This is a genomic window from Variovorax sp. P2_H12 (genome assembly GCF_056403395.1).
Window position 1 is genome coordinate 55,921 of the sequence record NZ_JBFUFO010000024.1, and the last position, 55,854, is coordinate 111,774.

General features: G+C 69.1%; 49 protein-coding genes, 1 tRNA gene and 1 riboswitch (2 of these 51 cut by a window edge). Of the genes, 21 read left to right on the forward strand and 29 right to left on the reverse strand.

All coding sequences use genetic code 11. The features are described 5' to 3' along the window. Positions 1 to 159, forward strand: the 3' portion of a protein-coding gene (gene gdhA, locus AC1DYK_RS18695; protein WP_478167666.1) for an NADP-specific glutamate dehydrogenase. 1,185 nt of this gene lie to the left of the window's left edge; the window shows 159 of its 1,344 coding nt (coding positions 1,186-1,344); its start codon lies off the left edge, out of view; it ends in the stop codon at positions 157 to 159. Positions 160 to 364: 205 nt separating this feature from the next. Here gdhA and AC1DYK_RS18700 read toward each other — a convergent pair. Together AC1DYK_RS18700 and AC1DYK_RS18705 are read right to left on the reverse strand one after the other, a co-directional pair. Beyond that, a tRNA-Val gene (locus AC1DYK_RS18700) sits at positions 365 to 441 on the reverse strand. Between the two features lie 48 nt (positions 442 to 489). After that, entirely contained in the window at positions 490 to 2,631 is a 2,142-nt protein-coding gene (locus tag AC1DYK_RS18705) for a RelA/SpoT family protein (RefSeq protein ID WP_478167704.1), read from the reverse strand. 249 nt (positions 2,632 to 2,880) lie between these two features. On the opposite strand from AC1DYK_RS18705, the gene AC1DYK_RS18710 reads away from it, so the two are divergent. Further along, positions 2,881 to 3,651 (forward strand): 3-hydroxybutyrate dehydrogenase, encoded by a 771-nt coding sequence (locus AC1DYK_RS18710; protein WP_478090365.1) that lies wholly within the window; start codon positions 2,881 to 2,883, stop codon positions 3,649 to 3,651. Positions 3,652 to 3,676: 25 nt separating this feature from the next. Here the strand turns inward: AC1DYK_RS18710 and AC1DYK_RS18715 are convergent, their stop codons facing one another. Beyond that, positions 3,677 to 4,366: an SIMPL domain-containing protein gene (locus AC1DYK_RS18715; protein ID WP_478167705.1), complete on the reverse strand. Its 690-nt coding sequence runs from the start codon at positions 4,364 to 4,366 to the stop codon at positions 3,677 to 3,679. A gap of 67 nt (positions 4,367 to 4,433) precedes the next feature. Then, positions 4,434 to 4,730 (reverse strand): hypothetical protein, encoded by a 297-nt coding sequence (locus AC1DYK_RS18720; protein ID WP_478167667.1) that lies wholly within the window; start codon positions 4,728 to 4,730, stop codon positions 4,434 to 4,436. Positions 4,731 to 4,901: 171 nt separating this feature from the next. On the opposite strand from AC1DYK_RS18720, the gene ompR reads away from it, so the two are divergent. Beyond that, a complete protein-coding gene (ompR, locus tag AC1DYK_RS18725) occupies positions 4,902 to 5,633 on the forward strand; it encodes an osmolarity response regulator transcription factor OmpR (protein ID WP_028250078.1) in 732 nt (243 codons plus the stop codon). A 79-nt stretch (positions 5,634 to 5,712) separates the two neighbouring features. Continuing rightward, positions 5,713 to 7,152, forward strand: coding sequence for a sensor histidine kinase (locus tag AC1DYK_RS18730; RefSeq protein WP_478167706.1), 1,440 nt, complete (start codon positions 5,713 to 5,715; stop codon positions 7,150 to 7,152). Positions 7,153 to 7,183: 31 nt separating this feature from the next. Here the strand turns inward: AC1DYK_RS18730 and pdxR are convergent, their stop codons facing one another. Continuing rightward, positions 7,184 to 8,689 (reverse strand): MocR-like pyridoxine biosynthesis transcription factor PdxR, encoded by a 1,506-nt coding sequence (pdxR, locus tag AC1DYK_RS18735; protein WP_478156008.1) that lies wholly within the window; start codon positions 8,687 to 8,689, stop codon positions 7,184 to 7,186. Between the two features lie 118 nt (positions 8,690 to 8,807). On the opposite strand from pdxR, the gene AC1DYK_RS18740 reads away from it, so the two are divergent. The 6 genes from AC1DYK_RS18740 to gabD all read left to right on the forward strand — a co-directional run bounded on the left by AC1DYK_RS18740 (position 8,808) and on the right by gabD (position 15,991). Beyond that, complete coding sequence (locus AC1DYK_RS18740) at positions 8,808 to 10,076, forward strand: 4-aminobutyrate--2-oxoglutarate transaminase (protein WP_478167668.1); 1,269 nt, start codon at positions 8,808 to 8,810, stop codon at positions 10,074 to 10,076. Positions 10,077 to 10,107: 31 nt separating this feature from the next. Further along, entirely contained in the window at positions 10,108 to 11,217 is a 1,110-nt protein-coding gene (locus tag AC1DYK_RS18745; RefSeq protein WP_478167669.1) for an ABC transporter ATP-binding protein, read from the forward strand. A gap of 60 nt (positions 11,218 to 11,277) precedes the next feature. After that, positions 11,278 to 12,312 carry an ABC transporter substrate-binding protein gene (locus tag AC1DYK_RS18750; RefSeq protein WP_478167670.1) on the forward strand — a complete coding sequence of 345 codons (1,035 nt, stop codon included), beginning with the start codon at positions 11,278 to 11,280 and terminating at the stop codon, positions 12,310 to 12,312. A gap of 83 nt (positions 12,313 to 12,395) precedes the next feature. After that, a complete protein-coding gene (locus tag AC1DYK_RS18755) occupies positions 12,396 to 13,655 on the forward strand; it encodes an ABC transporter permease (protein WP_478167707.1) in 1,260 nt (419 codons plus the stop codon). A gap of 5 nt (positions 13,656 to 13,660) precedes the next feature. Next, entirely contained in the window at positions 13,661 to 14,494 is an 834-nt protein-coding gene (locus AC1DYK_RS18760) for an ABC transporter permease (RefSeq protein WP_478167671.1), read from the forward strand. Positions 14,495 to 14,527: 33 nt separating this feature from the next. Continuing rightward, positions 14,528 to 15,991 carry an NADP-dependent succinate-semialdehyde dehydrogenase gene (gabD, locus tag AC1DYK_RS18765; RefSeq protein ID WP_478167672.1) on the forward strand — a complete coding sequence of 488 codons (1,464 nt, stop codon included), beginning with the start codon at positions 14,528 to 14,530 and terminating at the stop codon, positions 15,989 to 15,991. A gap of 125 nt (positions 15,992 to 16,116) precedes the next feature. Here the strand turns inward: gabD and ispF are convergent, their stop codons facing one another. Together ispF and ispD are read right to left on the reverse strand one after the other, a co-directional pair. Continuing rightward, positions 16,117 to 16,602 carry a 2-C-methyl-D-erythritol 2,4-cyclodiphosphate synthase gene (gene ispF, locus AC1DYK_RS18770; protein ID WP_478087863.1) on the reverse strand — a complete coding sequence of 162 codons (486 nt, stop codon included), beginning with the start codon at positions 16,600 to 16,602 and terminating at the stop codon, positions 16,117 to 16,119. Then, a complete protein-coding gene (gene ispD, locus AC1DYK_RS18775; protein WP_478087862.1) occupies positions 16,599 to 17,309 on the reverse strand; it encodes a 2-C-methyl-D-erythritol 4-phosphate cytidylyltransferase in 711 nt (236 codons plus the stop codon). The genes ispF and ispD overlap by 4 nt, the downstream gene beginning before the upstream one ends. 103 nt (positions 17,310 to 17,412) lie before the next feature. On the opposite strand from ispD, the gene mfd reads away from it, so the two are divergent. Genes mfd through AC1DYK_RS18790 form a run of 3 tightly spaced genes read left to right on the forward strand, consistent with a single transcriptional unit; the run spans position 17,413 to position 22,846 of the window. Beyond that, positions 17,413 to 20,898 (forward strand): transcription-repair coupling factor, encoded by a 3,486-nt coding sequence (gene mfd, locus AC1DYK_RS18780; RefSeq protein WP_478167673.1) that lies wholly within the window; start codon positions 17,413 to 17,415, stop codon positions 20,896 to 20,898. Continuing rightward, positions 20,895 to 21,599, forward strand: coding sequence for a phosphoserine phosphatase SerB (gene serB / locus AC1DYK_RS18785; protein WP_478087859.1), 705 nt, complete (start codon positions 20,895 to 20,897; stop codon positions 21,597 to 21,599). The genes mfd and serB overlap by 4 nt, the downstream gene beginning before the upstream one ends. Positions 21,600 to 21,604: 5 nt before the next feature. After that, the gene (locus tag AC1DYK_RS18790) at positions 21,605 to 22,846 is read left to right on the forward strand and encodes a cystathionine gamma-synthase family protein (RefSeq protein ID WP_478167674.1); all 1,242 of its coding nucleotides are present in this window, start codon (positions 21,605 to 21,607) and stop codon (positions 22,844 to 22,846) included. Positions 22,847 to 22,918: 72 nt separating this feature from the next. Here the strand turns inward: AC1DYK_RS18790 and AC1DYK_RS18795 are convergent, their stop codons facing one another. Together AC1DYK_RS18795 and AC1DYK_RS18800 are read right to left on the reverse strand one after the other, a co-directional pair. Beyond that, positions 22,919 to 25,180: a PhoX family protein gene (locus AC1DYK_RS18795; protein WP_478167675.1), complete on the reverse strand. Its 2,262-nt coding sequence runs from the start codon at positions 25,178 to 25,180 to the stop codon at positions 22,919 to 22,921. Between the two features lie 196 nt (positions 25,181 to 25,376). Then, complete coding sequence (locus tag AC1DYK_RS18800; protein WP_478167676.1) at positions 25,377 to 26,564, reverse strand: aminotransferase-like domain-containing protein; 1,188 nt, start codon at positions 26,562 to 26,564, stop codon at positions 25,377 to 25,379. Positions 26,565 to 26,650: 86 nt separating this feature from the next. Between AC1DYK_RS18800 and nth the strand changes: the two genes are divergently transcribed. Further along, positions 26,651 to 27,289 carry an endonuclease III gene (nth, locus tag AC1DYK_RS18805; RefSeq protein ID WP_478167677.1) on the forward strand — a complete coding sequence of 213 codons (639 nt, stop codon included), beginning with the start codon at positions 26,651 to 26,653 and terminating at the stop codon, positions 27,287 to 27,289. 124 nt (positions 27,290 to 27,413) lie between these two features. On the opposite strand, the gene AC1DYK_RS18810 is transcribed toward nth, so the two are convergent. Genes AC1DYK_RS18810 through AC1DYK_RS18825 form a run of 4 tightly spaced genes read right to left on the reverse strand, consistent with a single transcriptional unit; the run spans position 27,414 to position 31,250 of the window. After that, positions 27,414 to 27,962, reverse strand: coding sequence for a histidine phosphatase family protein (locus AC1DYK_RS18810; RefSeq protein WP_478167678.1), 549 nt, complete (start codon positions 27,960 to 27,962; stop codon positions 27,414 to 27,416). Continuing rightward, the gene (locus tag AC1DYK_RS18815) at positions 27,959 to 28,756 is read right to left on the reverse strand and encodes an adenosylcobinamide-GDP ribazoletransferase (protein ID WP_478167679.1); all 798 of its coding nucleotides are present in this window, start codon (positions 28,754 to 28,756) and stop codon (positions 27,959 to 27,961) included. The genes AC1DYK_RS18810 and AC1DYK_RS18815 overlap by 4 nt, the downstream gene beginning before the upstream one ends. Beyond that, positions 28,753 to 29,796 (reverse strand): nicotinate-nucleotide--dimethylbenzimidazole phosphoribosyltransferase, encoded by a 1,044-nt coding sequence (gene cobT / locus AC1DYK_RS18820; RefSeq protein WP_478167680.1) that lies wholly within the window; start codon positions 29,794 to 29,796, stop codon positions 28,753 to 28,755. The genes AC1DYK_RS18815 and cobT overlap by 4 nt, the downstream gene beginning before the upstream one ends. Continuing rightward, the gene (locus AC1DYK_RS18825) at positions 29,793 to 31,250 is read right to left on the reverse strand and encodes a cobyric acid synthase (RefSeq protein ID WP_478167708.1); all 1,458 of its coding nucleotides are present in this window, start codon (positions 31,248 to 31,250) and stop codon (positions 29,793 to 29,795) included. The genes cobT and AC1DYK_RS18825 overlap by 4 nt, the downstream gene beginning before the upstream one ends. A gap of 134 nt (positions 31,251 to 31,384) precedes the next feature. On the opposite strand from AC1DYK_RS18825, the gene AC1DYK_RS18830 reads away from it, so the two are divergent. Next, positions 31,385 to 31,612, forward strand: a complete 228-nt coding sequence (locus tag AC1DYK_RS18830; RefSeq protein WP_478088525.1) for a hypothetical protein — start codon at positions 31,385 to 31,387, stop codon at positions 31,610 to 31,612. 10 nt (positions 31,613 to 31,622) lie between these two features. Here the strand turns inward: AC1DYK_RS18830 and AC1DYK_RS18835 are convergent, their stop codons facing one another. The 4 genes from AC1DYK_RS18835 to AC1DYK_RS18850 form a co-directional block, all read right to left on the reverse strand. Then, complete coding sequence (locus AC1DYK_RS18835; RefSeq protein ID WP_478167681.1) at positions 31,623 to 33,110, reverse strand: efflux transporter outer membrane subunit; 1,488 nt, start codon at positions 33,108 to 33,110, stop codon at positions 31,623 to 31,625. Positions 33,111 to 33,142: 32 nt separating this feature from the next. After that, entirely contained in the window at positions 33,143 to 36,400 is a 3,258-nt protein-coding gene (locus AC1DYK_RS18840; protein WP_478167682.1) for an efflux RND transporter permease subunit, read from the reverse strand. Positions 36,401 to 36,423: 23 nt separating this feature from the next. Further along, positions 36,424 to 37,668 carry an efflux RND transporter periplasmic adaptor subunit gene (locus AC1DYK_RS18845; protein ID WP_478167683.1) on the reverse strand — a complete coding sequence of 415 codons (1,245 nt, stop codon included), beginning with the start codon at positions 37,666 to 37,668 and terminating at the stop codon, positions 36,424 to 36,426. 210 nt (positions 37,669 to 37,878) lie between these two features. Beyond that, entirely contained in the window at positions 37,879 to 38,739 is an 861-nt protein-coding gene (locus tag AC1DYK_RS18850) for an alpha/beta hydrolase (protein WP_478167684.1), read from the reverse strand. Between the two features lie 167 nt (positions 38,740 to 38,906). Here AC1DYK_RS18850 and AC1DYK_RS18855 point away from each other — a divergent pair, with 167 nt between their 5' ends. Continuing rightward, complete coding sequence (locus tag AC1DYK_RS18855; RefSeq protein ID WP_478167685.1) at positions 38,907 to 39,821, forward strand: LysR family transcriptional regulator; 915 nt, start codon at positions 38,907 to 38,909, stop codon at positions 39,819 to 39,821. A 1-nt stretch (position 39,822) separates the two neighbouring features. Here AC1DYK_RS18855 and AC1DYK_RS18860 read toward each other — a convergent pair whose 3' ends face one another. The 7 genes from AC1DYK_RS18860 to AC1DYK_RS18890 all read right to left on the reverse strand — a co-directional run bounded on the left by AC1DYK_RS18860 (position 39,823) and on the right by AC1DYK_RS18890 (position 47,560). Continuing rightward, positions 39,823 to 40,827, reverse strand: coding sequence for an aminotransferase class I/II-fold pyridoxal phosphate-dependent enzyme (locus AC1DYK_RS18860; RefSeq protein WP_478167686.1), 1,005 nt, complete (start codon positions 40,825 to 40,827; stop codon positions 39,823 to 39,825). Beyond that, on the reverse strand, positions 40,824 to 41,789 hold the full coding sequence (gene cbiB / locus AC1DYK_RS18865) for an adenosylcobinamide-phosphate synthase CbiB (protein ID WP_478167687.1): 966 nt from the start codon (positions 41,787 to 41,789) through the stop codon (positions 40,824 to 40,826). The genes AC1DYK_RS18860 and cbiB overlap by 4 nt, the downstream gene beginning before the upstream one ends. A gap of 148 nt (positions 41,790 to 41,937) precedes the next feature. After that, positions 41,938 to 42,507, reverse strand: a complete 570-nt coding sequence (gene cobO, locus AC1DYK_RS18870) for a cob(I)yrinic acid a,c-diamide adenosyltransferase (RefSeq protein ID WP_478167688.1) — start codon at positions 42,505 to 42,507, stop codon at positions 41,938 to 41,940. A 26-nt stretch (positions 42,508 to 42,533) separates the two neighbouring features. After that, the gene (locus AC1DYK_RS18875; protein WP_478167689.1) at positions 42,534 to 43,325 is read right to left on the reverse strand and encodes an ABC transporter ATP-binding protein; all 792 of its coding nucleotides are present in this window, start codon (positions 43,323 to 43,325) and stop codon (positions 42,534 to 42,536) included. Beyond that, positions 43,322 to 44,326, reverse strand: a complete 1,005-nt coding sequence (locus tag AC1DYK_RS18880; RefSeq protein WP_478167690.1) for a FecCD family ABC transporter permease — start codon at positions 44,324 to 44,326, stop codon at positions 43,322 to 43,324. The genes AC1DYK_RS18875 and AC1DYK_RS18880 overlap by 4 nt, the downstream gene beginning before the upstream one ends. A gap of 34 nt (positions 44,327 to 44,360) precedes the next feature. Then, a complete protein-coding gene (locus AC1DYK_RS18885; protein ID WP_478167709.1) occupies positions 44,361 to 45,215 on the reverse strand; it encodes an ABC transporter substrate-binding protein in 855 nt (284 codons plus the stop codon). Between the two features lie 2 nt (positions 45,216 to 45,217). Beyond that, positions 45,218 to 47,560 (reverse strand): bifunctional adenosylcobinamide kinase/adenosylcobinamide-phosphate guanylyltransferase, encoded by a 2,343-nt coding sequence (locus AC1DYK_RS18890; RefSeq protein WP_478167691.1) that lies wholly within the window; start codon positions 47,558 to 47,560, stop codon positions 45,218 to 45,220. Between the two features lie 81 nt (positions 47,561 to 47,641). Then, positions 47,642 to 47,879: riboswitch (cobalamin riboswitch) on the reverse strand. Positions 47,880 to 47,948: 69 nt separating this feature from the next. Here AC1DYK_RS18890 and AC1DYK_RS18895 point away from each other — a divergent pair. The 5 genes from AC1DYK_RS18895 (at position 47,949) to AC1DYK_RS18915 (ending at position 50,724) form a co-directional block, all read left to right on the forward strand. Further along, positions 47,949 to 48,173: a DUF904 domain-containing protein gene (locus tag AC1DYK_RS18895; protein ID WP_478094838.1), complete on the forward strand. Its 225-nt coding sequence runs from the start codon at positions 47,949 to 47,951 to the stop codon at positions 48,171 to 48,173. Then, positions 48,173 to 48,508, forward strand: coding sequence for a cell division protein ZapA (locus AC1DYK_RS18900; RefSeq protein ID WP_478167692.1), 336 nt, complete (start codon positions 48,173 to 48,175; stop codon positions 48,506 to 48,508). The genes AC1DYK_RS18895 and AC1DYK_RS18900 overlap by 1 nt, the downstream gene beginning before the upstream one ends. A 277-nt stretch (positions 48,509 to 48,785) precedes the next feature. Then, a complete protein-coding gene (locus AC1DYK_RS18905; RefSeq protein WP_478167693.1) occupies positions 48,786 to 49,601 on the forward strand; it encodes a sulfite exporter TauE/SafE family protein in 816 nt (271 codons plus the stop codon). A 98-nt stretch (positions 49,602 to 49,699) separates the two neighbouring features. Further along, positions 49,700 to 50,143 (forward strand): universal stress protein, encoded by a 444-nt coding sequence (locus AC1DYK_RS18910; RefSeq protein ID WP_478167694.1) that lies wholly within the window; start codon positions 49,700 to 49,702, stop codon positions 50,141 to 50,143. A gap of 155 nt (positions 50,144 to 50,298) precedes the next feature. Further along, positions 50,299 to 50,724: a universal stress protein gene (locus AC1DYK_RS18915; protein ID WP_478167695.1), complete on the forward strand. Its 426-nt coding sequence runs from the start codon at positions 50,299 to 50,301 to the stop codon at positions 50,722 to 50,724. Positions 50,725 to 50,734: 10 nt separating this feature from the next. On the opposite strand, the gene AC1DYK_RS18920 is transcribed toward AC1DYK_RS18915, so the two are convergent. The 5 genes from AC1DYK_RS18920 to AC1DYK_RS18940 all read right to left on the reverse strand — a co-directional run. After that, the gene (locus AC1DYK_RS18920) at positions 50,735 to 52,279 is read right to left on the reverse strand and encodes a malonate--CoA ligase (RefSeq protein WP_478167696.1); all 1,545 of its coding nucleotides are present in this window, start codon (positions 52,277 to 52,279) and stop codon (positions 50,735 to 50,737) included. A gap of 7 nt (positions 52,280 to 52,286) precedes the next feature. Beyond that, positions 52,287 to 53,063 (reverse strand): enoyl-CoA hydratase/isomerase family protein, encoded by a 777-nt coding sequence (locus tag AC1DYK_RS18925; protein ID WP_478167697.1) that lies wholly within the window; start codon positions 53,061 to 53,063, stop codon positions 52,287 to 52,289. Next, positions 53,060 to 54,046 carry a Bug family tripartite tricarboxylate transporter substrate binding protein gene (locus AC1DYK_RS18930; RefSeq protein WP_478167698.1) on the reverse strand — a complete coding sequence of 329 codons (987 nt, stop codon included), beginning with the start codon at positions 54,044 to 54,046 and terminating at the stop codon, positions 53,060 to 53,062. Before AC1DYK_RS18930 ends, AC1DYK_RS18925 begins: the two co-directional genes overlap by 4 nt. Before the next feature lie 75 nt (positions 54,047 to 54,121). Next, positions 54,122 to 55,579: a malonyl-CoA decarboxylase gene (locus AC1DYK_RS18935; protein ID WP_478167699.1), complete on the reverse strand. Its 1,458-nt coding sequence runs from the start codon at positions 55,577 to 55,579 to the stop codon at positions 54,122 to 54,124. After that, positions 55,576 to 55,854, reverse strand: partial view of a GntR family transcriptional regulator gene (locus AC1DYK_RS18940; protein WP_478156024.1) — the 3' portion only. The gene runs 390 nt beyond the window's last position; only the last 279 of its 669 coding nucleotides appear in the window; its start codon lies off the right edge, out of view — the gene reads right to left on this strand; it ends in the stop codon at positions 55,576 to 55,578. Before AC1DYK_RS18940 ends, AC1DYK_RS18935 begins: the two co-directional genes overlap by 4 nt.

The window sequence follows — 55,854 nt, forward strand, 5'->3', positions numbered from 1 at the left end:
GAAGTGGATGCGCGACTGCGCTCGATCATGCGCAACATCCATGAGGACTGCATGCGGCACGGCCGCCGGGAGGACGGCACGGTCAGCTACGTCGATGGCGCCAACGTCGCCGGATTCGTCAAGGTGGCGGACGCGATGCTGGCGCAAGGCGTGGTCTGATTCCGGCGCCGGGCCGCCCCGCAGCCACCGCGATGGCTGTGGGGCCCGCAGCGCGGGATAACGCGTCGCGCGACCGTGCGTCGCATGGCGACGCGCGTCTGTGCGATTCGCTGGGAGCAGGGAGACGGCAGCCGCAAGACTTGCCGAGAAGAGAAAAAAATTTCCCCCGTGGGCCTGAAGACTGGTTCTCTTCAGAGGGGAAATTTGGTAGGCGCGATTGGACTCGAACCAACGACCCCCACCATGTCAAGGTGGTGCTCTAACCAGCTGAGCTACGCGCCTGAGGTTGTATTCGAGAGGCCGAAGTATAGCAGGCTATTTGGGCACTTTTCAGCGGCGTCGTGCAGAACGCACACCGGCCACCGCGGCGACCACGCCGAGCACCTGCTTGAGCCGCGTGACATCGGCGATCTCGATCGTGAAAGTCATCCATGCGGTGCCCTTCACCGATTGGGTCTGCACGCCGATCACGTTCATCTTCTCGCGCGCGAGAACGTCCGAGATGTCACGCAGCAGGCCCTGCCGGTCGGCCGCCTCCACCGCGATGTCGACGGCGTAGACGGAGCCCGCATCGCCCTTCGGCGCACCCCACTCCACATCGATCACCCGCTCGCCGTTCTGCGCCGCCATCGTGCGGAAGTTGCTGCAGTCCGAGCGATGCACGCTCACGCCATGGCCCTTGGTCACGAAGCCGCGGATGGCGTCCGGCGGCGCCGGCTTGCAGCACTTGGCGAGCTGCGTCATCAGCGACGAGACGCCGACCACCAGCACGCCGCCACGGCCCGCCTGCTCGCTGCCGCGCGACTTCTTGATGATGACGCCGTCATCCGGTCCCGGCGCGGGCTCGGGCGGGCGCAGCAGCATCTCGATGTTGCGCAGCGAGAACTCGTCCTTGCCCACCACCTCGAACAGGTTGTCGGCCGACTTGAAGCCCAGCTGCGAGGCGAGGTCGTCGAGCTTGAGCGCGGTCTTGCCTTCGCGCTGCAGCAGCTTCTCGACCGCCTCGCGGCCACGCGCCACGGTCTCGTGCGTGATCTGCGCGTTGAACCAGGCGCGCACCTTGGCGCGCGCCCGATGGCTGGCCAGATAACCCAGGTCGGCATTGAGCCAGTCGCGCGACGGGCCGCCCTCCTTGACGGCGATGATCTCGACCGTCTGGCCGTTCTGCAGCGGCGTGTTGAGCGGCACCATCGCACCGTCGACGCGCGCGCCGCGGCAGCGGTGGCCCAGGCTGGTGTGCACGGTGTAGGCGAAGTCGACCGCCGTCGCGCCCTGCGGCAGCTCGACGATCGCGGCGTCGGGCGTGAGCACGTAGATACGGTCGTCGAACAGGCCCTGGCCGCGCTGACCGCCCGAGAGGTCGCGCTCCCAGGCCAGCAGTTGCCGCAGCACCGCGATCTTGGCGTCGTATTCACCGCTGGCCCAGACGCCCGCATAGCCCTTGTGGCCGGCCTCCTTGTAGGCCCAGTGCGCGGCCACGCCGTGCTCGGCATGGTCGTGCATCTGCTCGGTGCGGATCTGGATCTCGATCGGCTTGCCGACATGACCGTCGACCACGTCGCGCACCACCGTGTGCAGCGACTGGTAGCCGTTGGGCTTCGGTCGCGCGATGTAGTCGTCGAACTCCTCGTCGATCGGCTGGAAGTGCGAGTGCACCCAGGCCAGCGCCGCATAGCAGTCCTTGACATCGGCCACCACGACGCGCAGCGCCATGATGTCGAACACCTGTTCGAAGTCGAGCGACTTGCCGCGCATCTTCTTGACGATGCTGTAGATGTTCTTCGGCCGCCCCTGCACCTTGGCCTGGATGCCCTCGGCGGCCAGGTCGCGTTCGAGGCGGACACGCAACTGCTCGACATAGCCTTCGCGCTCGATGCGCTTCTCGTCGAGCAGGCGCGCGATCAGCTTGTAGGTCTCGGGCTCGAGGAATCGGAAGGACAGGTCTTCGATTTCCCACTTGACCTGCCAGATGCCCAGCCGGTTCGCCAGCGGCGCGAACACCTGCAGCGATTCGCGCGCCACGTTCTCGGGCAGCGGCTGCTTGCTGGCCGCTGCGTGCCGCAGGGTCTGCAGCCGCGAAGCCAGTCTCAGCATCACCACGCGCAAGTCGCGCGAGAACGCCAGCAGCATCTTGCGCACGTTCTCGGTCTGCGTGCCGGCACCGTCGGCCAGATGGGCGTTGGCGGCGGCCGTGCGGGCCTGCTTTTGCACGTGCACGAGCTTGGTGGTCTCGACCGCGAGCGCCGCGAAGTTGTCGCCGAACACCTTGGCGATCACCTCCTGCGGACGGTTCAGGTGCTGGCACGAATAGACCAGGTAGCTGGCAGCCTGCATGGCTTCGGAGCCGCCCATCGCGCGAACGATCGCGGCCACCGCATCGGCATGCGCGAGCGTGTTCTCGCCGGTGTCCAGCGTTTCGTCGGCGATCAGGGGCTCGGCGAAGGCGCGCGCGCGGGCCAGCATGTTCTCCATCACCGGCGCGCGCTCGGCGGTCGCCGCGGACAGCGGGTAGTCGACCACCAGCGAGTCGGACGGCGCGGACGCGTGCAGGTTGGACTGTTCGCGCTTCACGGGTTCGACCGCCTCGAATGCGACTGCCGTCCGGCAAGCCCGCGAGCTTCACGAGGAACGTGAGAAAGGGCGGACTCGATCATGGAAAGGGCGGAATCTCGATGAAGATAATGGGCTCGTTGCATCCTAATTCATTCGGAGATTGTCATCATGCTCAAAGGCAAAACCGCGCTTGTCACGGGGTCCACCAGTGGCATCGGGCTCGGCATCGCGAAAGCGCTCGCCGGCCAAGGCGCGAACATCGTTCTCAACGGCTTCGGCGATGCGGAGGGACCGAAGTCCGAGATCGCCGCGCTCGGCGTGAAGGTCGAGCACCACGGCGCCGACATGAGCCGCGCCGCCGACATCGAGGACATGATGAAGTTCGCCGCCAGCCGCTTCGGCCGCGTCGACGTGCTCGTGAACAACGCCGGCATCCAGCATGTCGCGAAGGTCGAGGACTTTCCGGTGGAGCGCTGGGACGCGGTGATCGCGATCAATCTCACGAGCGCCTTCCACACCACACGGCTGGCCGTGCCGGCGATGCGTGAAGCCAACTGGGGCCGCATCATCAACATCGCCTCCGCGCATGGCCTGGTGGCCTCGGCGCAGAAGTCGGCCTATGTCGCGGCCAAGCACGGAATCGTCGGCCTCACCAAGTCGGTGGCGCTCGAGACCGCCACCACCGGCGTCACCAGCAACGCGATCTGCCCGGGCTGGGTGCTGACCGCGCTGGTGCAAAAGCAGATCGACGACCGCTCGGCGCGCGAAGACATTTCGCTGGCGCAGGCGCAGAACGAACTGCTAGGCGAGAAGCAGCCTTCGCTGCAGTTCACCACGGTGGAGCAACTGGCCGGTCTCGCGGTGTTCCTGTGCTCGCCGGCGGCCGACCAGGTGCGCGGCGTCGCCTGGCAGGTGGACGGCGGCTGGACCGCCCAGTAGCCGCGCCCTGCCCGGCTGCCCGCGGCTACTTCAGCTGCACCGAGCCCGAGACGTTGACCACCACGTTGGCCTTGCCGGGCTCGATCGGCACCGGGGCGTCGGAGGCGGACTTCGCCGCCGCTTCCATCGCCATCATGCGCGGCTGCACGGGGCCGCCGAGATGGGCGTTGACCGCCACTTCGCGCAGCGTGTAGCCGCTGAAGCCGAAGCGCTTGGCGAGCTCGTCGGCCCGCTGCTTGAAGTTGTCGATCGCCACGGCCTGCGCCTCGGTCTGGGTCTTCGCCTGCTGTTCGCGGCTCAGGCCGAAGCCGATGTTGGCGATCGTCAGCGTGTTGATCCGGGCCGCGGTCTGCGTGATGCGCGGGAAGTCCCGGCCCTCGAGCACCAGCGAAGCCGTCCCGCGCCAGCCGGTCATCTTGCCATCGCGGCTGTAGCGCGGCGCCAGATTGAAATTGCCGGTGCGAACGTCGAGCTGGCCCGGCTGGGCGTTCTTGCGCGCCTCAGCCAGCGCAGCGTCGAGCGCGGTGCGCAGCTGCGCCTGCACCGTCGCCGCATCCGCCGCCTCGCGGGTGGTGTTGAGCGTCATGCTCAGCAGGTCCTGCTGCACCTCGACCGTCGAATCGGCCGACAGCTGAAGCACGTTCTGGGGCGGCGGCAAGGTCACGCCCTGGGCCCAGGCGGCGCCAGCGCCCATCAAGACGGCACAGGCCGCCATCCATTTGACATTGTTCAAATCAGCAAATCCTCGGATGAAAGAAAAAGAAGGCCCGACGGGCCGCGGCTCAGGGCCGCTGGCTGCGCGGGGTGGTCAGCGCACCCTTGGACGGCGCGACCGGCATCATGCGCTCCGCCGGCTGCGATTCTGCCGACCGCACGACTTCCGGCGCCGGCGCCCACTGCTGGCGCACCTGCTGGCGCAGTTGCGCCAGCTCGGCGGGCGACAGGCGCCGCCCGGCGCCGCCATCCCGCGCTTCGACACGGGGGGCGCTGCCCATGCCCAGCATCCCGGCGGGACCGGCCCAGGTCGGCAAGCCCCAGGAGGCAAGCAGCAATGACAGCACGAGGAAGTTGGATTTCATGGCGACAAAAGGTGACGACAGGTCACTGTGCCATTGCCTTGCAAGGCGCAGACGTCCCGACCGCTAGCGTCCGCAAGTTTTGTAACTTAGTGTCAACACCTACCCCAAAGCCGGCCAATGGACCCTTAACGGCTTCAGAATTGGCGCTGTTACAAATTCGGCGTTGTGAAAATGAATCAAGCTCCCGCTCGCACAGACAAGATCGTGATCGTCGACGACGACGCACGCATCCGCGACCTGCTGCGTCGCTACCTGACCCAGGAAGGTTTCGAGGTCATCGTGGCGGAAGACGGCAAGGCTCTCAACCGCATCCTGCTGCGCGACACGGTCGACCTGATCGTGCTCGATCTCATGATGCCCGGCGAGGACGGCCTCTCGGTCTGCCGCCGCCTGCGTGCGGCCAACGACCGCACGCCGATCATCATGCTGACCGCCAAGGGCGAGGACGTCGACCGCATCGTCGGGCTCGAAGTCGGCGCCGACGACTATCTCGGCAAACCCTTCAACCCGCGCGAACTGCTGGCCCGGGTGCATGCGGTGCTGCGCCGGCGGCCGCCGCTGGAGGCGCCCGGTGCCCCGTCGACCGACAACGAGACCGTGAACTTCGGCCCCTTCAGCTTCGACCTCGGCTCGCGCACCCTCAAGAAGGACGGCGAGGAACTCTCGCTGACCACCGGCGAGTTCGCGATGCTGAAGGCGCTGGTCCGCCATCCGCGGCAGCCGCTGTCGCGCGAGAAACTGGCGCAGCTGGCGCGCGGGCGCGAATTCGAGCCCTTCGACCGCAGCCTGGACGTGCAGATCTCGCGCCTGCGCAAACTGGTCGAATCCGACGCCGCGGCGCCGCGCTACATCCAGACGGTCTGGGGCGTCGGCTACGTGTTCGTGCCGGACGGCACGACCTGAAGCGCTGACGGACGTGGCCGCAGGCATCGGCCCCCAGACCACCCAGCCCAGCCCGCTCGAGGACAGCACCCAGGGCACGCTGCCGAGTCCTCTGGGCAGCATCGGCGCGCGCCGGCGCAGGAAGCGGCTGCACCTGGGGCTCAGTCTCTTCTGGCGCACCTTCTTCCTGCTGGTGCTGCTGCTGGTGGGCTGCACGGTGGCCTGGCTGCAGACCTTCCGCGCGCTGGAGTACGAGCCGCGCGCGATCCAGACCGCCCACCAGATCGCCTCGCTGGTGAACCTGACGCGCGCGGCGCTGGTGTACTCCGACGCCATCACGCGCGTGTCGCTGATCAAGACCCTGGCCGACCAGGAAGGCGTGCGGATCCTGCCGCGCGAGCCCGGCGACCGCTTCATGCCCTACACCAGCGGTGCGCTCGACCAGCGGGTGACCGAGGAGCTGATCGCGCGGCTCGGCGAAGGCACCACCGTCGCGAGCCGCGTCAACGAGGAGCCGGGCCTGTGGATCGGCTTCACGATCGAGAGCGACACCTACTGGCTGCTGGTCGACCCGACGCGCTTCAGCCGCCTCGACCGCCGCACCTGGATGATCTGGCTGGCGACCACGATGGCGCTCTCGCTGGCCGGCGCGGCGTTGATCACCCGGCTGATCAACCGGCCGCTGAAGCAGCTGTCGCAGGCCACGCTGCAGGTGCGCGAGGGCGAGTACGAGGCGCACCGGCTCGACGAACGGGCCCGCACCAACGAGATCCGGGCGGTCAACGTCGGCTTCAACCGGATGGCCGACCAGCTCGCCAAGATCGAGCAGGATCGCGCCGTGATGCTGGCCGGCATCTCGCACGACCTGCGCACGCCGCTGGCGCGGCTGCGGCTCGAGACCGAGATGAGCGTGGCCGACGAGGACGCGCGCGACCACATGGCGGCCGACATCGCGCAGCTCGACGCGATCATCGACAAGTTCCTCGACTACGCGCGGCCCGACCACGTCGACTTCCGGCCGGTGCTGCTGCGCGACGTGATCGACGCCTGCACCTACGCGGTGCAGGACCACGAGGACATCAAGATCACGGTCGACGTGCCGGCCGACCTGCGGGTGATGGCCGACGAGGTCGAGCTGCAGCGGGTGATCTCCAACCTGGTCGAGAACGCTCGCCGCTACGGCAAGACGCCTTCCACCGGCGTCGCCGACATCATGATCCAGGCCCAGGCGCACAACGACGCCGTGCTGATCAAGGTGCGCGACCACGGCGCCGGCGKCGCGCCCTCGATGCTGTCGCAGCTGAGCAAGCCCTTCTTCCGCGGCGATGTGGCGCGCACCTCGGCGGCCGGCGCCGGACTGGGGCTGTCGATCGTGACCAAGAACATCGAGCGCATGGGCGGCACCTTCGCGCTCACCAGCACGCCGGGACGCGGGCTGGCGGCCCACATCCGGATGCCGCGCGCGGCCTCGGTCAAGCCCGACGCCGCGGCGGCCAAGGACAAGCCGGGATCCGCGACCGGGCCGAACCACAAGGCCTGACGGGCTGGCCCCCACGCTCCGTCACTTCGTGTCATGCCGCCTTGCGCCGCGGCTCGCGCGCCGCGCCGCTGATTTCTTCCACCACGTCGGCCAGGATCTCGAATGCCGGCCTGATCCTCTCGCTCGGCACACAGCCGTAGCCGAGCAGCAGCCCGGCCTGGGCGGCCTTGGCCGTGCTGTAGTAGGCGCTCAGCGGCCGGGCGATGATGCCGCGCTCCATGGCCTCGCGGCACACCGCCCAGTCGTCGCGCAGCTGCGGCAGGCCCAGCACCAGATGCAGGCCAGCCTCGTCGCCCATCACCGGCAAGGCTTCGCCGAAGCGGCGCTCGACGGCGGCGATCAGCAGGCTGCGCCGCTCGGCGTATAGGCCGCGCATGCGCCGGATATGCGAGGTGAGGTAACCCTCGTTGATGAACTCCGCCAGCACCGCCTGCTGCATCAGCTGGCCTTCGCGGTAGAGCTCGGCCAGGCCGAGCGAGAACAGGTCGGCCAGCGGCGCCGGCACCGCCATGTAGCCCACGCGCATGCCGGGAAACAGGGTCTTGCTGAAACTACTGAGGTAGATCACCTGGCCGTTGTTGTCCAGCCCCTGCAACGAGGCCAGCGGGCGGATGCCGAAGCGGAATTCGCTGTCGTAGTCGTCCTCGATGATCCAGCAGTTGTGCAGGCGCGCGTACTCCAGCAGCATGCGCCGCCGCGCCAGGCTCATCACCATGCCCAGCGGGTACTGGTGCGAAGGCGTGCAGATGATCAGCCGCGGCGGGCGCGCCAGGTGTTTCGCGTCGGGGTTGATGCCCTCGCCATCGACCGGGATCGGCGTCAGCTTCAGCCCGGACGACAGCAGGATGCCGCGCAGCCCCCAGTAACACGGCTCCTCGATCCACACCTGGTCGCCCACGTCGCAGAGCAGGCGTACCGCCAGGTCCACCGACTGGTGGATGCCGGTGGTGATGACGATCTGCTCGGGCTGGCAGTTGGCCGAGCGGGCCACGCGCAGATAGTCGGCCAGGGCGCGGCGCAGAGGCCGGTAGCCGCCACCGGGCGCGTAGGTCATGAGTTCGGGCTTGGGGTTGCGCCAGATGCGGCTTTGCAGGCGGTTCCATGACTTGAGCGGGAACTCGGTCACGTCCGGCACGCCGGGCATGAAGGCGCCCCACTGCTGCTTGGACACGCCGCTGAGTTCGATGGTGCGCTTGCCGCGCGCCGACAGGCGGTGGCGGTCGCGCACGGCGCGGCGCGGCGCGCCGGCCGGGCCTTCGTCCACGCGGTCGGGCGTGGTGTCGGCCACATAGGTGCCGCTGCCACTTTGGGTTTCGACGTAACCCTCGGCCAGCAGTTGCTCGTAGACCTGGATCACGGTGTTGCGCGCAATCGAGAGATCGGCACCCAATGTGCGCGAGGACGGCAACTTGGCACCGGCGGCCAGCCGCCCGGAGAGGATGGCCTGCTGAAGCAGGCGGAACAACTGGCGGTAGGCCGGCTCCTCGGCAGCGGTGTCAAGATGTTCAAGCAGCCAATCGGACAGGATGGAGTCCATGCTTACCCCTAGAAAGTGGTTCCATGAGAATGCATCAAATGGTTCTTCAGTATAGGACCGAAAGTCTCGACACTCCGGCCACGCTTCAACCGATGCCAGCCGAACCGAGGACCACCCAATGAACAACCAGACACTGCAACAACGCAAAGACGCCGCCACCCCGCGCGGCGTGGGCGTGATGTGCAACTTCTACGCCGACCGCGCCGAGAACGCCGAGCTGTGGGACGTGGAAGGCCGCCGCTACATCGACTTCAGCGCCGGCATCGCCGTGCTCAACACCGGCCACCGCCATCCGAAAGTGGTCGCCGCGATCCGCGCGCAGCTCGACCGTTTCACCCACACCGCCTACCAGATCGTGCCCTACGCCTCGTATGTAGAACTGGCCGAGCGCATCAACAGCGTCACACCCGGCAGCCATGCCAAGAAGACCGCGTTCTTCAGCACCGGCGCCGAGGCGGTGGAAAACGCGGTGAAGATCGCCCGTGCCGCCACCGGCCGTCCCGGCGTGATCGCCTTCGGCGGCGGCTTCCATGGCCGCACCATGCTCGGCATGGCGCTGACCGGCAAAGTCGCCCCCTACAAGGTCGGCTTCGGCCCCTTCCCCGGCGACATCTACCACCTGCCCTTCCCGAACGCGCTGCACGGCGTGACGGTGGACGCGGCACTGAAGGCCCTGCAGCAGCTGTTCAAGGCCGACATCGACGCTGCCCGCGTGGCAGCCATCATCATCGAGCCGGTGCAGGGCGAAGGCGGCTTCTACATGGTGCCGCCCGAGTTCATGCGCGCCCTGCGCGCGGTGTGCGACCAGTACGGCATCCTGCTGATCGCCGACGAGGTGCAGACCGGCTTTGCCCGCACCGGCAAACTGTTCGCCATGGAGCACTTTGACGTGCTGCCCGACCTGATGACGCTGGCCAAGAGCCTGGCCGGCGGCATGCCGCTGTCGGCGGTGTGCGGCCGCGCCGAACTGATGGACGCAGCGCAGCCTGGCGGCCTGGGCGGCACCTATGCGGGCAACCCGCTGGCGGTGGCCGCGGCGCATGCCGTGCTCGACGTGATCGCCGAGGAACGACTGGCCGAGCGTGCGCAAGGCCTTGGCGAAAAGCTCAAGGCCCGGCTCAACCGCATCCGCAAGGAAGTGCCGCAGATCACCGACGTGCGCGGCCCCGGCGCCATGGTGGCGGTGGAGTTCAGCCACCCGACCACCGGCGAGCCCGACGTCGAATTCCTGCGCAAGGTGCAGTCACACGCGCTGGCCCATGGCCTGCTATTGCTGAGCTGCGGCACCTACGGCAACGTGATCCGTTTCCTGTTTCCGCTGACCATTGCCGACACCATCTTCGACGAGGCGCTGGACATCCTGGAAGACGCGCTGCGCCAAGCCTGAAGCCAACCACCCCCCGCTGGAACCCACCATCATGCGCAACGACAACCACAGCGACAACGACGTCCTCGTCAGCTTCCGTGGCGTGAAGAAGACCTACGATGGAGAACACCTGGTCGTCAAACAGCTCGACCTGGACATCTACCGTGGTGAATTCCTTACCCTGCTCGGCCCTTCGGGTTCGGGCAAGACCACCTGCCTGATGATGCTGGCCGGGTTCGAATTCCCCACCAGCGGCGAGATCCGGCTCGACGGCAAGCTGCTCAACCGCGTGCCGCCGCACAAGCGCAACATCGGCATGGTGTTCCAGAACTACGCGCTGTTCCCGCACATGACGGTAGCCCAAAACGTGGGCTACCCGCTGCAGGTGCGCGGCATCGGCGGCGACGCGCGCCAGCGCCAGGTGCACGAAGCCTTGCAGATGGTGCGCATGGAAGCTTTCGGCGAACGTTTCCCCGCGCAACTCTCGGGCGGACAGCAGCAGCGCATCGCCCTGGCCCGCGCGCTGGTGTTCAAGCCGCAGCTGGTGCTGATGGACGAGCCGCTCGGCGCGCTCGACAAGCAGCTGCGCGAACACATGCAACTCGAACTCAAGGCGCTGCACCGCCAGCTCGGCGTGACTTTCGTCTACGTCACGCACGACCAGGGTGAGGCACTCACCATGTCGGACCGCGTGGCCGTGTTCGACCAGGGCATCATCCAGCAGATCGATCCCGTCGGCGCCTTGTATGAAACGCCGGGCAACGCCTTCGTGGCCGGCTTCATCGGCGACAGCAACCGCCTGCAAGGCCAGATCGGCCAGCGCGACGGCGACCGCTGCACGCTGAACCTGCCCGGCGGCCATGTGCTGCGCGGCATGCGCATCGGCGAAGCGACGCCCGGCCAGGCGGCCACCGCCAGCATCCGCCCCGAACGCATGCGGCTGGTGGACGCAGCCGACACCGCAGCGGCCGGCAACATCCTGCGCGGCAGTGCCGCCGGCATGATCTATTTCGGCGACCACGTACGCCTGCAGTGCGACTTCGCCGACCAGCCGCAATGCTTCGTCAAGGTGCCGCTCGACACGCCCGCGCTGGCGAGTCTCGCACCGGGGCAACCGGTCGCCCTCGCATTCGAATCCGAACACCTGCGCATCTTTTCCTGAGTCCTCTTCCCCCCGCCCCGCCCCGCCCCCGCCCCCGCCAAAACTGAAAGGCTTTTCACCATGCAACGCTTCACCCTCTACTCCACCGCGGCCGCCGCGCTGCTGACCTGTGGCCTGGTCAGTGCCAAGGATCTGACCGTCGTCAACTTCGGCGGCGCCAACGGCAATGCCCAGAAAGTGGCATTCACCCAGCCCTACGAGAAACAGACCGGCAACAAGATCGTCGGCGTTGAGTACAACGGCGAACAGGCCAAGGTGAAAGCCATGGTCGAGGCCAAGCGCGTGACCTGGGACCTGGTCGAAGTGGAAACCGGCGACCTGGCGCGCGGCTGCGAAGAAGGCCTGTACGAGAAGCTCGACTACAGCAAGATCGGCGCGAAGAGCAGCTTCATCCCTGAAGCCCCGCAGGAATGCGGCATGGGCATCTTCGTCTGGTCCACCGTGCTGGCCTACAACAGCGACAAGCTCAAGACCGCGCCCACCGGCTGGAAGGACTTCTGGGACGTGAAGAAGATCCCCGGCAAACGCAGCATGCGCAAGACCGCGCTGTACAACCTCGAATTCGCCTTGATGGCCGACGGCGTGCTCGCCAAGGACGTCTACAAGGTGCTGGCCACCAAGGAAGGCGTGGACCGCGCCTTCAAGAAGCTCGACGAAATCAAGCCCTTCATCCAGTGGTGGGAAGCCGGTGCGCAGCCGCCGCAGTTCCTGGTGGCCGGCGACGTGGTGATGAGCACCGCCTTCAACGGCCGCATCGACGCCGCGCGCCGCGAAGGCAAGGCACTGAACGTGGTGTGGGACGGCGGCATCTATGACCTCGACTACTGGGCCATCCCCAAGGGCACGCCGAACAAGGACCTGGCGCTCGAGTACATCGCCTTCAGCGTGGCGCCGGCGCAGCAGGCCGCCTATGCCAAGAACATCGCCTACGGCCCGGTGAACCAGGCCGCCATCAAGCTGCTCGACGCCAAGACCCTGGCCGACCTGCCCAACGCGCCGGCCAACAGCAAGAACGCAGTGCTGCTCGACGGCGCCTTCTGGACCGACCACGGGGAAGAGCTGCAGCAGCGCTTCACCGCCTGGGCTGCCAAGTAAGCCGGTCACTTGTCAAGACTGCCAAGATGAACGCCGTCACCGCCCTGCCGCCATCACCGGGCGGTGCCGCGTCCGCCCCGACCATGAACGACGAACCCACCCCCACCACAGCGACCGCCGCCAGCCAGCGGCGGCTCAAGCAGGAGTTGCGCCGCGCCGAGATGCGCAAAAGGGCGTCAGCGCTCGCGCTGATCGCCCCGCTCGCGCTGTTTCTGCTGGTGGTGTTCGCCGTGCCCATCGCCGCGCTGCTGCAGCGCGCCGTGTCCAGCCCTGAAATTCCGAACGCACTGCCGCAAACCGTGGCCGTGCTCGCCAAGTGGGACCGCCAGGCCCTGCCGCCCGATGCCGCCTACAGCGCCTTGGCCTCCGACCTGGCCACCGCCCGCCAGGGCAACAGCGCGGGCGAACTCGCTCGCCGGCTCAACAACGAGATCAGCGGCTACCGCTCGCTGGTCACCAAGACCGCGCGCGCCATGCCGGTCGACGGTGATGCGGCACACGTCAAGGAAGCCCTGATCGCCATCGACCCGCGCTGGGGCGAGTTGCCCTACTGGCAGGCCATCGCCAAGAATGCCAGCCGCACCACGCCCTTCTTCCTGCTGGCCTCGCTCGACCTGCAGCAGGACAACTTCGGCAACATCCACAAGGCTCCGCCCGAAGGCGCCATCTATCTCGACATCTTCGGCCGCACGCTGTGGATCGGCGCGCTGACCACCGGCCTGGCGCTGCTGATCGCGTTTCCGCTGGCTTATTGGGCTTCCACCCTGCCGGCGCGCCAGGCCAACCTGGTGATGATCTGCGTGCTGATCCCGTTCTGGACGTCGGTGCTGGTGCGCATTGCCGCCTGGGTGGTGCTGTTGCAGCAGTCGGGTCTGGTCAACACCGGATTGATGGCGTTGGGCGTCACGAACACGCCGCTGGCCCTGCTGTTCAACCGCACCGGCGTGACCATTTCCATGGTGCACATCCTGCTGCCCTTCATGATCCTGCCGCTGTACAGCGTGATGAAGGCCATTCCGCCAACCTACCAGCGCGCGGCCATCTCGCTGGGCAGCCACCCGTTCGCCGCGTTCTGGCGTGTCTACGTGCCGCAGACCTATGCCGGCATCGCCGCCGGCGTGCTGCTGGTGTTCATCACCGCCATCGGCTACTACATCACCCCCGCGCTGCTCGGCGGGCCGGGCGACCAGATGGTGAGCTACTACGTCGCCTACTTCACCAACCAGGCCGTCAACTGGGGCATGGCCTGCGCGCTCGGTGCCCTGCTGCTGGTGGCCACGCTGGTGCTGTACGCGGTCTACCAGCGCATCTCCAAGACCAATGCCAACGCGAACGTGAGGTGAACCCGATGCGCACACTGCTCCCCACCTTCCCGCCCTACACCTCGCTGGCCGAGCGCGCCTGGTACTACACACTGCGTGGCCTGTGCGCGCTGGTGCTGCTGTACCTGGTGCTGCCGATCCTGGCCATCGTGCCGCTGTCCTTCAGCGACAGCAGCTTCCTGGCCTACCCGATCGCCGGCTTCTCGATGCGCTGGTACCAGAACCTGTTCGAGGCCGAGGAGTGGATGCGCGCGGCCAGGAACAGCTTCATCGTGGCACCGGCCGCCACCTTGATCGCCACCGTGCTCGGCACCTTGGCAGCCACCGGCCTCAGCAAGGCCGAGTTCCGCGGCAAGGGCCTGCTGATGGCCGTGCTGATCTCGCCGATGGTGGTGCCGGTGATCGTGGTCGGCGTCGGCATGTATCTGTTCTTCGCGCCGCTGGGCCTGTCGGACAGCTACACCGCGCTGATCCTGGCCCATGCGGCGCTCGGTGCGCCGTTTGTCGTCACCACCGTGCTGGCTACGCTGCAGGGCTTCAACCACAACCTGGTGCGTGCCAGCCTGAGCCTGGGCGCGGGGCGGCTGACCACCTTCTTTCGCATCACCCTGCCGCTGATCGCGCCGGGCGTCATCTCGGGCGCGCTGTTCGCGTTCGCCACCTCGTTCGACGAAGTGGTGGTCACGCTGTTCCTGGCCGGCGCCGAGCAGGTGACGCTGCCGCGCCAGATGTTCACCGGCATCCGGGAAAACATCAGCCCGACGATTGCCGCGCTGGCGACGATCCTGATCCTGTTCTCTACCTCCCTCCTGCTCGCGCTCGAATGGCTGCGCGGTCGTGCAGCCAAACGCGGCGAATGAGATTGCGCCCCACAACTTGATTGAAGGATTTGTATGTTGAAACTCCGCAAACCGGAACTCTTGCGCCAACAGGCTTACCTGGACGGCCGCTGGTGCGATGCCGACAGCAGTGCCAGCTTCGCCGTGACGAACCCAGCCACCGGCGACGTGCTCGGCCATGTGCCCGAAATGGGCGCGGCCGAAACCCGCCGCGCGATCTTGGCCGCGCAGGCCGCCTGGGCTGGCTGGCGCCGCAAGACGGCCAAGGAGCGCAGCGCCATCCTGCGCAGGTGGAATGACCTGATGCTGGCGAACGCCGACGACCTGGCCGCCATCATGACGGCCGAACAGGGCAAGCCGCTGGCCGAATCCAAGGGCGAGATCGCCTATGCCGCGTCGTTCATCGAGTGGTTCGCCGAAGAGGGAAAACGCGTCAACGGCGACACGCTGCAGTCACCGGCGAATGACAAGCGACTGCTGGTTGTGAAGGAGCCGATCGGCGTCTGCGCCGCCATCACACCCTGGAACTTCCCGGCCGCGATGATCACCCGCAAGGCCGGGCCCGCATTGGCCGCCGGCTGCACCATGGTGCTCAAGCCCGCCGAAAGCACGCCGTTTTCCGCGCTCGCGCTGGCGGTGCTGGCCGAAGAGGCCGGTGTGCCAGCCGGCGTGTTCAGCGTGTTGACAGGCGATGCACGCGCCATCGGCGGCGAACTGACCGCCAACCCGATCGTGCGCAAGCTCAGCTTCACCGGCTCCACCGAGGTCGGCCGGCTGCTGATGGCGCAGAGCGCGCCGAGCGTCAAGAAGCTGTCGCTCGAACTTGGCGGCAACGCGCCCTTCATCGTCTTCGACGACGCCGACCTGGACGAAGCCGTCACCGGCGCCATCGCCTCCAAATACCGCAACGCCGGCCAGACCTGCGTCTGCGCCAACCGCCTCTATGTGCAGGACGGCGTGTACGACGCCTTCGCCGCCAAACTCGTCCAGGCCGTGCAGGCGCTGAAGGTGGGCGCGGGCACCGAGCCCGGGGTCGAACAGGGCCCGCTGATCGACGAAGCTGCGGTGGACAAGATCGAGTCGCACATCGCCGACGCCCTCGCCAAGGGCGGCAAAGTGCTGACCGGCGGCAAGCGCCACGCACTCGGCCACACCTTCTTCGAGCCCACCGTGGTGGCCAACGCCAGCCCCGGCATGCTGGTGGCACGCGAGGAAACCTTCGGCCCGCTGGCGCCGCTGTTCCGCTTCCGCACCGACGCCGAGGTGGTGCAGATGGCCAACGACACCGAGTTCGGCCTGGCCAGCTACTTCTACAGCCGCGACATCGCCCGCATCTGGCGCGTGGCCGAGGCGCTGGAATACGGCATGGTCGGCATCAACACCGGCCTGATCTCCAATGAGGTGGCACCTTTTGGCGGCGTGAAGCAGTCGGGCCTGGGCCGCGAAGGTTCGTCGTATGGCATCGACGATTACGTGGTGGTGAAGTACCTGTGCATGGGCGGATTGAAGAGCCTTTGAACTCTTCCTGGTGAAAGCGGCAGGCACCGTTGGAAGCGATTCCCGGCCTTGCAGAACGATGCGACGTGGGCCAAGGTCGCGGCCGCGGTCGCAGACGCCTTTGGCTGCCCAAGGCAGGCGCCGGCCTAACGGTGCAGCAGGACGACGGCGCGCGCTTCCATCGCCCTGCCTTCGCCCACCGGGCCCAGCTTCTCGGCGGTCTTGGCCTTGACGTTCACCTGCTCGACCGCAATGCCGAGCGCGGCGGCGATGCGCTGGCACATCGCCGGGATGTGTGGCGCCAGCTTCGGCGCCTGCGCGATCACGGTGCTGTCGATGTTGCCCACCTGCCAGCCCGCGGCACGCACGCGGCGCGCAGCCTCGGCCAGCAGCACCGACGAGTCCGCGCCGCTGAACTGCGCATCGGTGTCGGGGAAATGGCGGCCGATGTCGCCGAGCCCGGCAGCACCGAGCAGCGCATCGGTGATCGCATGCAGCAGCACGTCGGCGTCCGAATGGCCCAGCAGCCCGGTGCTGTGGGGCACCTCGACGCCTCCGAGGATCAGCTTGCGGCCGGCCACCAGCTGATGGACGTCCCAGCCCTCGCCGATGCGGATGTCGAAACCGTTCATGACGTGCTCCGGCGGCTGCGCAGGATCGACTCTGCGAGCGCGAAGTCCTCCGCATAGGTGAGCTTGAAGTTCTGCGCGCTGCCCGGCACCAACAGCGGTGCCAGGCCGATGGCCTCGATCGCGCTGGCCTCGTCGGTCACCGCATCGCCGCTGCGCTCCAGCGCGTCGAGCAGCATGCCGATGCGGAACATCTGGGGCGTCTGGGCCAGCCACTTGTCGGCGCGGGTCGGCGTGCTCGCCACCCGGCCTTCGGGCGTGGCGACCTTGAGCGTGTCCGCCAGCCGGTGGGCCAGCAGGCCGCCGACCGCGTCGTGCTCGCAGGCCGCGATCAGGGCCTCGATCTGGCTCGGCGTGACCAGGCAGCGCGCGGCGTCGTGCACCAGCACCCAGTCGTGCGGGTCGGCGCCGAGCTGCCGCAGCGAGCGCAGCCCGTTGCGCACCGTCGCGGCGCGGCTGGCGCCGCCGACCCGCAGCAGGTGTTCGCCCGTGGCCGGGAAGCGCGGCAGCACGATGCCGACGTCGGGATCGGCCGGCGCCACCACCAGCGCCAGGCCGGCGAAGGTTCCGGCCAGGGCGCGGAAGGCCTCCAGCGTGTGCTCGACCATCGGACGGCCGGCGATCCGCTGGTACTGCTTGGGGCCGGTGCTGCCGGCACGGCTGCCCGAGCCCGCGCAGGGGATCAGGACGAAAAGACGGGAAGCGGACATGGGATGAATGGCGGCCAGCGACTAAGGGGCAGCCATTCTAGAATCGGGCTTCGCACACCCTTCGCCGACCGGCGCGGGGTGTTCTGCATTTCCCGGGCACTCCATGGACCTCCCCCAACTCACGGCGGGCAAGCGCTTCACGCTGCCGCGCCCTCCGCTGTCGGCCGACGCGCTGATGCTGGCGCAGCTGGCCGAACGCGAGAAAGCGGCCGGCCGCGCGACCGCGGTGTTCACCGCCGACGCCAACGACGCCCAGCGGCTGATCGACGAGATCGCCTTCTTCGCGCCGGGCCTTCGCTGTGCGCTGTTTCCGGACTGGGAGACCCTGCCCTACGACAGCTTCTCGCCGCACCAGGACCTGATCAGCGAGCGGCTCGCGACCCTCTGGCGCATCAGCCAGAAAGAGGCCGACGTGGTGCTGGTGCCCGCCACCACCGCGCTCTACCGGCTGGCGCCGCCGGCGTTCCTGGCCGGCTACACCTTCCATTTCAAGAGCGGCCAGAAGCTGCAGGACTCGAAGCTCAAGGCCCAGCTCACGCTGGCCGGCTACACCCATGTGACGCAGGTGGTGAGCCCGGGCGAGTACGCGGTGCGCGGCGGCCTGATCGACCTGTTCCCGATGGGCTCGCCGGTGCCGTTCCGGGTCGACCTGTTCGACGACGAGATCGATTCGATCCGCACCTTCGACCCGGACACCCAGCGCAGCCTCTACCCGGTGCCCGAGGTGCGGCTGCTGCCGGGCCGCGAGTTCCCGATGGACGACGACGCGCGGACGCGTTTTCGCAGCCGCTGGCGCGAGTTGCTCGAGGGCGACCCGACCCGCAGCCGGATCTACAAGGACATGGGGAACGGCGTCGCCACGGCCGGCATCGAGTACTACCTGCCGCTGTTCTTCGAGGAGACGGCGACCGTCTTCGACTACCTCGGCACCGATGCCACGGTGGTGCTGCACGGCGACCTGGAGCCGGCCTTCCAGCATTTCTGGCAGGACACGGGCGAGCGCTACCGGCTGGTGCAGGGCGACCCCGAACGGCCCGCGCTGCCGCCCGAGGCGCTGTTCCTGAATGCCGAACAGTTCTACCAGCGCGCCAAGCCGCATGCGCAGCTGGCCATCCGCGGCGAGGCGGCCGCCGACCGGCCGCCCTACGCCGAGTTCGACACCCTGCCGCCCTTCGCGGTGGTGCGCGGCGCCGACGACCCGCTGGTCAAGCTCAAGGAACATATCCGCAGCACGCCGCACCGCGTGCTCGTGATCGCCGAGAGCGATGGCCGGCGCGAGAGCCTGCTCGATTTCCTGCGCGCCAGCGGCGTCGGCCCGCCGGCCTTCGACTCCCTGGCCGAGTTCGAGGCCTCGCCCGACGAAAAGATCGGCATCGCGACCGCCGCACTGGTGGCGGGCTTCGCCTGGCGCGAACAGGGCATCGACTTCGTCACCGAGACCGAGTTGTTCGCCACCGCGCCGGCGACCCGGCGCCGCAACAAGAAGCAGGAACAGGTCAGCGACGTCGAGGCGCTGATCAAGGACCTGAGCGAACTCGCGATCGGCGACCCGGTGGTGCACTCCGCGCACGGCATCGGCCGCTATCGCGGCCTGGTCAACATGGACCTGGGCCAGGGCCTGGACGCCGAGGGCAAGCCGCTGCTGCAGGAGATGCTGCACCTGGAGTACGCCGACCGCGCCACGCTCTACGTGCCGGTGTCGCAGCTGCACCTGGTCAGCCGCTACACCGGCGTCTCTGCCTCCGAAGCGCCGCTGCACAAGCTCGGCTCGGGCCAGTGGGAAAAGGCCAAGCGCCGCGCGGCCGAGCAGGTGCGCGATTCGGCCGCCGAGCTGCTCAACATCTACGCGCGGCGGGCGGCGCGCGAGGGCCATGCCTTCCGTTTCTCGGCCGCCGACTACGAGGTGTTCGCGAACGACTTCGGCTTCGACGAGACCGCCGACCAGAAGGCCGCGATCCACGCCGTGATCCAGGACATGATCTCGCCGCAGCCGATGGACCGGCTGGTCTGCGGCGACGTCGGCTTCGGCAAGACCGAGGTCGCCTTGCGCGCCGCCTTCGTCGCCGTCACCGGCGGCAAGCAGGTGGCCTTCCTGGCGCCCACCACGCTGCTGGCCGAGCAGCACTACCAGACGCTGGTCGACCGTTTCGCCAAGTGGCCGCTGAAGGTGGCCGAGATGAGCCGCTTCCGCTCGGCCAAGGAGATCACCGCCGCCGCCAAGGGGCTGGGCGACGGCAGCGTGGACATCGTGGTGGGCACCCACAAGCTGCTGTCGCAGTCGGTCAAGTTCAAGAATCTGGGTCTCTTGATCATCGACGAGGAGCACCGTTTCGGCGTGCGCCACAAGGAGGCGATGAAGGCCATGCGCGCCGAGGTCGATGTGCTCACCCTCACGGCCACGCCGATCCCGCGCACGCTGGGCATGGCGCTCGAAGGGCTGCGCGACCTCAGCGTGATCGCCACCGCGCCGCAGCGGCGGCTCGCGATCAAGACCTTCGTTCGCAACGAAGGCACCGGCGTGATCCGCGAGGCCGTGCTGCGCGAATTGAAGCGCGGCGGCCAGGTCTACTTCCTGCACAACGAGGTCGAGACGATCGAGAACCGGCGCCAGAAGCTCGAGCAGATTCTGCCCGAGGCGCGCATCGCGGTGGCGCACGGGCAGATGCCGGAGCGCGAACTCGAGCGCGTGATGCGCGACTTCGTGGCCCAGCGCTACAACCTGCTCCTGTGCTCGACCATCATCGAGACCGGCATCGACGTGCCGACCGCCAACACCATCGTGATGAGCCGCGCCGACAAGTTCGGCCTGGCGCAGCTGCACCAGCTGCGCGGCCGCGTCGGCCGCAGCCATCACCAGGCCTACGCCTACCTGATGGTGCCGGACATCGACGGCCTGACCAAGCAGGCGGCGCAGCGGCTCGACGCGATCCAGCAGATGGAGGAGCTCGGCTCGGGCTTCTACCTCGCGATGCACGACCTCGAGATCCGCGGCGCCGGCGAAGTACTGGGCGAGAACCAGAGCGGCAACATGCTGGAGATCGGCTTCCAGCTCTACAACGAGATGCTGGCCGAGGCCGTGCGTTCGCTCAAGGCCGGCCAGGAGCCCGACCTGCTGGCGCCGCTCTCCGTCACGACCGAGATCAACCTGCATGCGCCGGCGCTCCTGCCCGACGACTACTGCGGCGACGTGCACCTGCGCTTGTCGTTCTACAAGAAGCTCGCGACCGCCAGGACGCCCGACCAGATCGACACCCTGCTGGAAGAAATCGTCGACCGTTTCGGCAAGCTGCCGCCGCAAGGACAGACACTGATCGACGTGCACCGGCTGCGCGTGCTGGCGCGGCCCTACGGCGTGATCAAGGTCGACGCCGCACCGGGCGTGATCCACATCACGTTCAAGAAGGACCCGCCGGTCGATTCGATGAACATCATCCAGCTGATCCAGAAGAACAGGCACATCAAGCTCGCGGGCAACGAGAAGCTGCGCATCGAGCGCGAGCTGAAGGAACCCAGGGAGCGCGCTCAGATGGTGCGCGACGTGCTGCGCAGCCTGGGCCAACCCAAAGTACAGGAGCCGGCACCGGCATGAAAGAACTCTCTCCCGGCCTGGTCGTCCAGCGCTTCACGCCGCCGCTCGCGCTCGCCGACTTCAAGCTGATCGCGTTCGACATGGACTCGACGCTGATCAACATCGAGTGCATCGACGAGATCGCCGACGCGGTCGGCAAGAAGGCCGAGGTCGCGGCCATCACCGAGGCCACGATGCGCGGTGAGATCAAGGACTTCAAGGAAAGCCTGCGGCGCCGCGTGGCCCTGCTGAAAGGCGTTCCGGTGGCTTCGCTGCAGCAGGTCTACGATCAGCGGCTGCGGCTGAATCCGGGCGCGGAGCAGTTGGTCGCGGCCTGCAAGGCGGCCGGCCTCAAGGTGCTGCTGGTCTCGGGCGGCTTCACCTTCTTCGCCAACCGCGTGAAGGATCGCTTGGGGCTGGACTTCGCGCGCTCGAACCTGCTCGACGAAGCCGACGGCCAACTGACCGGCAGTGTCGTGCAGCAGTCCTGGGGCGACATCTGCGACGGTGCCGAGAAGCGCCGCACGCTGCTGGAAGTCGCTTCGCTGCTGGGCATCTCGGCGGCCGAGACGATCGCGGTGGGCGACGGCGCCAACGACCTGCCGATGATGGGCGAGGCCGGCCTCTCGGTGGCTTATCACGCGAAGCCGAAGGTGCGCGAACAGGCGATGGTCGCGATCAACGAAGGCGGCCTCGACCGCCTGCTCGAAGTACTGCGGTGACCGCCATGCCGGACGACGAGCTCCCTCCGCCCAGCTCGGAGACGCTGCATGGCGATCGCCGGGGCGGTGTCGAGCATGGTGCGATCCACAAGCCGATCCACACCTCCGTGCAGTACGGATTCGACCGCGTCGAGGACCTGATCGGCGTCTTCCAGGGCACCCTCAAGAACAGCTTCAGCTATGCCCGCCAGGGCACGCCGACGACCGCCGCGCTCGAAGCCAAGATCAGCCGGCTCGAACAGGGCATCGGCAGCATCTGCTTCGCCAGCGGCATGGCCGCGCTGAGCGCCCTGTTCCTGACGCTGCTGCGCGCGGGCGATCACCTGGTGGCCAGCCGCTACGTCTTCGGCAATACCAACAGCCTGTTCGGCACGCTGGGCGATCTGGGCGTGGCGGTCAGCAAGGTCGATGCCGGGTCAGCGGACCAGGTTCGCGCGGCGCTGCGGCCCGAGACCCGCATGGTGTTCGTCGAGACCGTCGCGAACCCCGGCACCCAGATTCCCGACCTCGAGGCCATCGGCGCGCTGTGCCGCGAACGCGGGCTGCTTTACGTGGTGGACAACACGATCACCTCGCCGGCCCTGTTCCGCCCGAAGACCGTGGGTGCCGGGCTGGTCGTGAACTCGCTGACCAAGACCATCGCGGGGCACGGCGCGGCACTGGGCGGCGCGGTCACCGACACGGGCGAGTTCGACTGGCGGGCCTATCCCAACATCGCGGCCAGCTACCGCGCGATGGACCCGCGGCAATGGGGCCTGCAGCAGATCCGCAAGAAGGGCCTGCGCGACATGGGCGGCACGCTGGCACCCGAGCAGGCCCACCGCATCAGCCTGGGCGCCGAGACCCTGTCGCTGCGGGTGGCGCAGACCAGCGCCACCGCGCTCGCGCTGGCGCGCTTCCTCGAAGCCCATCCGGCGGTCGACCGGGTCCACTACCCGATGCTCGAAAGCCATCCGCAGCATGCGCTCGCGATCCGACACTTCAAGGCCGGCTCCTGGCTGCTGGCCTTCGAGCTGCGCGACAGCGCACGCATGCCGCCGATGCTCGACCGGCTGCAGCTCGCGATCAAGGCCACCGGCCTGGGAGACAACCGGACGCTGGTGATCCCGGTGGCGCCGACGATCTACTGGGAAGCCGGCCCCGTGGTGCGCGCCGAGATGGGCATCGCCGACGGGCTGGTCCGGGTCTCGGTCGGGCTCGAGTCGGCCGACGAACTGATCGCGGATTTCGAACAAGCCATCGCCTGACCGGCCGGAGCCGCCTCGGGTTGTCGTCAGGAGCCCATGCGGACTTCCGGCGACCCCCGAGGGCGCTTCGCGTCAGAGCCCGATCAAGCCGCCGTCGTCCTTCGTGATCACCACCGTGGCCGAGCGCGGGCGTGCCGTGCCACCCTCGGGCCAGTGGCTGCCGAACAGGGTCGGGTTGCCGATGTTGGCCGCCGGCGTGGTCTCGCCCGGGTGCTGGATGTTGACGAACAGCGCACGGCCGTCGCCGGATTCGGCGATACCCGTGATCTCGCAATCCTTCGGACCGACGAGGAAGCGACGCAGCCCGTCCGTGCCCGGTGCCTTGCCGACCAGGGTCGCCTGCGTGGCGCTGGTCGCACCGTCCACGTTGGTGATGGTCTTCGCGCCACCATCGCCGACTTGTCCCGGCAGGGCCGCCAGCATCATGCAGTTGGTCACGTCCGTGTACTTGCCGTCGTCGGTCTCGAGCCAGAGCAGGCCGGCGGTCGCCGAACTGAACCACATGCCGTCGGGGCTGGAGAAATCGTTGTCGGCGACCAGGCTCGACAGGTTGACGTCGGCCGACGCGGTGGAGCGGGCGCCGAACAGATAGACGTCCCACTTGAAGGTCGTGGCGGCCGGGTTGCCGTTCGCGTCCGCGAAGCGGACGACATGGCCGTTCGGATTGCCCTTCTGCGCGGTCGCCCCCTTGGGGTCGTTGTAGGAACGCGGATTGGCGGCGTCGGTGCCGCCCACGAGCCGCGCCGCGTTGTTGGTGAGGGTCACGTACACCTCGCCGTTCTTCGGGTTGACGGCCGCCCACTCCGGCCGGTCCATCTTGGTCGCGCCGGCCGCGTCGGCCGCGAGCCGGGTATTGACCAGCACCTCCACCGCATCGGTGAAGGCATAGGCGGCGTTGCCGGCCGTGATGCCATTGACGCCGAGTGCGAGCTCGAGCCAGGTGCCCGTGCCGTCGGCGTTGAACCGGGCGACGTAGAGCTTGCCGTCGTCCATGTACTTGTCGCCGGCCGCGATGCCGCCGTTGACGTCGGCCGCGTCCCACGCCTTGGTCGAGACGAACTTGTAGATGTACTCGTTCTGCGCGTCGTCGCCCATGTACCAGACCAACGGTTTGCCGACCACGACCGGGCCGAGGCAGGCGCCCTCGTGGCCAAAGCGGCCCAGCGCGGTGCGCTTCTTCGGCGTGCTGGCGGGCGTGAAGGGGTCGATCTCCACCACCCAGCCGTAGGTGTTGGCGCCGTTGCGATAGTCGTCCACGGCGCTGGCGGCGCCGCCGACGACCTCCGTGTTCCAGCGGCCATAGAGGTTGTCGCTCGTGTCGGGCGTGACGGTGGCCCAGAGCTCGCGGCCGGCGCCGGCGACGCCGTAGCGTCCGAAGGCCGCGATCTCCTTCGGGCTGCGGTTCAGGTTGTCGGTCGCCGCGATGCGGCGGAAGTAGCCGGCCCAGTTTTCCTCGCAGGTGAGATAGGTGCCCCAGGGCGTGGTGCCGTTGGCGCAATTGTTGACCGTGCCGCGGGTCTTGCTGCCGTCGCTCGAGTACTTGGTCTTCAGGTAGTCAGTCTTCGCCGCCGGTCCGGAGAACTGCATCTCGGTCAGCGTGTGGACGCGGCGGTTGAAGGCCGAGTCCTGCTTGTAGCTCCAGGCGGTGCCGTTCCTGGCGACCTCGATCACGCTCACGCCGTGCAGGAAGAACTCGCGCTGCACCTCGGCGGCCACGCTGCGCACCGCGGCGTTGCCGGTGCCGACGATGGTCTGGCCGGTGGGATGCAGGAACAGCGCCGTGATGGCTTCGTGGTTCATCGCGAGCAGGCCACGCGCCGCGGCGGCCGGGTCCCACTTGTTCGAAGCGTTGATGCCGAAGAAGGTCATGCCGTCGTGATGGTCGCCGGCACGCCGGTCGTAGCTGGCGGGCGCATCGGTGCCGTCGTTCAGGTAGGCCGGCACGCCGGCCGCGATCGGGTCGCCGAGGCGGTACAGGACGCTGGCGGTATAGCCCGGGGGCACCGAGACCACGTCGGCCAGGCTCTTCGGCACGGCGGTGAAGCCGAGCTTGGCGGCGGCCGGCGCTGGGGCAGGCGCCGGCACGGGTGCCGGTGCCGGGGCTGGCGCAGGGGCCGGTGCCGGGGCGGCAACAGGAAGGAAGCCGTTGCTGCTGCCGCCGCCGCCACAGGCCTGCAACAGCGCGACACTGGCGCTGCCGACGCCGAGTCCGAACAGGTTGCGGCGGCTCAGGCGCGCTTCGACCAGATCGCTGAAGGAAGGATTCGATGTCTTGTTGTAGCCGATGTCGTCCTGGTCGATCGATGGAGCTTCCGTCGGAAGTTTCGCGGTCATGCGGGTGGTCCTTTTTATGGGTGTGAAGATCGGGAGATCAACCCATGAAGGTAGGGGCGACGGATGACGCGGCGACGAAAGTGATGTGTCAGTGGCGTGACAGCGCCTTAGACGCCGCGCGGATCCGACCGGCACCGTGCCTCGCGATCCGGACGCGCAAGGGCACGGGCGGCGCGCCGAGCCGCGCGCGAAAAGCCTAGAGCGCCGCGCCGAGCCGCGCGATGCCTTCGCGGATCTTCTCGACGTTGGCCGTCGCGAAGCTCAGGCGCAAGGTGGCGACATCCGGCTTCTCGGCGAAGAAGGGCGCGCCGGGCACGAAGGCCACGAGCTTTTCGATCGCCCGCTTGGCGAGCACGTTGGCATCCGCGATCTTGCCGTTCGCGCCCGTGAGACGCGCCCAGAAGAACAGGCCGCCGCCAGGCTGCGTGAAGGTGACGGCATCGCCGAGTTCCTGCTGCAGCGCCTCGCCCATGGCCAGCGCGCGTTCCGCATAGACTTGGCGCACATGGGCCAGCGTGGCCGGCATGCGGCCGCTCTTGAGGTATTGCGCGGCCGTCGCCTGCGCGAAGGTGCTGGTGTGGGCATCGCTGAACTGCTTGCACATGGTCGCCTTGGCCAGCAGCTCGGCCGGGCCGATCATCCAGCCGATGCGCAGGCCCGGGCTCAGCACCTTGCTGAGGCTGCCGCAGTGCGCGACGAGCTCACGGCTGCCGGGCACCTCGCTGGTGAGCGACAGGATCGACGGCGGCGGCGCCTGGTCGAAGTAGAGGTCGCCGTAGGGGTCGTCCTCCACGATCAGCGTCTGGTGCCTGACCGCCATCTCGAGCACCTTTTTGCGCCGCTCCAGGCTCAGCATCGCGCCGCTCGGGTTGCCGAAGGTCGGGATCAGGTAGACGAACTTCGGCTTGTGCTCGGCGATGAGCTTTTCGAGTTCGTCGGTACGCACGCCGTGGGCGTCGATCGGCGCACTGATCAGCTGCGCGCCGTAGAGGCGAAAACACTGGATCGTCGCAAGAAAGGTCGGGCCTTCGACGATCACCTTGTCGCCGGGCGAGATCAGCGTCTTGCCGAGCAGGTCCAGCGCCTGCTGGCTGCCGGTGGTGACGATCAGGCCGCTGGGATCGACCTCGACGCCCTTGGTCTTCATGAAGGCACTGAGCTGCGTGCGCAGCGGCTCGTAGCCCTCGGTGGCGCCGTACTGCAGGGCGCCACCCGGTTCTTCCGACAACGCCCTCGCGCTGGCTTCCTTCAGCCCCTCGACATCGAACATCGCGCTGTCGGGAAATCCCCCCGCGAAGCTGATGATGCCGGGCGTTCCGAGCAGCTTGAAGAGTTCGCGGATGGCGGAGGTTTCGACGTTGTCGAGGCGGGAAGCGAATTGCATGAGAGCCTTCTTCGGAGGAGTTGCAGATGGAGATTGTCGCAGCGTGCCGCACCACGGGCGGGCGCCTCACTAAACTCCCGGCCACGATGAAGAAATCAGATATCGAGCCGTTCTTCGCCACGCTCCAGGCCGCCAACCCGACGCCCGAGACCGAACTCGAGTACCGCACGCCCTTCGAACTGCTGGCCGCCGTGCTGCTGTCCGCCCAGGCCACCGACATCGGCGTCAACAAGGCGACGCGACGGCTGTTCCCGGTCGCCAACACGCCGCAGGCGATCCTGGACCTGGGCGTCGAGGGCCTGGAGGGCTACATCAAGACCATCGGCCTCTACCGCAGCAAGGCCAAGCACCTGGTCGAGGCCTGCCGCATGCTGGTCGAGTTGCACGGCGGCGAGGTGCCGAGGACGCGCGCCGAACTCGAGGCCCTGCCGGGCGTCGGCCGCAAGACCGCCAACGTGGTGCTCAACGTCGCCTTCGGCGAGCCCACCATGGCGGTCGACACGCACATCTTCCGGATCGGCAACCGCACCGGACTGGCACCCGGAAAGACCCCGCTCGAAGTCGAACTCAAGCTCGAGAAGCGGGTTCCCGAGGCCTACCGCCTGCACGCCCACCACTGGCTGATCCTGCACGGCCGCTATGTCTGCATGGCGCGCAAGCCGCTGTGCTGGCAGTGCGCGGTGGCGCCCTGGTGCGACTACAAGCCCAAGACACCCGCGCCTTGAGAGCCCCACGCTCCCCCACTTCGTGTGGGTCGCTTCCCCCCGAGGGGGAGTCAGCAGGCCGCCCGTCTGCGCGAAGCGCGGACTTCGCCGCGCTGGCGGCCCGGCGCCGGCCTGAGAGCGCCGATCAGATCTCGAACGTGACCAGCGCGCCGAAGGCGATCGGCTCGCCCGGCCACTGATCGGCGCGTTCGACGCATCGCATGCCGCCGTGCAGCAGCCGCACCGCGCGGATCACGCCAGCATGGGTGACCCAGACCGCGTCGCCTGCGCCGTCGCGCCAGGCGTCGAAGGCGCCGGCCACCCGCTGCATGAACTGGCGGGTGCTCTCGCCGCTGCCGCCCGCGCGCGTGTCGGCGAAGTCGCGGCTCCAGGCCTCGAGCTCGGCGCGCTCGATCGCGGCCCAGTCGCGTTCTTCCCAGGCGCCGAGGTCCATCTCGGCGAGCCGCGGATCGGGCACCGCGCGCAGGTCGGGCCGCAGCGCGCAGATGGCCTGCGCCAGGTCGCGGCAGCGACTCAGCGGCGAGCAGGCCATCGCGGCACCGGCCGGCAACCCGGCGGCCACCTGCCGCGCCGCCGCGTGCGTCAGCTCGGCAAGCACGGGCACATCGGTGCGGCCGTAGCAGAGACCGTCGGCAGCGGTCGTCTTCGCGTGCCGGATCAACAGCAGCTTCATGGCTGCCAGACCAGTGCGAGATAGATGGCGAGCTCGCAAACCTGCTGCGTCGCGCCCAGGCCATCGCCGGTGAAGCCGTGCAGCCGGCGCCGGAACAGGCGCGCCATGTACAGCGCAGCCACGGCGCACAGGCCGACGGCGGCCAAGCCATGCGCCAAGCCATGGGCGAGGAACAGCAGCAGGATGGCCGGGACCGACCAGGCGGCGCCGACCAGCAAGGCACCGCCGCTGATCGCATCGGCCAGCGGCTTGGCCTTGCTCGCGCCACTCGCGTCGCCGACATAGGGCAGCCCGCGGATCAGGAACAAGGGCGCGAGCCGCGACAGCACGTGGGCGCTCGCCAGCGCCACCGCCGCACTGAGCGCGCCCTGCCCCGCCAGCGCCGCCAGCAGCGCCACCTTGAGGCCCAGCGCCAGCACCAGCGCGATCGCTCCGAAGGCCCCGATGCGCGAGTCCTTCATGATCTCGAGTGCGCGCGACCGGTCGGCCGAGCCGCCCAGCCCGTCCGCCACGTCGGCCAGCCCATCCTCATGGAAAGCACCGGTCAGCAGTACGGTCGCGATGGTCGACAGCAGCGCCGCCACGCAGGCGCCGGCCAGGCCCGGAAGGCCGGCCTGAGCCACCAGGAAGACACCCGCCCCGACCGCGCCGACCAGCCAGCCGACGCCGGGAAAATGCGCCGCGCTGGCGCGCAGCATCGCCGGACTGAAACCGACCCAGCCGGCCAGCCCGCCCGTGACCGGGACCCGCGTGAAGAACTGCAGCGCCAGCAAAAAGTGGCGCACACCGTTCATGAATGCTCCCGGCCCGAAACCCCCGCCGACTCGAAGCTGGCCATCTCGCGCAGGATGCGGCACGCCGACTCGAGCAGTGGCCAGGCCAGCGCCGCACCCGAGCCTTCGCCCAGCCGCAGGTCGAGCCGCAGCAGCGGTTCGAGCCGCAGGTGATCGAGCAGCAGGCGATGGCCGGGCTCGGCCGATTCGTGCGCCGCCACGCAGCGCTGCACGACCTGCGGCCGCAGCGCCGCCGCGACCAGCACGGCGGCGCTGGCGATGAAGCCGTCGACCACGATCACGCGGCGCTCGTGCGCGGCCTGCAGCACCGCGCCGACCAGCGTCGCGATCTCGAAGCCGCCGAAGGCCGCCAGTGCGTCCAGCGGCGCGATGGCGTCGGCATGCAGGTCGAGCACGCCGCGCAGCACCTCGCGCTTGCGGGCCAGGCCGGGGGCATCGAGGCCGGTGCCGGACCCGGTGCAGGTGTCGATGTCCTGGCTCGCGAGCCGCGCCAGCAGCATCGATGCCGCGGACGAATTGCCGATGCCCATCTCGCCGAGCAGCAGCGCATTGCCCGGCAGCGCGCGCACCACCCCCATGCCGTTGGCGATGGCCTGCTCGCACTGCGCCGCACTCATGGCCGGGCCGATCGAGGCGTCCGCGGTGCCGGCCGCGATCTTGCGGATCAGGAGCCCCTCGGTCGGTGCGAAGTCATGGCGCACGCCGCAATCCACCACGGACAGCGCCAGTCCGTGCTGCCGCGCCAGTACGCTGACGGCCGCACCGCCGGCGAGGAAGTTCTGCACCATCTGCCAGGTCACGTCGCTCGGGTAGGCCGAGACGCCGCGTGCGGCCAGGCCGTGGTCGGCGGCGCAGACCAGCATCTGCGGCGCCGCCAGTGACGGCGTCTCGCTGCCGAGAATGCAGCCGAGCCGCAAGGCCAGCGCTTCCAGCCGGCCGAGGGCGCCGACCGGCTTGGTCTTGCCGTCGAGCCGCTGCTGCAGGCGTGCGGCGAACGCCGGGTCGTCGAGGTCGTCGATGGGGGAAATTTCTAGCGTCATTGGATCAGGGAGCGGAGCACGCCCGCTTCAAAGTGGGAATCGATGTGGTCGGCCAGGCCATCGAACACGGCGTCGAGCGTGCGCGCAGCCACGCCGAAGAGCGCGTTCAGCGCCGCCGGATCCTCGAACAGGCCGTGCAGGTAGAGCCCGAGCACGTTGCCGGCGCCGTTCTGCCAGGCGAGTCCGTCGGGCATCACGGCCACGGCGTGGTCGCCGCTCGCGGCCATGGCGGGATGCTCGGCCGTCTGGCCGTGATGGATCTCGTAGCCGCGCACCGCGACGCCCGAGAGCGCGGCCCAGGGGCCGGCCAGGGTGCCGAACGCCGCCTCGCGCTGGCGCACCGTCTTGTCCTGCGCAAACGTGGTGACCACCGGCAGCAGGCCCAGGCCCGGTCCGTTGCCATCGACGCCGTGCGGGTCGATCAGCGCCTCGCCCAGCATCTGCAGCCCGCCGCAGACACCCAGCACCGCCCCGCCGCGCGCCGCATGCGCGGCCACCGCGCGGTCCAGGCCCTGGCCCCTGAGCCAGGCCAGGTCGCCGCTGGTGTTCTTCGAGCCGGGCAGCACGATCCAGTCCGCGTCCGCCACGTCGGCCGGGCTGCGCGCCCAGCGCAGGCGCACGCCGGCGATGTTCTTCAGCGGCTGGAATTCGTCGAGGTTGCTGATCCGGGGATAGGCGATCACGGCGATGGTGCGGGTGACCTCCCCGCTGGACCTGCTGCGGTCGTCGAACACGCCGTCCTCCTCGGGCAGCCCGTGCTGCCACCACATCGGCAAGGTCGCGACCGTGGGCACGCCGGTCAGTGCCTCGAGCTGCTGCGGCGCCGGCGCGAGCAGCGCCGCGTCGCCGCGGAACATGTTGAGGACGAAGCCGGCGAGCAGCGCGCGATCTTCTTCCGGCATCAGGGCCCAGGTGCCATAGAGGTGCGCGAAGGCGCCGCCGCGGTCGATGTCGGTCACCAGCAGGCAGCGCGCCGCGGCATGGCGCGCCACGCGCAGATTGACGATGTCGCTGGCCATCAGGTTGATCTCGGCCGGCGAGCCGGCACCCTCGATCACCACCACGTCGTTCTCGGCGCGCAGTTCGTCGAGCGCCTGCGCGATCTGCGGCCAGACCCGCTCGCTGCGCCCGCGCCAGGGCAGCGCCGAGAGCGCGCTGCTCACCTGCCCCATCAGCACCACCTGGCTGTGCGTGTCGCGCTCGGGCTTGAGCAGCAGCGGGTTCATGCGCACGTCGGGCTCGGCGCGCGCCGCCAGGGCCTGGAAGTACTGGGCACTGCCGATTTCGCCGCCCGCCACCACGCGCGCGTTGTTGCTCATGTTCTGCGCCTTGAACGGCGCCACCCGCAGCCCCTGGCGCGCGAACCAGCGGCACAGCGCGGTCGCCAGCCAGCTCTTGCCCGCGCCGCTGGTGGTGCCCAGCACCATGACGCAGCGGGCCCGGCCGCCTTGCATGTTTGGAATCATGGAGAGATTGTGCTTTACGTGAACTCTGTCACGTTCGGGCGTGCGCTCTCAAACGAAGTCGAAAGCATTCACTTGTTTCGCCCTTAGCTTCGAGGCATCCACGAGAACGAGGACTCCGGCGAATGCCAGCACTACGCGATATCGCGCTCACGGTCGAAGAGCGCGGCACCCATCAGTTCTTCTGGGTCATCCTGGAAGCCCTCCACAGCGACGCCGCCGAGGCGATCCACTACAGCCGCATCTTCACGGCCGCGGCGCCGCAAGCCACTTATTCGAGCGCGCTCGTCATGGGGGCCAACGCGCTGCGCAAGCTGGTGGATCCGGCCTCGGCACCGGAGAGCCGCATGTGAACGCCAGGATTCAGCGCGCCGCCATCTGCGCCTTCGCCTCGCCCGGCGGCATGGCCTGCGCCGCCTGAATCTCCCAGCTTCCGCCCAGCGCACGGATCAGTCCCACCGTCGCCTGGTACTGCGCCGCACGCACTTGCAGGGCCTGCCGCCGGTTCTGCAGTTCGCTGCGGCGCGCATCGAGCAGGTCGAGCTGGCTGATCATGCCGTTGCGGTAGCGCGAATCCGACAGCGTGGTCGCGCGGATCGCCGAAGCCACCGCCTTGGCCTGCACGCCCGACTGCTGCTCGAGGATGCGCAGCGACGACAGCTGATCCTCGACCTCCCTGAACGCCACCAGCACCTGCGCCCGATAGTTGGCCAGGGCGCCGTCGAGCTGCGCCGATGCGCCTTGCACGCCGGCCTCGCGCCGGCCGCCGTCGAAGACCGGCAGCGCGAGCAAGGCGCCGATGCCCCAGGAGCGGGCCGACCACTTCAGCAGGTCGGCGATGTCCGCGGACGCGTAGCCGGCGCCGCCGGTGATCGCAATGTCCGGGAACCACGCCGCCTGCGCGACACCGACTCGCGCCTGCGCCGCCAGCACGGCCTGCTGGGCCGCCGAGATGTCGGGCCGCCGCGTCAGCACGGTGGCCGGCACGCCCGGCGGGATGGTGGGCAAGGCGGTCGACCACTCGTCCGTGCCGACACCGAAGTCGGAGGCGAGGTCGCCGGCCAGCACGGCCAGCGCATGCTCGAGTTCGGCCCGGCGCCGGTCGAGCGTCATGGCATCGGACTCGTTGGAGGCCACCTCGGTCTCGACCCGGACGACGTCGAGCTCGGCCACGTCCCCTGCCCGCTCGCGGCTTTGCGTCAGGCGCAGCGTGTCGCGGTAGGCCTCGACCGTGTCGCGCACCAGCGCGCGCTCGGCATCGATCGCGCGCAGCGCCAGGTAGGTCTGCGCCACTTCGGCCTGCACCAGCAGCCGCGTGCTCTGCAGCAGGCCGGCGCGCGAATCGGCGTCGAGCTGCGCCGCCTCGCTGGCGCGCGACAGCTTGCCGAACAGGTCCAGCTCGTAGGAGAAGTCGAAGCCGGCGGTGACCAGCGTCGAGGGCCGCGGAGTCGGATTGCGGTTCAGGCCGGCGCTGCGCACGCCGCCGGCGGCCAGCCCGATCTGCGGTGCGCGGTCGGCGTCCTTGTCGCGGGCCAGCGCCCGGGCCTCGGCCAGCCGGGCCGCCGCGGCCTGGATGCTGGTGTTGCGGGCATCCGCGCGTTCGATCAGCCGGTCGAGCACCGGGTCGTCGAAGGCGCGCCACCATTCGCCGCGCGGCTGCGCCTCGGCGGGCTGCACGCGGGTCCAGGCACCTTCCGGGGCGGCGGCCGCCTGCTCCTTGAATTGCGCAGGCGGCGTGAAGGACGGCAGCTCGGCCGGCGCCGTCGCGCAGCCGGCCAGCACCAGTGCGGCGAACAAGGGCAGCCACGCGGCACGCCAACGCCGGCCTCGGGTTTCAAGTCTTGGATTCATGATGAGCTTTCTGGGGGAAGACGCCATGGCGCCTACTCGTTGTCGCGCAGCGGCGCCGCGGGCGATGGGTGCAGTCCGGCGCTTGCGCCGCCGCCGCGCGCGGGCTGGTCGGCCGACACGAAGGCATCGACATGCGGCACCTCGCCATGCAGCTTGAGCGGGCGGTTGCCCGTCAGGCGCCGCAGCAGCACATAGAACACCGGCGTCAGGAACAGGCCGAACGCGGTCACGCCGATCATTCCGGAGAACACCGCGATGCCCATCGCACGGCGCATCTCCGCGCCGGCACCGGTCGACAACACCAGCGGCAGCACGCCCATCACGAAGGCCATCGAGGTCATCAGGATCGGCCGCAGGCGCAGCCGGCTGGCCTCGATCGCCGCCTGCAGCGGCGTGCGCCCGGCGAACTCCAGCTCGCGTGCGAACTCGACGATCAGGATCGCGTTCTTGGCCGACAGCCCGACCAGCACCATCAACCCGATCTGCGTGAAGACGTTGTTGTCGCCGCCCGACAGCCACACGCCCGTCATCGCGGCCAGGATCCCCATCGGCACGATCAGGATGATCGCGACCGGCAAGGTCAGGCTCTCGTACTGCGCCGCCAGCACCAGGAACACCAGCAGGATGGCGAGCGGAAACACCCACAGCGCCGAATTGCCGGCCAGGATTTCCTGGTAGGTCAGCTCGGTCCATTCGAAGCCGATGCCCGGCGGCAGCGTCTCGGCCGCGATGCGCTCGATCGCCGCCTGCGCCTGGCCCGACGAGAAGCCCGGCGCCGGGCCGCCGTTGATGTCGGCCGCAAGGAAGCCGTTGTAGCGCATCGCGCGCTCCGGCCCGTAGCTGGGCTGGATGTTCATCAGCGCCGACAGCGGCACCATCTCGCCGCTGGCCGAACGCACCTTGAGCAGGCCGACGTCCTCGGCCCGCGCACGGTACGGCGCATCGGCCTGGACGCGCACGCTGTAGGTGCGGCCGAAGCGGTTGAAGTCGTTCGCGTAGAGGCTGCCGAGGTAGATCTGCATGGTGTCGAACACGTCGGTCACCGACACGCCGAGCTGGCGCGCCTTGGTGCGGTCGATGTCGGCATAGAGCTGCGGCACGTTGACCTGCCAGCTCGTGAACATGCCCGCGAGCTCGGGCGTCTGGTAGGCCTTGGCCATGAAGGCCTTGACCGCGCCGTCCATCGCCGCGTAGCCGAGCGAGCCGCGGTCCTCGAGCTGCAGCTTGAAGCCGCCCGTGGTTCCGAGGCCCTGCACCGGCGGCGGCGGGAAGATCGCGATGAAGGCGTCCTGGATGCCGGCGAACTGCTGGTTGAGCTGGCCCGCGATCGCGCCGGCGCTCAGGTTCGCCGTCTTGCGCTGGTCGAAGTCCTTCAGGCTCACGAACACGATGCCGGAGTTCGAGCTGTTGGTGAAGCCGTTGATCGACAAGCCCGGGAAGGTGATCGCATGCTCGACGCCGGGCTGCTTCAGGACGATGTCGTTCATGCGCCGCGTCACGTCTTCGGTACGGTCCAGCGTGGCGCCGTCGGGCAGCTGCGCGAAGCCGATCAGGTACTGCTTGTCCTGCGCCGGCACGAAGCCGCCGGGCACCGCCTTGAACAGGCCGAAGGTCAGGCCCACCAGCGCCAGGTAGATCGCCATCATCAGCGCCTTGCGCGAGATGGCGCCCTTGACGCCGCGGCTGTAGCCCTCCGCACCGCGATGGAACACGCGGTTGAAGGCGCGGAAGAAGCGGCCGAAGACGCGGTCCATGCCGCGCGTCAGCGCGTCCTTGGGCGCATCGTGGCCGCGCAGCAGCAAGGCGGCGAGCGCGGGCGACAGGGTCAGCGAGTTGATCGCCGAGATCACGGTCGAGATCGCGATGGTCAGCGCGAACTGCTTGTAGAACTGCCCCGTGAGTCCGCTGATGAAGGCCAGCGGCACGAACACCGCCACCAGCACCAGCGCGATGGCGATGATCGGCCCCGACACTTCCCGCATCGCGCGGTAGGTGGCCTCGCGCGGCGTCAGGCCGGCCTCGATGTTGCGCTCGACGTTCTCGACCACCACGATCGCGTCGTCGACCACGATGCCGATCGCCAGCACCAGCCCGAACAGGCTCAGCGCGTTGATGGAGAAACCGAACAGGTGCATCACCGCGAAGGTGCCGATGACCGAGATCGGCACCGCCAGCAGCGGAATGATCGAGGCGCGCCAGGTCTGCAGGAACAGGATCACGACCAGCACCACCAGCGCAATGGCCTCCAGCAGCGTGTGGATCACCGATTCGATCGAGGCGCGCACGAACTGGGTCGGGTCATAGACGATGCTGTAGTCCACGCCGTCGGGCATGTTCTTCTTGAGTTCGGCCATGGTGGCGCGCACGTCGTTCGAGATCTGGATCGCGTTCGAGCCCGGCGCCGCGAAGATCGGCACCGCCACCGCGTCCTTGTTGTCGAGCAGCGAGCGCAGCGCATAGCTCGAGGCGCCGAGCTCAAGGCGCGCGACGTCGCGCAAGCGGGTCACGGCGCCGTCGCCGCCGGTCTTCACGATGATGTCGCCGAATTCGTCCTCGGTCTGCAGCCGGCCCTGGGCGTTGATCGAGATCTGCATGTCGACGCCCGAGAGGCCCGGCGAGGCGCCGACCACGCCGGCCGCCGCCTGCACGTTCTGCTCGCGGATCGCGCGCACCACGTCGCTGGCCGAGAGGCCGCGTTGCGCCACCTTTTGCGGATCGAGCCAGACCCGCATCGAGTAGTCGCCCGATCCGAACAGCTGCACATCGCCCACGCCCTGCACGCGCGCCAGCCGGTCCTTGACGTTGAGCACCGCGTAGTTGCGCAGGTAGGTCATGTCGTAGCGGCCGTTGGGCGACAGCAGGTGCACCACCATCGTCAGGTCGGGCGAGCTCTTGATGGTCGTGATGCCGAGCCGGCGCACCTCCTCGGGCAGCCGCGGCTCGGCCTGCGAGACGCGGTTCTGCACCAGCTGCTGGGCCTTGTCCGGATCGGTGCCCAGCTTGAAGGTCACGGTCAGCGTCATCAGGCCGTCGGTGGTCGCCTGGCTGCCCATGTAGAGCATGCCCTCGACGCCGTTGATCGACTCCTCGAGCGGGGTCGCCACGGTCTCGGCGATGACCTTCGGATTGGCGCCGGGGTAGTTGGCCCGCACCACGACCGAGGGCGGCACCACCTCGGGGTACTCGGAGATCGGCAGGCCGCGCAGCGCGATCAGGCCCGCGATCAGCATCAGCACCGACAGCACGCCGGCAAAGATCGGCCGGTCGATGAAGAACTTGGAAAGGTTCATGAGTGTTTCCCCCCGAGCCGGGATCAGGACTTCGCGTCCGCCACGTGCTGGGCTTGCGGTTGAACTTCGGACTTCGCGTCCATGGTCACGACCTGCGGCGCCACCAGCGCGCCCGGTCGGATGTGCTGCAGGCCGTTGACGACCACGCGCTCACCGGCCTTCAGACCCCTGGAGACGACGCGCAGACCGTTGACCGGCGCGCCGAGCGCCACTTCGCGGTACTCGGCCTTGTTGTCCTCGCCGACCACCAGCACGAACTTCTTGTTCTGGTCGGTGCCGACCGCGCGCTCGTTCACCAGCAAGGCCGCTTCGTCGCGCGCCTGGCCCATGCGGATACGGGCGAACTGGCCCGGGATCAAACTGCCGTCGGCGTTGTCGAAGGCCGCGCGCACGCGCACCGTGCCGCTCCTGGCGTCGACCTGGTTGTCGATCAGCTGCAGGCGGCCCTGGTAGGGCGTGCCGTCGCTGCCGGCGGTCCCCATCTGCACCGGAATGCCTTCGATCCGGCCGCGTGCGCTGGCACCGCCCGGCAGGTCCTTCAAGGCCCGCACCACGATCTGCTCGTCGGCATCGAAGCTCGCATAGATCGGGCTGACCGAGACCAGCGTCGTGAGCACCGGCGCGCCGGGGCCGGCGGCCACCAGGTTGCCCGCGGTCACCTCGAGCTTGCCGGTGCGCCCCGACACCGGGGCGCGCACCTGCGTGTAGCCCAGGTTCAGGCGCGCGCTCTGCAGCGAGGCCTGCGCGGCGCGCAGGTTGGCCTCGGCCTCGCGGCCGGCGTTGCTGCGCTCGTCGAGCTCGCGCTGGGCGATGGCCTTCTCCTCCCACAGGCGGCGGGCCCGCTCCTGCTCGCTGCGCGTGAACGAGACCCGGGCCTGCGCCGAGGCGACCTGGGCTTCGGCGCGTTCCACTTCGGCCGCGTACGGTGCCGGATCGATGGTGATCAGCAGTTCGCCCTGCTTCACCAGGGAACCCTCGCGGAAGTGCACGGCCTGCACCGCACCGGCCACGCGCGAACGCACGTCGACCCGCTCGACCGCCTCGAGCCGGCCCGAGAACTCGTCCCAGGTGTTGATGTCGGTCGCGACCGCCGTGGCCACCGAGACCGGTGTCGCGCGCGGCGCCGCGACGGTCGTGACATCGTTCGCCTCGGCATTGAGGCTGTGGAAGCCGAGCGCCGCGGAGGCGATCGCCACCAGCGCCGTGATGCCGGTCACCGCGGGCCAGAGGCCGCGGCGGGCCGGGGAGGAGTGTTGAGGGTTCGACATGATGGTGGTCCTTTTGGTGACTCTTGGGAAAACACGACGCCCTCCCGCGCGGGTGGCGCAGGACAGCGGGAAGCAGCAGTTGTTGCAGGGCGCACGGCACCCCGCGGCGGGGCAGTCGCCGTTCGGGTCGAGGTGCCGTCACCTCGGTGTTGGGAAGGGCTCCGCGCGAACGGAACCGTCAGTCAGCGCACGGCCGCCGTGCGCCGTCGCTCAGTGCGGCGGTGGGGCCGCGCTGAAGAAGTCGCGGAAGTGCTTCTGCACCACCGCCTCGCAGGCGGCGCAGCCCGAACCTTCCGGCTCGTAGAGCGCCGCGGGCCAGTTCGCAGCGCCGGGCAGCACACTGCTGGTGACCAGGATGCCGGCCTCGCCGAGCCGGCGCGCGAAATTCAGCGCCTCGTCGCGCATCGGGTCGTCCTGGCCGACCAGCACCAGCGTCGGCGCCACCTCGGCCAGTCGCAGCGACCCGCCGGGCACCGCATAGGGATGCGTGGCGTTCATCGGCCGGCGCAGGTACTCCTGCCAGCCCGAGGCCCACTTGCACTGCGTGGCATCGCCCGAGGCCTTGCGCAGCGACGCGGTGCCGGCGCAGGGGTCGAGCATCGGCGACAGCAGGATCTGGCCCGCCAGCGGCGGATGCGCACGATCGCGCGCCATCAGCGCCACCGCGGCGGCCAGGTTGCCTCCGGCCTCCTCGCCCGCCAGGAACACGCGGGCTCCCTTGCCGGCCAGCTTCACGCGCTGCTTGTAGAGCCACTCGAGGGCCGCGAAACCGACCTCGATCGGCTCCGGGAACGGCGCCTTGGGCGCCAGCGGATAGTCGAGCGAGACCACCACGGCGCCGGCACCCGCCAGCAGGCGGGCGACGCTGCGGCCGTTGTCGAGGTCGCCGCAGACGAAGGTGCCGCCATGGAAATGCAGCACCAGCGGCACCGTGGCACCCCGCGCACGCTCGCCATACAGGCGGGCCTGCACCGGTTCGCGGTCCGGCAGCTCGATCCGGATGTCGGTTTCTGCGCCGCGCGCGGCGGCCGGGGCTGCATCGGCGGCTGACAGGATCGGGCGGGTGGGCATGGCAGACTCGGTGGGTTGAACGATGACTGAAATATAAGGCCGTGCCTTGTCGCTCCAACGTGGCACCTTCCCCCACTCTGTTTCCAATCGGCTAACAATCGCATACAGGCGCCGTGTGAGAATTCCGCTCCCCCCGGCCCCCCAGCCACCCCCCAGGAGCAGCACAGATGGATCAGATCCAGGGCATGCGGATCTTTGTCCGTGTCGTCGAAGCAGGCACGTTCACGCGCGCCGCAGACTCGCTCGGCCTGCCCAAGGGCACGGTCACCAAGCAGATCCAGGCGCTGGAGTCGCGCCTGCACGTGAAGCTGCTGAACCGCACGACGCGGCGCGTCACCGTCACGCCGGACGGCGCGGCGTACTACGAGCGCACGGCGCGGCTGCTCAACGATTTCGACGACATCGAGGCCAGCATGACCAATGCGCAGGCCAATCCCACGGGGCGACTGCGCATCGATGTCGGCTCGTCGATGGCCCGGCTGGTGATCCTGCCCGCGCTCTCGACTTTCTGCGACCGCTATCCCGACATCCAGGTCGACGTCGGCGTCAGCGACCGCACGGTCGACCTGATCACCGACAACGTCGACTGCGTGATCCGCGGCGGCGAGCTCACCGACCAGTCGCTGGTGGCGCGGCGCATCGGCAACCTGCCCTGGATGACCGTGGCCTCGCCGGCCTACCTGAAGCGCTACGGTGCGCCGCAGCATCCGTCGGACATCGAGAAGCGCCACCTGGTGGTGGGCTTCTTCTCGGGCAGCACGCGCCGCGTCTACCCCCACGAGTTCCACCGCGGCGAGGAACAGCTCGAGATCGCGGGGCCCTACCGCGTCTCGGTCAACGACAGCAATGCCCACATGACGGCGGTGCTCGGCGGCTTCGGGCTGTCGCAGGTCATCACCTACATGGCCGAGCCCTACCTCGCGAGCGGCGAGCTGGTGCAGATCCTGCCGGACTGGACCCGGCCGCCGCTGCCGGTGCACGTCGTTTATCCGCCGAACCGCCACCTGAGCGCCAAGGTGCGGGCCTTCGTCGACTGGGCGGCGGAGCTGTTCGCCAAGCACCCGCAGCTGCAGCGGCTCTGATTCAGGGGCGCGCCGCGATCCACGCGCGCTGCAGCGCCTGCTGGCTGGCGGGCGGCAGCACGCCGAGCCTCAGCTGCCCGGGAAGCCCGAACGAGGCCGTGTCGCGCAACTGGATGCCGGCCTGGCGCAGGGCGGCGGCGCGCCCGGCGGTGTAGACCGCATCCGGTTCGGCACAGAAGAAGTTGGCGACGCTGGGGAAACAGCGCCAGCCCAGCGATTCGCACAGCGCGCGCTGCTCGGCCTTCCAGGCCCGGAGCGTGGGCAGGCTGTCGGCCAGCCAGTGCTGCGTCGGCTCGCCGGCCCAGGCCTCGAGCAGCGCCACGCCATGGGCGCCCAACGGCCAGGAAGGCGCGAGGCGCACCAGGCGCGCGGCCATGTCCTGCGCCCCCAGGGGCGCGATCGCATAGCCCGCTCGCACACCGGTCAGGCCGAGCGCCTTGTTGGGCGTCCAGAGCTGCCAGACGCTGTCGCGTTGGGCGTCGCTCAAGGCCAGCGCGCCCTCGAGGCGCAGCGGTTCGTAGGCGAGATCGAGCACGCAGGTGGCGCCCCCGCTCAACGGGCCGACCCGGCTCATCAGGTCCTCCTGCGGCTGGCCCAGCGGGCTGCCGGGGTCGCAGCACCAGACCAGATCGGCCGCGCTGTCCGCCGTCGCGATCTCGAAGTGCCAGGCCTTGGCGGCCCGGAGGTAGTCGCCATAGCCGTGCCGCGGGACCCGGACCCGCCCGCCCCCGCCCTGCGACACGGCGGCCGTGACTCGGCCGATGAATTCGCTGGCGCTCGCGGCGATCACGATGCGGCAGACCTCGACGCCGTGAAGGCGGGCCAGCCGCTCGCGCAGCCTCAGGTAGTGCGGATCGGGATAGCGGCTGGCGTCCGCCGCCTGCAACGCCTGCAGCGCGGCGGGACACGGTCCGCAGGCATTGCCGTTGGTCGAGAAGTCGTGCGGCACCGCGCCCTGGGCATCGGGTCCGCCGTGCATGAGTTCGAACATTTCGGAGGCCTTCATGCCCCTCCCATCAGTAAAAGGCAGGCGATTGCTGCCGTTGCGCACAGGCCGGCGACGACCACCACACGCGCTGCGAGTTGCACCGCTTTCGCCGTATCGTCGGCCGAGGCGCCACGGCCTTCTGCGTTGAGCACATAGACGCCGGGCTTGGCCAGCCGGACGCCCAGCTGCAGCGCCATCGCAGCCATCGGCCAGCCGCTGTTGGGCGACGGGGTTCGGCGCGCTTCGCGGAAGATGGCCCTCCCCCCTGCGCTTGCCGGGCGGGAACGCGCGCAGGACCACAGGAACAGTGCCGTCAGGCGGGCGGGCAGCCAGGACAGCAGGTCGTCGGCGCGCGCGGCCCATTTGCCGGCCCATTCCCACTGCCGCCCCTCGCGCTCGCCGCGGTAGCCCCACATCGCATCCGCCGTGTTGGCGAACCGATAGACCGCCGCGCCCGGCAGGCCGAAAAGAACGAACCAGAACAGCGGCGCGACCAGCGAATCGTTAAGGTTCTCGGCCAGCGACTCGATGGCGCTTTCGCGCACCTCGGCGGCGCTCAGCGAAGTCACGTCACGGCTCACGAGCCTGCCCAGCTGCACGCGACCTTCGTCGAGCGAACGTCCCAGCGCCGCTTCGACCGCCAGCACCTCGTCGCGCAGCATGCGCCAGGCCAGCAGCGGCTTGAGCGCGGCGCCCGCCAGCAGCACACCGGCCCAGATCGGCAGGCGGCTCACGCCTGCCGCCACCGCGCAGGCGCCCGCCGCAACCAACGACGCGCCCACGCACCACCCGATCGCGCCGCCGGCCAGGGAAGCGAATCTGCGCGCCGGCATGCCTGCAGGCGGCGCGATACGCCGTCCGACCCCACCCAGGTAGCGCCCCATCCAGACCACCGGGTGCCAGCACGCAGGCGGCTCCCCAAGCCATCGGTCGATGGCCAGCGCGAGCCAGAGTGCAGCAATAGAACTCAGCACCGCCATGTCCTCACTCAATACCTCCCCACCGCCGGCCGGCGCAGCCAGGCCCGTTGGTGAAACACCTCGGAACCGGCTTTGCCGGGCCGAAGGTGTTGCCCCCGGCAGGGGGTGGGCGCCCGGACACGCAGTGCCGGGCAACCTGGGGGCGAGCTCAATCTTCTATGCCGCGCTGCGCCGGGATGCCGGCCTTGAACGCGTGCTTGATCATTTGCATCTCGGTCACAGTGTCGGCCAGCTCGACGATCTCGGGCGGGCAGCGCCGGCCGGTCAGGACCACGTGCACCTCCTTCGGCCGTGCGCGCAAGGTCTCGAGCACGCCTTCGAGCGGCAGCCAGCCGTAGATGAGCGGGTAGGTGATCTCATCGAGCACGACCAGAAAGTGCTCGCCCGAGAGGATCGCCGATCGGGCCCTCTCCCAGCCATCGCGGGCCAGCTGCGCGGAGCGTTCGAGATCCTGGGTCTTCCAGCTGAAGCCGTCGCCCAGGCCCTCGATCGGAATCCCGAACTGCTCGAACATGCGGTGCTCGCCGAAGCGCGCGCTCGGCACCTTCATGAACTGGAAGATCTTCACCGGCTTGCCTCGGCCATGGGCCCGCAGTGCCAGGCCGAAGGCGGCCGTGCTCTTGCCCTTGCCGTCGCCGGTGTTGACGATCACAAGGCCGCGGCGCTCGCCTTCGGGCTTCTCGTAGGGCTTTTCGGTGGGGGGTGTTTCGATCTGCATGGGGTTCCTGATTGAGCGTTGTTTGTCTAGTGCATGACGGCCAGCCACTGGCCTTCCACGCGATGAACGACCACGCGCCGGTCGAACACCGCTTCCAGTGCGCGATGGGTCGCCGGATCGTCGCAGGCGCCATGGTGCAACACGCGGCCCTGTGCCATCACGACCATCGCATCGGCGCACAGCGCGGCGTTGAGCTCGTGCAGCACGCTGACCACCGTCCGGCCAGCGGCCACCAGCGCGCGCACGGTCTGCATCCAGTCGGCCTGGTGCGGCGGATCGAGGTTGGCCAGTGGCTCGTCCATCAGCAGCAGTTCGGCCTCGACCGCCAGCGCGCGTGCCAGCAAGACGCGCTGGCGTTCGCCGCCCGAGAGCTGGCCGAGCGGCCGCTCGCGCCATTCCCAGGCCTGGGTGCTGCGCAGCGCCCGCTCGACCGCTGCGCGGTCGGCCTCGCTGGGGGCCGCCAGCCAGCGCTGGTGCGGCAGGCGGCCGAGCATCGCGACGTCGTGCACCAGCAGGTCGTCTGCGCTGCCCTCGCCCGCGCCGCCCTGGCCGAGCCAGGACAGGCGTTGCGCGCGCGCGCGCCCCGACCAATCCGCCAGCGGCCGGCCGAGCGCGCTGAGTTCTCCGCCATGCGCCAGCAGGCCCGCCAGCACCTTGAGCAGGGTCGACTTGCCGGCGCCGTTCGGTCCCACGATGCTGGTCCAGCGACCGCCCGCCAACGACAGGTCGATGCCGTGCAGCACCTCGGCCTGGCCCAGCCTGGCCGTGATGCCGCGCGCCTCCAGCGCGGGCCCGTGAACGACGACCGGCGCGCTCACAGGCCCCCCCGCGCGCTGCGCCGGTGCATCAGCCACAGCAGGTAGCTGCCGCCGAGCACCGCGGTCAGCACGCCGACCGGCAGCTCTTGCGGCGCGACCAGCCAGCGCGCGAGCAGGTCGGCGGCCATCAGCAGCAAGCCGCCCATGGTGGCCGACAGGACGATGAGTCGCGCGTGCGTGGTCTTCACGACCGAGCGCACCAGGTGCGGCGCCGCCAGGCCTACGAAGGCGATCAGCCCGGTCTGCGCCACGGCCGTGCCGGTGGCCAGCGCCAGCACCGCGACCAGCGCGGCGCGCATCGCGCCCAGCGGCAGCCCGAGGCTGGCGGCCGTGGCTTCGCCGAGCGCGAGCCCGTCGAGCACCGGCGCCAGCGCCCAGGCCAGCAGCAGGCACAGCGCACCTAGGCCGCCCATCACGGCGCACGCGCTCCAGCCGACCAGGCCGGTGCTGCCGAGCATGAAGCCCTGGATCGCCTGCAGGATGTCGGCCGAGGCGATCGTGAGCAGGTCCTTGGCCGCGCCCAGCACCACGCCGACGATCACGCCGGCGAGCAGCAGCCTGAGCGTCTGCTGCACGCCGCGCGCCAGCAGCAGCGTCAGCATCACCGCGAGCACGGCGCCGAGGAAGGCCGCCCCCGTGAGGCCGAGCCGCACCACCCATTGGGTGCTGACCGGCGAGAGTCCGAACAGCGACAGCGCCAGGGCGACGCCGAGCGAGGCCCCGGACGCGCTGCCCAGCAGGTACGGGTCGGCCAGCGGATTGCGGAACAGCCCCTGCGCCACCGCGCCCGCCAGGCCCAGCAGTGCGCCGGCAAGCCAGGCGCCCAGCGTGCGCGGCAGGCGGATGTCCCAGACGATCTGCAGCGCCACCGGGTCGTGTCCGGCCGCCAGCATGTTCTCGAAGCCGGTGCTGCCGACGCCCGCGCCGAGCAGCAGCAGCAGCAGCGCCAGGATGACGAGGGCGATGCCCAGCGCGAGCGCGCGGCGGTGCTGGCTCTTCACCGGCCGCCCCGCGGCGCATGCGCGCAGGAACCCGTCACCGCGCCTTCTCCTGCAGGCACTGCGCCATCAGCCGCGCGGCTTCGCCCATGCGCGGCCCGGGACGCACCAGCACGTCCGACTCGGCGGCGCTGAAGCGGCAGATGCGGCCTTCGCGCACCGCCCGGATGGCGCCCCAGCCCGGCCGCTGCTCCAGCCCCTGCGCGCTGCGTTCGCCGACCATGATCAGGTCGGGATTGGCCCGGACCACGAACTCGGGGTTGAGCTTCGGAAACGGGCCGAGCGCGGCCGGCACGATGTTCTTCACGCCGAGCCGGGCGAGCGTCTCGCCGATGAAAGAGACCTCGCCCGCCGCATAGGGCGCGCTGTTGACCTCGAAATACACGCGCGTGCGCGCCACGCCCGCGGGCAGCGACTGCGCCGCCGCCGACACGCTGGCGTCGATCGCGCGCCACACCGCCTGCGCGTCGTCCACGTCCAGCACCCGGCCCAGTGCGTCGAGCACGCGGCGCACGTCCGCATGGTTCTTCGGCTCGAGCACCAGCACCCGGAGCCCGAGGCCCTCGAGCCGCTCGGTGACCCGGGACGACTTCGCCAGCAGCACCAGGTCGGGCTTGAGCGCGACGATCGCCTCCACGTTCGGGTCCAGCCCGCCGCCGACTTGCGGCAATGCCCGCACCGGCGCAGGCCAGTTGGAATAGCGGTCGACGCCGATCAGCCGATCGCAGGCGCCCAGCGTGCAGACGGCTTCCGTCAGCGAAGGCAGCAGGCTCACGATGCGCTGCGGCGGCCGCGGCAGGTCCACCGGGACGCCCCGTTCGTCGGTGACGACCACGGCCTGGGCCGCCACGCCCAACCAGCACAGGGCGGCGCAGGCCAGCCGCGCAAACATCTTCATGCAAGCTCCTTCAAGGTCAGCGGCAGTCCGGCCGCCATCAGCGTGACACGCTCGCAGGCTGCGGCGACCTGCTGGTTGAGGCCGCCGAGCGCATCGACGAACCGGCGCACCTCCCGGCCCAGCGGGATCACGCCCAGCCCGATCTCGTTGCCGACCAGCACCAGCGGACCGGGCGCGTCGGCGATCGCGCCCAGCAGTTCGGCGATCGCGCGGTCGGCGCCCAGGCTCGCCGGCGGTGGTCCGGGGGGCGCCATGAGGTTGGTGAGCCACAGGGTGAGACAGTCGACCAGCACCAGCGTGCCGGGAGCGCCGTGGTCGCGGATCGCCTGCGCCAGCGCCAGCGGCTCCTCGACCGTGGTCATCGCCGGCACCCGCACCGCGCGGTCGTCGCGGTGCCTGGCGATGCGCGCCCGCATCTCCGCGTCCAGGGCCTGCGCGGTCGCGATCAGCACCGCGCGATGCGCGGGCGAGCGGGCGAGCCACGCCGCGGCGAGTTGCTCGCCGGGGGCGGTTTCATACTGCTCGTCGGTCAGGTTCGTGACCCGGGCCTGGACCGACCAGTCCTTGGCAAAGCGATAGTCCACATAGAGATCGACCGTGGTGTAGCTGCCGAGTGTGCGCGTGTTCGCCGCATCGTCAAAGCGGCTGCCCACGTTGAGCGCCGATCCGCCGAACTTCCAGACGCCGACCGCGTAGTCGACTCCCAGCGACGCCTGGTTCCTCGCCCGGCGCGGCAACTGCTTGCCGGTGCCCTCGTTGCGCGGGTCGAGCGAGTCGTAGCTCGCGTGCAAGCCCAGGTCGCCGAACTGCCCGTCGTAGCTCAGCGTCCCGCCCTCGATGCGCGCGCGCGGAATGTTCTGCGGCAGCGTCGTGTTGGTGATGAAGCCCTGGATCTTGTTGTCGTAGCCCACCAGCTTGACCGTGTGGGCGCCCTGGGTCCAGGTGATCCCGAGGTCGGTGTTCTTGCCCTCCTCCGGCTGCAGCGCCGGATTGCCGAAGCCCGAGTAGTAGAGCTGGTTGAACGAGGGCGCCGTGAAGCTGGTGCCCTGCGACACGTTGACGCGCCAGTTCGGCGTGATGCGGTAGGCATAGCCGGCGAACCAGGTGTTGCTGTCGCCGAACTGCGAATTGCTGTCGTGCCGCGCGTCGAGTTGCCAGCTGTGGGCGCCCGAATTGCCGTTGAGGCCGACGAAGCCCGAATCGATGGCGCGGTCGGTCACGGTGTAGCGGGTGTCGCTCCTCACGTCCTGTTCGCGGCGCTCGAGCCCGGCGACCACGGTGCCGATCGGTGTCACGATATCGTTCTGCCAGAGGTACTGGTCCTGGACGGTCTCGAACAGGCCCGGCAGGTTGAAAGGCGCGGCCACGATCGCGCGCGTGTAGTCCTCGCTGCGCGAATAACGCAGCTGGGTGGTCCAGTTCGACATCACGAGGCCGCGGACGCCGACGTAGCCGGTCTGGGTGCGCAGGGTGCCGCGCGTGTCGCGGTTCGGGCCGTCGTCGAAGCGGTTCAGCCCGTCGGCGTAGAGCATGGCGGCGTCGAATTTCCAGTCCGGGTTGAGCTGGTAGCCGAATGACGCATTGACCGCGGTCTGGTTGAAGGGGTCGTCGTCCGGATTGAAGTTGCCGAACTGCACCTTGGGGTTGGTCGACGAGAACTTCGCGTTGAGCGTGCGCGCGACGTCAAGCGAATAGGTCGCGGCCCCCGCGGCGCCGCTGAAGCCGCCGGTGATCTGCTTGTAGCTCTCGCTGCCGATCGTGGTCGAGGCGTGCGGGGCGAACACCGGTTGACCCGGGCTCGCCCTGCGCGTGAAGATCTGCACCACGCCGCCGACGCCGTCGCTGCCGTAGAGCGCCGAGGCCGGCCCCTTGACCACCTCGATCCGGTCGATCATCTCGACCGGGATGTTGTCCCACACCGGCGTGCCGAGCGTGGCGGAGCCGTAGCGGACGCCGTCGATCAGCAGGATCGTATGGCGCGGCTCGGCGCCGCGGATGTACACGCTGCTCGCTTTGCCGGCGCCGCCGTTGGCCGAGATCTGCACGCCGGCCAGCCGGGCCAGGATTTCGGGCAGGGTGCGGCTCGCCTGCTGCTCGATCTGCTCCCGGTCGATGACCACGGTGTCGGACACCAGTTCGTCGGCGCGGGTCGGCACCCGGGTCGCGGTGACCACCATCTCGGGCAGCGCGGGCGCCGCCTCCTGGGCCGACGCCAGCGTAGGGACGCCGACAGCACCGGCAATCAAGGCCGCGACGGCCGACGAAATGGCATGGGCGCGGGGCCGCAGCCGCGGCAAGGCGCACCGGGAGGCGGGCTTCAAAAAAGCGCAGGTTTTCATGGGGGCGACAAAAGGTCAAAGTCCTTCGCCGGCTTCCCCGCCAGCGCTTGGACGTCATGGCCGCCTGCATGCATCGCGCATGCGGCAGCCGCCTCGTTGGCCGGTATCCGGGCTGGCAGTGCAACCCTCGTCGCCTTCCCGGGCACCTGTTTCAGGGCACCCAGTGGCTGATTGACGAGGGCGGCGCCCGAGGGCGCCGACTGCTTGACCGTTGCGGGGGCAGCGCAGGTTGGTTCGGCCCCGGGGGGCTTCGACTCCTGCTTCCCGTTGAACTGCGACGCGTGAACCGCGGCGCGAGCACCAACGAGCGGAATTGTAGGGTTTGTCGGCATGTGCCCGGAACAACCCGGCGCGAACGCGCCGGCGGCGGAACCTACAATCGCCCTCCATGCCAGCATCGAGCCGTATTGACCAGATCGCCGAGCGCGTCGAGCGCCTGCTCGTGCGCCACGAAGAAGTACAGCGCACCAATGCGTTGCTGCAGGACCAGGTCGACGCGCTCACGCGCGAACGCGACACGCTCAAGTCGCGGCTCGCCGCGGCGCGCACGCGCCTCGACGCCCTGCTCGATCAGCTCCCGGTCGATCCCACCCAAGACGCCAGCTCTTCCTGATGAAACAAATCGAAGTCCAGATCATGGGCCAGAGCTACCTGCTCGGCTGCCCCGAAGGCGGCGAGGCGCAATTGCGCGACGCGGTCGAGCGCGTCGACGGTGCGATGTGCAAGATCCGCGATGCCGGCAAGGTCAAGGCCCGCGACCGCATCGCGGTGCTGGCCTCGCTCAACCTGGCCTTCGACCTGGTGCAGCGCGAAGCGGCGCCGGCCCCGGTGCCTGCACCTGTACCTGCGCCAGCGCCCGCGGCGGACGCCACCGAAGACGAGGTCCGCGCCGTGCAATTGATCCAGCGCCTGGACCAGGCCCTGGCCGGCGACGGACATCTCCTCTGAAGATCCGGCGCGCCCGCGGCTGCAGGGCGTAAAATACGCATCGTCTGCGGTGCGAGGCTGGGCTCTATATTTCCTTGTACCAATGCTCTCCGGAGCAGGGCTTGGAATATCGCTTGGCAGGTGTGATCATCTCGCGTCAGATGAACCCGAAGCCTTGCTGACCTCGCCCACCTGAACCCTGGTTCAGGATGCGGGTTCGGCTCACACTCGCAGACACCTCTCACTGACAGCCACGGCCCCGCGATCGGCGCCGTGGCTTTTTTCTGGATCCTTGCGAATGACCATCGAACCCCTGCTGATCGCCGAACTCGCCCTGCTCGGCATTGGCACCGGATTCCTCGCCGGCCTGCTCGGCATCGGCGGCGGCATGCTGATGGTGCCGTTCATCACGATCATCCTCGGCCAGCGCGGCGTCGCCGCCGATCTCGCGGTCAAGATGGCGATCGCGACCTCGATGGCGACCATCATCTTCACTTCGATCTCCAGCGTGCGCGCCCACCATCGGCGCGGCGCGGTGCGCTGGGACATCGTCAAGCGGCTCGCCCCCGGCATCGTGATCGGCAGCCTGGCCGGCAGCCTGGGCGTCTTCAGCCTGCTCAAGGGCACCGCGCTGGCGATCTTCTTCGCGCTCTTCGTCGGCTTCTCGGCCACGCAGATGTTCCTCGACAAGAAGCCCAAGCCGACGCGCCAGATGCCGGGCACCGCGGGCCAGCTCGGGGCCGGCGGCGCGATCGGTTTCATCTCCGGCCTGGTCGGCGCCGGCGGCGGCTTCATCAGCGTGCCTTTCATGACCTGGTGCAACGTCGCGATCCACAACGCGGTCGCCACCAGCGCCGCGCTCGGCTTCCCGATCGCGGTCGCCAACGTGGCCGGCTACGTGGCCAGCGGCCAATCGGTGCAGGGCCTGCCGGCGGGCTCGTTCGGCTACATCTGGCTGCCGGCGCTGGCGGTGATCGCGGTCTGCAGCTTCCTGGTGGCGCCGTTCGGCGCCCGGGCCGCGCACAGCCTCCCGGTGGGCAAGCTCAAGCGCGTGTTCGCAAGCATCCTCTATCTGCTGGCGGCCTACATGCTCTGGAAAGGGCTGCACGGCTGAGCGACCGGGCGCATTCACCCCGCGGCTTGACATGAATCAAGCCGCGGCGCGCAGCGCCTGCTTTAAGCTCAGGTGATCCACCCACACAGGAGAATTCCATGTTCAAGCGCATCCTGGTCGCCACCGACGGCTCCCCTCTCTCGCAGAAAGCGGTGACGAGCGCCATCGCCCTGGCGGCCCTGAGCGGCGCCGAGCTGGTCGCGCTCACCGTGGTGCCCCGCTATCCGACGAACTACTTCGATGGCGCCGCGGTCTTCACGCCCGAAGACATCGGGCGCATCGAGCGACAGTGGACGGAGGCGGCGCAGACCACGCTCGACACGATTGCCAAGCAGGCCGAGGCCAGCGGCGTCAAGATCAGGACGGCGACGGTCAGCGCCGACCTCGTGGCCGAATCGATCATCAGCGCCGCAAAGAAGCACCAGTGCGACATGATCGTGATGGCATCGCACGGCCGCCAGGGCATCAAGCGCCTGCTGCTGGGCAGCGAGACCCAGCACGTGCTCACGCATTCCGACCTGCCCGTCTTGGTCTTGCGCTAAGCTGCCCCCCACGCTCCCCCACTACGTGTGGGTCGCTGCCCCCCGAGGGGGCCGCAGGCCGCCTTGGGGCGGCCCGGCGCCGACCTGAGTCGGGTTTATAACCACGGCACGCGGTGCCTTCACCGCGCGTCAAGCAACAACGAGAGGCCCTTTAAATGAAGATTCTGATCGCCGTCGATGGCAGTGCCCACACGCAGAAGGCGCTCGACTACCTGGCGAAGCATCGCAAGATGTTCGTCGACGGCAATGAACTGGTCGTGGTGCACGTCTGTGTCGGCGTGCCGGGGCACGTCACGCGTCATCTGAGCAAGGAAATCGTCAGCGACTACTATGCCGAGGAAGCCGCCAAGGTTCTCGAGCCGGTCAAGGCCGCCCTGGCCGGCCTCGGCATCACCGTTTTCAAGGTCGACCAGCGCCACGGCCATGCCGCGGAGGAGATCCTCAAGGCGGCCGCCGCCTCCAGCGCCGAACTGATCGTCATGGGCACGCACGGCCACGGCCTCTTCGGCCGCGCGCTGATGGGGTCGGTCGCGACCAAGGTGGTGTCCGAGACCGACATCTCGGTGCTGCTGGTGCAGTAGGCGCAGCTTTTCAATTCCTTGGGGCGAAGAGCCCCTTGTGCTGCTCGCGCAGCAGCGCCTTCTGCACCTTGCCCATCGCATTGCGCGGCAGCTCAGGCACCACGAAGCAGCGCTTCGGGATCTTGAAGTTGGCGAGCTTCGCCTTGAGCTCGGCGATGATCGCCTCGCCGTCGAGCGCCGCGCCGGCCCTGGCCGTCACGATGGCCACGCCGACCTCGCCGAAGTCGGCGTGCGGCACGCCGACGATGGCACTCTCGGCCACGCCGGACATCTCGTTGATGTAGCCCTCGATCTCGGCCGGGTAGACGTTGTAGCCGCCGCTGATGATCAGGTCCTTGCTGCGCCCGACGATCGTGACGTAGCCGAGCCCGTCCACCTTGCCGACATCGCCGGTCTTGAAATAGCCGTCGGCCGTGAACTCTTCCTTCGTCTTCTCGGGCATGCGCCAATAGCCGGCGAACACGTTCGGCCCGTCGACCTCGATGTGGCCGATCTCGTCGGTCGGGCATGGCTCGCCGGCGTCGTCGCGCACCCGCAGCTGAACGCCCGGCAGCGGGAAGCCCACCGTGCCGCCGCGCCGTTCGCCCTGCACCGGGCTGTAGGGGTTGGAGGTCAGCATCGCGGTCTCGCTCATCCCGTAACGCTCGAGAATCGTGTGACCCGTGCGCTCGCGCCATTCGTCGAAGGTGTCGATCAGGAGCGGTGCCGAGCCCGAGATGAAGACCCGCATGCGGCGACAGGCCTTGCGGGTCAGCCCGCGCTCGGCCAGCATGCGCACGTAGAGCGTGGGCACGCCCATGAAGACGGTCGCCTCGGGCAGCCGGGCCACCACGCGCGCCGGGTCGAAGCGGTTGAGCCAGATCATCTTGCTGCCGCTGATCAGCGCGCCATGGATCGCGACGAAGAGGCCGTGCACATGAAAGATCGGAAGCGCATGGATCAGCACATCGCCACTGCGCCAGCCCCAGTAGTCCTTCAGCACCTCGGCGTTCGAAGACAGGTTGCGGTGCGTGAGCATCGCGCCCTTGCTGCGGCCGGTGGTGCCGCTGGTGTAGAGGATGGCGGCGAGGTCGTCTTTCCGCTTCGCAGCCACCGCATGCCGGTCGCCGCACTGCGCGGCCGCTTCGAGCAGCGTGCCCGTGCGGTCGTCATCGAGCGTGAAGACATGGCGGGTTCCGGCCGCGGTCGCGATCGGCGCCACCCAGGACGCGTTGGCGCTGCTGCAGACCACCACGGCCGGCTCGGCGTTGCCGATGAAGTACTCGATCTCGGCATTCCGGTAGGCCGTGTTGAGCGGCAGGAAGACATAGCCCGCGCGCAGCGTGGCGAGGTACAGCATCATGGCCTCGACCGACTTCTCGACCTGGACCGCGACGCGGGCGCCCTCCTCGAGATCCAGCGCGTCCAGCAGGTTGGCGATCATCGCGCTCGCGCGGTCCAGGTCGCGCCACGAATAGAAGAGGCCGTCGTCGGTCTCGACCGCGATGGCGTCGAGGTCGGCGGGGAAGGCCGCACGCAGGGCGGCGAAGAGATTGGCGTTGGGGATGTCGGTCATGTCGATCTCAAAAAACGGGGGCCCGCTTGGCCAGGAAGGCGGCGATGCCCTCGCGATGCTCGGCGGAGTCGGCGTAATCGTAGGCAGTGGGCAGCAGCGGCGCGACCGCGTCCTGCGCAGCACCTTGCCGCAGGACGGAGAAGGTGGTCTTGTTGAGGCGCGCGGCCTCGGGCGCCAGCACCGCGATGCGCTGGGCATACGCCAGCACGCCCGCGGCCAGTTCGGCGTCGGGCAGCACACGCAGCAGGAAGCCGGCGTCGTACAGCCGGGCCGCGTCATGGACGCTCGCGGCCAGCAGCATGTCGCGCGCCAGCACGTCGCCGACGGCGCGCTGCACCAGTGCCGCCTCGCGCGGCGCCATCGGGAATCCGAGCTTCGCGATCGGCGCGCCGAACCTGGCAGACGCACCGGCCAGGCGGATGTCGCAACAGCTCGCGATCTCGATCCCGGCGCCCATGCAGGCGCCCTCGATCCGGGCCACCAGCGGCAGCTCGCAAGCCAGCATGGCGGCCAGCGCGGCCCAGACCTCGTTCTCGTGGAATTCGCGCAGGCTGGCGGCGTCGAAACGGAACGAGGGGTACTCCGAGATGTCGCCGCCGGCGCAGAAGGCGCCGCCCTCCCCGCCGACGACCACGCAGCGCAGCGCGGGCTCCCGCGCCAGGCGCTCGAAGGTGTCGCGCAATGCGCGCCACATGCCGCGCGTCATGGCATTGAGCCGGCCCGGGTTCACGAGCGTCACGAAGGCCAGCGGGCCGTCGATGCGCAGTCCGATCGAAGCCGTCATTCGAGCTTGGCCCCCGATTCCTTGACCACCGTGGCCCAACGCTTGATCTCCGCATGCACGAAACTGCCGTAGGCCGGACCGGACACATTCGCAAGCTCCGAGCCGTTGCTGGCCCAGATCGCCTTCAGTTCCTCGGTGGCCAGCGCCTTCTTCATGTCGTCGACGATCCTCGCCTGCACCTCCGCGGGCGTGCCCTTGGGCGCCCACAGGCCGTACCAGGTGGTCACGGTGTAGTCGGGCAACCCGACCTCGGCGGCGCAGGGCACGTCCGGGAAGGCGGGATTGCGCTTGCTGCCGGCCACCATCAGCGCCTTGATCCGACCGGCCTTGATGTGCTGGGCCGACGAGCCCAGCCCGTCGAACATGACGTCGACGTTGCCGGCGATCAGGTCCTGCAGCGCCGGCCCCGCACCGCGATAGGGAATGTGCGTGATGTACGTGCCGGTCTGCAGCTTGAACAGCTCGCCGGCCAGGTGGTGCGAGGTGCCTGCGCCGGCCGATGCGTAATTGAGCTTGCCCGGGTTCTGCTTGGCGTTGGCGACGAAGGCCTTGAGCGTGGTCGCGCTGACGCGCTTCGGATTCACCACCACCACCTGCGGCACATTGGCCAGCAACAGCAGCGGCACGAAATCCCGCTCGAGGTCGTAGTCGAGCTTGGGATAGATCGAGGGTGCGATCGCATGGTGCACCGCGCCCATGAAGAGCGTGTAGCCGTCCGGCGCCGCCTTGGCCGCGATGCTCGCGCCCACGGTCCCGCCCGCGCCGCCCCGGTTGTCGATCACCAGCGTCTGCCCGGTGATCCTGCTGAACTGCGCCGAGAGCGGCCGCGCGAAGGCGTCGGTGCCGCCGCCGGCCGGGAACGGCACGATCATGGTCACGGGCCGGGTCGGCCAGCCCGACTGGGCGCGCACGCTGCCGGCAAGGGTTGCGGCGCTCGCCGCGGCCAGGCGCAGAAAGTCACGCCGCTGAAAGCCAGGGGTCATCGGAAGTCTCCTGTTGTTGTTCGAAATGGTGGTGCGCCGCGGCCGGCGGTGTGCCGTGCGGTCGAGGCCTCTGCATCAGCCCCTGAGGATCTGATCGTCAATGCCGCCCGATACCGCCACCTTGCCCTGCGCGAGAAGGGCTCGGTGCTTGTCGAGCCGCTTCAGATCGTAGAGGTAGTTGACCATCAGGCCGTAGGACTGCTTCTGCCCTTTCGGCGACGGGTCGCCGCCCCAGTTGAGCCGCTCCACCCGGGCACCGTTGCCGAGGTGGAAGCGCGCCACCGGATCGACCGGCTTGCCATCGGCGGTGGCGCGCCCGAGGTACTCGGCGGCCGCGTTCAGCAGCAGTTGCCGCACCGGCGATTTCACGTCGAGCACCATCGCCTCGTCGGCCGCGGCGAGGAAGCGCTCGGCCGAGGGCGGCAGCGAACCGATGACACGCCCCAGGTCGGCGGCCCGCTTCTCATCGAGCCGCGCGAGCAGGCCGGCGGCGTGTTTCCCCAGCCAGCTGCGAAAGCCCGGGATCGGCGACAGTGTCGCGAAGGTCTTCAGGCGCGGCAGTTCTTGTTGCAGCGTCTCGACCACGCGCTTGATCAGCGAATCGCCGAAGCTCACGCCCTTGAGCCCGGCCTGGGTGCTGCTGATCGAATAGAAGATCGCGGTGGTCGCCCGGTCGGGCTTGACCAGCGCGGCGGCCTCGTCGAGCAGCGGCTCGATGCCCTCGCTGATGCGGTCGACCAGCGCCACCTCGACGAAGATCAGCGGCGTGTTGGGCAGGCGCGGATGGAAGAAGCCATAGCAGCGGCGATCGCTGTCGAGCCGGTTCTTGACGTCGGCCCAGCTCTTGATGTCGTGCACCGCCTCGTACTGGATCAGCTTCTCGATCAGCGAGGCCGGCGAGTCCCAGCTGATGCGCCGCAGGTCCAGGAAGGCCATGTCGAACCAGGTCGAGAACAGGTGCTCGAGTTCGGCATCCAGCGGCAGCAGCCGGCGATCGCCCTTCAGGTGCGGCAGCAGCTCGGCACGCAGGTCGACCAGGAAGCGCATGCCATCCGGATCGATCGCGAAGCGCTGCAGCAGCCGCGCGCGCGGCGACGCCAGTGCGCGCCGAAGCTGGACCTCGGCCTGACCCTCGTCGGCCGTGCCGACCGCCGCCTCGTGCTGGTCGCGCGCACTGCTGAGCGTCTGCACATCGGGCGCGAAGCGCTCGCTCATCAAGAGCCAGATGTCGCGGCGCTCGTCCAGTTCGCGGGCGGCATACCACTGCACCACCGCATGGGCACGCCGTCCGGCCTCGACCTCGCTGACGCTGGGATCGACCACCGCCTGCAGCTCGACCAGCGCACGGCGCAACGCCCGCGGCGCGAGCGCTTCGCCCGGGCGGCGCAGCGTGGCTTCGAGCCGCTCCGCGAGCGGGCGCGGTCCGAGGGCGGCCTTCCTGGCCTTGCTTGCATCCGCGGCCTTGCCTGCGTCGGGCGAGCTGCCCGGACGCAGCAGCGAGACGCCGCGCGTGATCCAGTCACTGGCATTCATGAGATGAGCTTCGCTTTCTGTTGCAGCGCGACGGCCCGCAGGGCTTCGCGCTGGCGGTTCAGGTGGGTGCGCATCGCGGCTTCGGCGCCGTCGCTGTCGCGCGCCTTGAGCGCGGCGAACACCGCGAGATGCTCGGACAGGCTTTGGTCGAGTCGCCCCGGCGCGTGCAGCTGCTGCTGCCGCGCCAGCTTGAGGATCTTGCGCAGGTCGCCGATCACCTGTGCCAGCCAACGATTGTCGGCCAGCATGATGATGGCCTCGTGGATCGCGAAATT

Bases quoted from the DNA above. Each gene is read 5' to 3' on its own strand.
- AC1DYK_RS18705 (WP_478167704.1), bottom strand. From the start codon at position 2,631: ATGGAGAACATGCTGGCCCGCGCGCGCGCCTTCGCCGAGCCCCTGATC.
- AC1DYK_RS18710 (WP_478090365.1), top strand. From the start codon at position 2,881: ATGCTCAAAGGCAAAACCGCGCTTGTCACGGGGTCCACCAGTGGCATC.
- AC1DYK_RS18715 (WP_478167705.1), bottom strand. From the start codon at position 4,366: ATGGCGGCCTGTGCCGTCTTGATGGGCGCTGGCGCCGCCTGGGCCCAG.
- AC1DYK_RS18720 (WP_478167667.1), bottom strand. From the start codon at position 4,730: ATGAAATCCAACTTCCTCGTGCTGTCATTGCTGCTTGCCTCCTGGGGC.
- ompR (WP_028250078.1), top strand. From the start codon at position 4,902: ATGAATCAAGCTCCCGCTCGCACAGACAAGATCGTGATCGTCGACGAC.
- pdxR (WP_478156008.1), bottom strand. From the start codon at position 8,689: ATGGACTCCATCCTGTCCGATTGGCTGCTTGAACATCTTGACACCGCT.
- AC1DYK_RS18740 (WP_478167668.1), top strand. From the start codon at position 8,808: ATGAACAACCAGACACTGCAACAACGCAAAGACGCCGCCACCCCGCGC.
- AC1DYK_RS18745 (WP_478167669.1), top strand. From the start codon at position 10,108: ATGCGCAACGACAACCACAGCGACAACGACGTCCTCGTCAGCTTCCGT.
- AC1DYK_RS18750 (WP_478167670.1), top strand. From the start codon at position 11,278: ATGCAACGCTTCACCCTCTACTCCACCGCGGCCGCCGCGCTGCTGACC.
- AC1DYK_RS18755 (WP_478167707.1), top strand. From the start codon at position 12,396: ATGAACGACGAACCCACCCCCACCACAGCGACCGCCGCCAGCCAGCGG.
- AC1DYK_RS18760 (WP_478167671.1), top strand. From the start codon at position 13,661: ATGCGCACACTGCTCCCCACCTTCCCGCCCTACACCTCGCTGGCCGAG.
- gabD (WP_478167672.1), top strand. From the start codon at position 14,528: ATGTTGAAACTCCGCAAACCGGAACTCTTGCGCCAACAGGCTTACCTG.
- ispF (WP_478087863.1), bottom strand. From the start codon at position 16,602: ATGAACGGTTTCGACATCCGCATCGGCGAGGGCTGGGACGTCCATCAG.
- ispD (WP_478087862.1), bottom strand. From the start codon at position 17,309: ATGTCCGCTTCCCGTCTTTTCGTCCTGATCCCCTGCGCGGGCTCGGGC.
- mfd (WP_478167673.1), top strand. From the start codon at position 17,413: ATGGACCTCCCCCAACTCACGGCGGGCAAGCGCTTCACGCTGCCGCGC.
- serB (WP_478087859.1), top strand. From the start codon at position 20,895: ATGAAAGAACTCTCTCCCGGCCTGGTCGTCCAGCGCTTCACGCCGCCG.
- AC1DYK_RS18790 (WP_478167674.1), top strand. From the start codon at position 21,605: ATGCCGGACGACGAGCTCCCTCCGCCCAGCTCGGAGACGCTGCATGGC.
- AC1DYK_RS18795 (WP_478167675.1), bottom strand. From the start codon at position 25,180: ATGACCGCGAAACTTCCGACGGAAGCTCCATCGATCGACCAGGACGAC.
- AC1DYK_RS18800 (WP_478167676.1), bottom strand. From the start codon at position 26,564: ATGCAATTCGCTTCCCGCCTCGACAACGTCGAAACCTCCGCCATCCGC.
- nth (WP_478167677.1), top strand. From the start codon at position 26,651: ATGAAGAAATCAGATATCGAGCCGTTCTTCGCCACGCTCCAGGCCGCC.
- AC1DYK_RS18810 (WP_478167678.1), bottom strand. From the start codon at position 27,962: ATGAAGCTGCTGTTGATCCGGCACGCGAAGACGACCGCTGCCGACGGT.
- AC1DYK_RS18815 (WP_478167679.1), bottom strand. From the start codon at position 28,756: ATGAACGGTGTGCGCCACTTTTTGCTGGCGCTGCAGTTCTTCACGCGG.
- cobT (WP_478167680.1), bottom strand. From the start codon at position 29,796: ATGACGCTAGAAATTTCCCCCATCGACGACCTCGACGACCCGGCGTTC.
- AC1DYK_RS18825 (WP_478167708.1), bottom strand. From the start codon at position 31,250: ATGCAAGGCGGCCGGGCCCGCTGCGTCATGGTGCTGGGCACCACCAGC.
- AC1DYK_RS18830 (WP_478088525.1), top strand. From the start codon at position 31,385: ATGCCAGCACTACGCGATATCGCGCTCACGGTCGAAGAGCGCGGCACC.
- AC1DYK_RS18835 (WP_478167681.1), bottom strand. From the start codon at position 33,110: ATGAATCCAAGACTTGAAACCCGAGGCCGGCGTTGGCGTGCCGCGTGG.
- AC1DYK_RS18840 (WP_478167682.1), bottom strand. From the start codon at position 36,400: ATGAACCTTTCCAAGTTCTTCATCGACCGGCCGATCTTTGCCGGCGTG.
- AC1DYK_RS18845 (WP_478167683.1), bottom strand. From the start codon at position 37,668: ATGTCGAACCCTCAACACTCCTCCCCGGCCCGCCGCGGCCTCTGGCCC.
- AC1DYK_RS18850 (WP_478167684.1), bottom strand. From the start codon at position 38,739: ATGCCCACCCGCCCGATCCTGTCAGCCGCCGATGCAGCCCCGGCCGCC.
- AC1DYK_RS18855 (WP_478167685.1), top strand. From the start codon at position 38,907: ATGGATCAGATCCAGGGCATGCGGATCTTTGTCCGTGTCGTCGAAGCA.
- AC1DYK_RS18860 (WP_478167686.1), bottom strand. From the start codon at position 40,827: ATGAAGGCCTCCGAAATGTTCGAACTCATGCACGGCGGACCCGATGCC.
- cbiB (WP_478167687.1), bottom strand. From the start codon at position 41,789: ATGGCGGTGCTGAGTTCTATTGCTGCACTCTGGCTCGCGCTGGCCATC.
- cobO (WP_478167688.1), bottom strand. From the start codon at position 42,507: ATGCAGATCGAAACACCCCCCACCGAAAAGCCCTACGAGAAGCCCGAA.
- AC1DYK_RS18885 (WP_478167709.1), bottom strand. From the start codon at position 45,215: ATGTTTGCGCGGCTGGCCTGCGCCGCCCTGTGCTGGTTGGGCGTGGCG.
- AC1DYK_RS18890 (WP_478167691.1), bottom strand. From the start codon at position 47,560: ATGAAAACCTGCGCTTTTTTGAAGCCCGCCTCCCGGTGCGCCTTGCCG.
- AC1DYK_RS18895 (WP_478094838.1), top strand. From the start codon at position 47,949: ATGCCAGCATCGAGCCGTATTGACCAGATCGCCGAGCGCGTCGAGCGC.
- AC1DYK_RS18900 (WP_478167692.1), top strand. From the start codon at position 48,173: ATGAAACAAATCGAAGTCCAGATCATGGGCCAGAGCTACCTGCTCGGC.
- AC1DYK_RS18905 (WP_478167693.1), top strand. From the start codon at position 48,786: ATGACCATCGAACCCCTGCTGATCGCCGAACTCGCCCTGCTCGGCATT.
- AC1DYK_RS18910 (WP_478167694.1), top strand. From the start codon at position 49,700: ATGTTCAAGCGCATCCTGGTCGCCACCGACGGCTCCCCTCTCTCGCAG.
- AC1DYK_RS18915 (WP_478167695.1), top strand. From the start codon at position 50,299: ATGAAGATTCTGATCGCCGTCGATGGCAGTGCCCACACGCAGAAGGCG.
- AC1DYK_RS18920 (WP_478167696.1), bottom strand. From the start codon at position 52,279: ATGACCGACATCCCCAACGCCAATCTCTTCGCCGCCCTGCGTGCGGCC.
- AC1DYK_RS18925 (WP_478167697.1), bottom strand. From the start codon at position 53,063: ATGACGGCTTCGATCGGACTGCGCATCGACGGCCCGCTGGCCTTCGTG.
- AC1DYK_RS18930 (WP_478167698.1), bottom strand. From the start codon at position 54,046: ATGACCCCTGGCTTTCAGCGGCGTGACTTTCTGCGCCTGGCCGCGGCG.
- AC1DYK_RS18935 (WP_478167699.1), bottom strand. From the start codon at position 55,579: ATGAATGCCAGTGACTGGATCACGCGCGGCGTCTCGCTGCTGCGTCCG.